At 61.0% G+C, this 57,671-nt stretch carries 51 protein-coding genes and 2 pseudogenes; 29 read left to right on the forward strand and 24 right to left on the reverse strand.

The genetic code is table 11. The features are described from left to right. Positions 1-202: 202 nt before the first annotated feature. Genes E3T38_RS06930 through hisD form a run of 3 tightly spaced genes read right to left on the reverse strand, consistent with a single transcriptional unit; the run spans position 203 to position 3,330 of the window. Positions 203-1,168 (reverse strand): 3-hydroxyacyl-CoA dehydrogenase family protein, encoded by a 966-nt coding sequence (locus tag E3T38_RS06930; RefSeq protein WP_134547395.1) that lies wholly within the window; start codon positions 1,166-1,168, stop codon positions 203-205. A gap of 58 nt (positions 1,169-1,226) precedes the next feature. After that, positions 1,227-1,973: an SDR family NAD(P)-dependent oxidoreductase gene (locus E3T38_RS06935; protein WP_134547397.1), complete on the reverse strand. Its 747-nt coding sequence runs from the start codon at positions 1,971-1,973 to the stop codon at positions 1,227-1,229. A 10-nt stretch (positions 1,974-1,983) separates the two neighbouring features. Continuing rightward, positions 1,984-3,330 carry a histidinol dehydrogenase gene (hisD, locus tag E3T38_RS06940; RefSeq protein ID WP_134547399.1) on the reverse strand — a complete coding sequence of 449 codons (1,347 nt, stop codon included), beginning with the start codon at positions 3,328-3,330 and terminating at the stop codon, positions 1,984-1,986. 212 nt (positions 3,331-3,542) lie between these two features. Here hisD and E3T38_RS06945 point away from each other — a divergent pair, with 212 nt between their 5' ends. The 4 genes and pseudogenes from E3T38_RS06945 (at position 3,543) to E3T38_RS06955 (ending at position 7,744) form a co-directional block, all read left to right on the forward strand. Then, the gene (locus E3T38_RS06945) at positions 3,543-4,907 is read left to right on the forward strand and encodes an MFS transporter (protein WP_134547401.1); all 1,365 of its coding nucleotides are present in this window, start codon (positions 3,543-3,545) and stop codon (positions 4,905-4,907) included. A gap of 27 nt (positions 4,908-4,934) precedes the next feature. Beyond that, positions 4,935-5,924 carry a LacI family DNA-binding transcriptional regulator gene (locus E3T38_RS06950; protein ID WP_134547403.1) on the forward strand — a complete coding sequence of 330 codons (990 nt, stop codon included), beginning with the start codon at positions 4,935-4,937 and terminating at the stop codon, positions 5,922-5,924. Positions 5,925-6,087: 163 nt separating this feature from the next. Next, positions 6,088-6,388: pseudogene (locus tag E3T38_RS17070) on the forward strand (IS982 family transposase); the annotation flags it as partial. A 327-nt stretch (positions 6,389-6,715) separates the two neighbouring features. Then, positions 6,716-7,744, forward strand: a complete 1,029-nt coding sequence (locus tag E3T38_RS06955; protein ID WP_241984346.1) for a glycerophosphodiester phosphodiesterase family protein — start codon at positions 6,716-6,718, stop codon at positions 7,742-7,744. A 160-nt stretch (positions 7,745-7,904) separates the two neighbouring features. Here the strand turns inward: E3T38_RS06955 and E3T38_RS16675 are convergent, their stop codons facing one another. Then, on the reverse strand, positions 7,905-8,042 hold the full coding sequence (locus E3T38_RS16675; protein WP_166805461.1) for a hypothetical protein: 138 nt from the start codon (positions 8,040-8,042) through the stop codon (positions 7,905-7,907). A 552-nt stretch (positions 8,043-8,594) separates the two neighbouring features. Between E3T38_RS16675 and E3T38_RS06960 the strand changes: the two genes are divergently transcribed. The 4 genes from E3T38_RS06960 to hxlA all read left to right on the forward strand — a co-directional run bounded on the left by E3T38_RS06960 (position 8,595) and on the right by hxlA (position 11,692). After that, positions 8,595-9,149, forward strand: coding sequence for a hypothetical protein (locus E3T38_RS06960; RefSeq protein WP_134547407.1), 555 nt, complete (start codon positions 8,595-8,597; stop codon positions 9,147-9,149). Between the two features lie 308 nt (positions 9,150-9,457). After that, positions 9,458-10,171 carry a hypothetical protein gene (locus tag E3T38_RS06965; RefSeq protein WP_134547409.1) on the forward strand — a complete coding sequence of 238 codons (714 nt, stop codon included), beginning with the start codon at positions 9,458-9,460 and terminating at the stop codon, positions 10,169-10,171. 545 nt (positions 10,172-10,716) lie between these two features. Continuing rightward, complete coding sequence (locus E3T38_RS06970) at positions 10,717-11,013, forward strand: hypothetical protein (protein ID WP_241984347.1); 297 nt, start codon at positions 10,717-10,719, stop codon at positions 11,011-11,013. Between the two features lie 55 nt (positions 11,014-11,068). Further along, on the forward strand, positions 11,069-11,692 hold the full coding sequence (hxlA, locus tag E3T38_RS06975; protein ID WP_104201513.1) for a 3-hexulose-6-phosphate synthase: 624 nt from the start codon (positions 11,069-11,071) through the stop codon (positions 11,690-11,692). 387 nt (positions 11,693-12,079) lie between these two features. Here the strand turns inward: hxlA and E3T38_RS06985 are convergent, their stop codons facing one another. Beyond that, positions 12,080-13,378: a LuxR C-terminal-related transcriptional regulator gene (locus E3T38_RS06985; RefSeq protein WP_134547411.1), complete on the reverse strand. Its 1,299-nt coding sequence runs from the start codon at positions 13,376-13,378 to the stop codon at positions 12,080-12,082. 166 nt (positions 13,379-13,544) lie between these two features. On the opposite strand from E3T38_RS06985, the gene tkt reads away from it, so the two are divergent. The 4 genes from tkt (at position 13,545) to E3T38_RS07005 (ending at position 18,139) form a co-directional block, all read left to right on the forward strand. After that, positions 13,545-15,692 (forward strand): transketolase, encoded by a 2,148-nt coding sequence (gene tkt, locus E3T38_RS06990; RefSeq protein WP_174775219.1) that lies wholly within the window; start codon positions 13,545-13,547, stop codon positions 15,690-15,692. A 30-nt stretch (positions 15,693-15,722) separates the two neighbouring features. Then, positions 15,723-16,853 (forward strand): transaldolase, encoded by a 1,131-nt coding sequence (tal, locus tag E3T38_RS06995; RefSeq protein WP_134547413.1) that lies wholly within the window; start codon positions 15,723-15,725, stop codon positions 16,851-16,853. A 76-nt stretch (positions 16,854-16,929) separates the two neighbouring features. Continuing rightward, positions 16,930-17,631, forward strand: a complete 702-nt coding sequence (gene rpe, locus E3T38_RS07000) for a ribulose-phosphate 3-epimerase (protein WP_134547415.1) — start codon at positions 16,930-16,932, stop codon at positions 17,629-17,631. A 25-nt stretch (positions 17,632-17,656) separates the two neighbouring features. After that, positions 17,657-18,139, forward strand: coding sequence for a ribose-5-phosphate isomerase (locus E3T38_RS07005; RefSeq protein WP_134547417.1), 483 nt, complete (start codon positions 17,657-17,659; stop codon positions 18,137-18,139). Here the strand turns inward: E3T38_RS07005 and E3T38_RS07010 are convergent. Then, complete coding sequence (locus E3T38_RS07010) at positions 18,093-18,434, reverse strand: 6-phosphofructokinase (RefSeq protein WP_370449003.1); 342 nt, start codon at positions 18,432-18,434, stop codon at positions 18,093-18,095. The two genes, E3T38_RS07005 and E3T38_RS07010, sit on opposite strands and share 47 nt — an antisense overlap. An 82-nt stretch (positions 18,435-18,516) precedes the next feature. Beyond that, positions 18,517-20,001, reverse strand: a complete 1,485-nt coding sequence (locus tag E3T38_RS07015) for a glyceraldehyde-3-phosphate dehydrogenase (RefSeq protein WP_134547419.1) — start codon at positions 19,999-20,001, stop codon at positions 18,517-18,519. 368 nt (positions 20,002-20,369) lie between these two features. On the opposite strand from E3T38_RS07015, the gene E3T38_RS07020 reads away from it, so the two are divergent. Further along, positions 20,370-21,737: a DNA-binding protein gene (locus E3T38_RS07020; protein WP_198417319.1), complete on the forward strand. Its 1,368-nt coding sequence runs from the start codon at positions 20,370-20,372 to the stop codon at positions 21,735-21,737. A 238-nt stretch (positions 21,738-21,975) separates the two neighbouring features. Here the strand turns inward: E3T38_RS07020 and E3T38_RS07030 are convergent, their stop codons facing one another. The 9 genes from E3T38_RS07030 to E3T38_RS07070 all read right to left on the reverse strand — a co-directional run bounded on the left by E3T38_RS07030 (position 21,976) and on the right by E3T38_RS07070 (position 29,334). Further along, entirely contained in the window at positions 21,976-22,521 is a 546-nt protein-coding gene (locus E3T38_RS07030) for a manganese efflux pump (protein ID WP_134547422.1), read from the reverse strand. After that, a complete protein-coding gene (pqqE, locus tag E3T38_RS07035; protein WP_134547424.1) occupies positions 22,518-23,702 on the reverse strand; it encodes a pyrroloquinoline quinone biosynthesis protein PqqE in 1,185 nt (394 codons plus the stop codon). The genes E3T38_RS07030 and pqqE overlap by 4 nt, the downstream gene beginning before the upstream one ends. Next, complete coding sequence (pqqD, locus tag E3T38_RS07040; protein ID WP_104196084.1) at positions 23,674-23,973, reverse strand: pyrroloquinoline quinone biosynthesis peptide chaperone PqqD; 300 nt, start codon at positions 23,971-23,973, stop codon at positions 23,674-23,676. Before pqqD ends, pqqE begins: the two co-directional genes overlap by 29 nt. After that, the gene (pqqC, locus tag E3T38_RS07045) at positions 23,960-24,676 is read right to left on the reverse strand and encodes a pyrroloquinoline-quinone synthase PqqC (RefSeq protein ID WP_104196085.1); all 717 of its coding nucleotides are present in this window, start codon (positions 24,674-24,676) and stop codon (positions 23,960-23,962) included. Before pqqC ends, pqqD begins: the two co-directional genes overlap by 14 nt. A 9-nt stretch (positions 24,677-24,685) precedes the next feature. Beyond that, positions 24,686-25,579 (reverse strand): pyrroloquinoline quinone biosynthesis protein PqqB, encoded by an 894-nt coding sequence (gene pqqB / locus E3T38_RS07050; protein WP_134547426.1) that lies wholly within the window; start codon positions 25,577-25,579, stop codon positions 24,686-24,688. A 72-nt stretch (positions 25,580-25,651) separates the two neighbouring features. Beyond that, entirely contained in the window at positions 25,652-25,753 is a 102-nt protein-coding gene (pqqA, locus tag E3T38_RS17445) for a pyrroloquinoline quinone precursor peptide PqqA (RefSeq protein ID WP_104134078.1), read from the reverse strand. Positions 25,754-25,798: 45 nt separating this feature from the next. Continuing rightward, positions 25,799-27,484: a PQQ-dependent dehydrogenase, methanol/ethanol family gene (locus E3T38_RS07060; protein ID WP_104196087.1), complete on the reverse strand. Its 1,686-nt coding sequence runs from the start codon at positions 27,482-27,484 to the stop codon at positions 25,799-25,801. Positions 27,485-27,500: 16 nt separating this feature from the next. Then, complete coding sequence (locus tag E3T38_RS07065; protein WP_104196088.1) at positions 27,501-27,977, reverse strand: MSMEG_3727 family PQQ-associated protein; 477 nt, start codon at positions 27,975-27,977, stop codon at positions 27,501-27,503. A gap of 952 nt (positions 27,978-28,929) precedes the next feature. Further along, complete coding sequence (locus E3T38_RS07070; RefSeq protein WP_104196090.1) at positions 28,930-29,334, reverse strand: heme-binding protein; 405 nt, start codon at positions 29,332-29,334, stop codon at positions 28,930-28,932. 299 nt (positions 29,335-29,633) lie between these two features. On the opposite strand from E3T38_RS07070, the pseudogene E3T38_RS17075 reads away from it, so the two are divergent. Beyond that, positions 29,634-29,812, forward strand: a pseudogene (locus E3T38_RS17075) (IS3 family transposase); the annotation flags it as partial. 58 nt (positions 29,813-29,870) lie between these two features. Here the strand turns inward: E3T38_RS17075 and E3T38_RS16680 are convergent. After that, positions 29,871-30,041, reverse strand: a complete 171-nt coding sequence (locus E3T38_RS16680; protein WP_166805462.1) for a hypothetical protein — start codon at positions 30,039-30,041, stop codon at positions 29,871-29,873. A 485-nt stretch (positions 30,042-30,526) separates the two neighbouring features. On the opposite strand from E3T38_RS16680, the gene katG reads away from it, so the two are divergent. The 5 genes from katG (at position 30,527) to chrA (ending at position 38,607) form a co-directional block, all read left to right on the forward strand. Further along, entirely contained in the window at positions 30,527-32,761 is a 2,235-nt protein-coding gene (gene katG / locus E3T38_RS07075) for a catalase/peroxidase HPI (RefSeq protein ID WP_134547428.1), read from the forward strand. 421 nt (positions 32,762-33,182) lie between these two features. Beyond that, complete coding sequence (locus tag E3T38_RS07080; RefSeq protein WP_134547430.1) at positions 33,183-33,746, forward strand: hypothetical protein; 564 nt, start codon at positions 33,183-33,185, stop codon at positions 33,744-33,746. Between the two features lie 650 nt (positions 33,747-34,396). Next, the gene (locus E3T38_RS07085; RefSeq protein ID WP_104198858.1) at positions 34,397-34,870 is read left to right on the forward strand and encodes a MarR family winged helix-turn-helix transcriptional regulator; all 474 of its coding nucleotides are present in this window, start codon (positions 34,397-34,399) and stop codon (positions 34,868-34,870) included. A 201-nt stretch (positions 34,871-35,071) separates the two neighbouring features. Beyond that, on the forward strand, positions 35,072-37,165 hold the full coding sequence (locus E3T38_RS07090; protein WP_134547432.1) for a transglycosylase domain-containing protein: 2,094 nt from the start codon (positions 35,072-35,074) through the stop codon (positions 37,163-37,165). Positions 37,166-37,374: 209 nt separating this feature from the next. Next, entirely contained in the window at positions 37,375-38,607 is a 1,233-nt protein-coding gene (gene chrA, locus E3T38_RS07095) for a chromate efflux transporter (protein ID WP_255452737.1), read from the forward strand. 203 nt (positions 38,608-38,810) lie between these two features. Here chrA and E3T38_RS07100 read toward each other — a convergent pair whose 3' ends face one another. Further along, complete coding sequence (locus tag E3T38_RS07100) at positions 38,811-39,452, reverse strand: TetR/AcrR family transcriptional regulator (protein ID WP_134547436.1); 642 nt, start codon at positions 39,450-39,452, stop codon at positions 38,811-38,813. Between the two features lie 274 nt (positions 39,453-39,726). Between E3T38_RS07100 and E3T38_RS07105 the strand changes: the two genes are divergently transcribed. From E3T38_RS07105 to E3T38_RS07135, 7 genes are all read left to right on the forward strand, one after another. After that, complete coding sequence (locus E3T38_RS07105) at positions 39,727-41,352, forward strand: class I adenylate-forming enzyme family protein (protein WP_134547438.1); 1,626 nt, start codon at positions 39,727-39,729, stop codon at positions 41,350-41,352. Then, the gene (locus tag E3T38_RS07110; protein ID WP_134547440.1) at positions 41,349-42,131 is read left to right on the forward strand and encodes an SDR family oxidoreductase; all 783 of its coding nucleotides are present in this window, start codon (positions 41,349-41,351) and stop codon (positions 42,129-42,131) included. Before E3T38_RS07105 ends, E3T38_RS07110 begins: the two co-directional genes overlap by 4 nt. Before the next feature lie 42 nt (positions 42,132-42,173). Beyond that, the gene (locus tag E3T38_RS07115; RefSeq protein WP_134547442.1) at positions 42,174-43,487 is read left to right on the forward strand and encodes an acyl-CoA dehydrogenase family protein; all 1,314 of its coding nucleotides are present in this window, start codon (positions 42,174-42,176) and stop codon (positions 43,485-43,487) included. Then, on the forward strand, positions 43,487-44,587 hold the full coding sequence (locus E3T38_RS07120) for a phosphotransferase family protein (protein ID WP_198417320.1): 1,101 nt from the start codon (positions 43,487-43,489) through the stop codon (positions 44,585-44,587). Before E3T38_RS07115 ends, E3T38_RS07120 begins: the two co-directional genes overlap by 1 nt. A gap of 45 nt (positions 44,588-44,632) precedes the next feature. After that, positions 44,633-45,817: a thiolase family protein gene (locus E3T38_RS07125; RefSeq protein WP_134547446.1), complete on the forward strand. Its 1,185-nt coding sequence runs from the start codon at positions 44,633-44,635 to the stop codon at positions 45,815-45,817. Beyond that, positions 45,814-45,978, forward strand: a complete 165-nt coding sequence (locus tag E3T38_RS17450) for a 3-hydroxyacyl-CoA dehydrogenase NAD-binding domain-containing protein (RefSeq protein ID WP_134547448.1) — start codon at positions 45,814-45,816, stop codon at positions 45,976-45,978. The genes E3T38_RS07125 and E3T38_RS17450 overlap by 4 nt, the downstream gene beginning before the upstream one ends. 76 nt (positions 45,979-46,054) lie before the next feature. Further along, positions 46,055-47,365, forward strand: a complete 1,311-nt coding sequence (locus E3T38_RS07135) for an MFS transporter (protein ID WP_134547450.1) — start codon at positions 46,055-46,057, stop codon at positions 47,363-47,365. A 33-nt stretch (positions 47,366-47,398) separates the two neighbouring features. On the opposite strand, the gene E3T38_RS07140 is transcribed toward E3T38_RS07135, so the two are convergent. The 5 genes from E3T38_RS07140 to E3T38_RS07160 all read right to left on the reverse strand — a co-directional run bounded on the left by E3T38_RS07140 (position 47,399) and on the right by E3T38_RS07160 (position 52,582). Further along, complete coding sequence (locus tag E3T38_RS07140) at positions 47,399-48,340, reverse strand: aldose 1-epimerase family protein (RefSeq protein WP_134547452.1); 942 nt, start codon at positions 48,338-48,340, stop codon at positions 47,399-47,401. A gap of 29 nt (positions 48,341-48,369) precedes the next feature. Next, complete coding sequence (locus E3T38_RS07145) at positions 48,370-49,356, reverse strand: glycoside hydrolase family 43 protein (RefSeq protein ID WP_134547454.1); 987 nt, start codon at positions 49,354-49,356, stop codon at positions 48,370-48,372. 5 nt (positions 49,357-49,361) lie between these two features. Further along, the gene (locus E3T38_RS07150) at positions 49,362-50,261 is read right to left on the reverse strand and encodes a carbohydrate ABC transporter permease (protein ID WP_241984349.1); all 900 of its coding nucleotides are present in this window, start codon (positions 50,259-50,261) and stop codon (positions 49,362-49,364) included. Further along, a complete protein-coding gene (locus E3T38_RS07155) occupies positions 50,258-51,181 on the reverse strand; it encodes a carbohydrate ABC transporter permease (RefSeq protein WP_134547456.1) in 924 nt (307 codons plus the stop codon). Before E3T38_RS07155 ends, E3T38_RS07150 begins: the two co-directional genes overlap by 4 nt. A 93-nt stretch (positions 51,182-51,274) precedes the next feature. Further along, entirely contained in the window at positions 51,275-52,582 is a 1,308-nt protein-coding gene (locus E3T38_RS07160; protein ID WP_134547458.1) for an ABC transporter substrate-binding protein, read from the reverse strand. A 219-nt stretch (positions 52,583-52,801) separates the two neighbouring features. Between E3T38_RS07160 and E3T38_RS07165 the strand changes: the two genes are divergently transcribed. From E3T38_RS07165 to E3T38_RS07175, 3 genes are all read left to right on the forward strand, one after another. After that, positions 52,802-53,815 carry a LacI family DNA-binding transcriptional regulator gene (locus E3T38_RS07165; RefSeq protein WP_134547460.1) on the forward strand — a complete coding sequence of 338 codons (1,014 nt, stop codon included), beginning with the start codon at positions 52,802-52,804 and terminating at the stop codon, positions 53,813-53,815. A gap of 55 nt (positions 53,816-53,870) precedes the next feature. Continuing rightward, a complete protein-coding gene (locus tag E3T38_RS07170; protein WP_134547462.1) occupies positions 53,871-55,706 on the forward strand; it encodes a glycoside hydrolase family 2 protein in 1,836 nt (611 codons plus the stop codon). Between the two features lie 95 nt (positions 55,707-55,801). Beyond that, the gene (locus tag E3T38_RS07175; protein WP_198417322.1) at positions 55,802-57,013 is read left to right on the forward strand and encodes an FAD-binding domain-containing protein; all 1,212 of its coding nucleotides are present in this window, start codon (positions 55,802-55,804) and stop codon (positions 57,011-57,013) included. 240 nt (positions 57,014-57,253) lie between these two features. Here the strand turns inward: E3T38_RS07175 and E3T38_RS07180 are convergent, their stop codons facing one another. Next, positions 57,254-57,469, reverse strand: coding sequence for a DUF2945 domain-containing protein (locus E3T38_RS07180; protein ID WP_134547464.1), 216 nt, complete (start codon positions 57,467-57,469; stop codon positions 57,254-57,256). Between the last annotated feature and the right edge of the window lie 202 nt (positions 57,470-57,671).

Consider the following 57,671-nt stretch of genomic DNA (forward strand, 5'->3'; position numbering starts at 1 on the left):
GCGAGGGCCAGTTTTGTCATGAGTCACGACCACGGTGGAGCGACCAACACCAACTCTGCCAGCCAGTCCCGGACCAGCCACCCCAAGACTCACAGTCTTGTCAGATCTCGAACTGGCCGAAAGGGCGTCGCTTCGGGGATCGAATGCTGAATCGTCTTGGGGTCATGGCTGCTAGCCATTACGACTCACCCATCAAGTAAATTTAGAGTCCGGGGGCCTTTCCAAGCTCGACGCGCAGCTGGGACAGGCGGGCGTAAGCATGGTCGCGATATGCCAGTAATGCCTCCGTTTCGGCGGCATCGATGTCCAGAATTCCGCGACCAGATTTGAGGCCGAGATCGCCATTCTTGATTATTCTGGTCAGTGATTCCGGAGGAGAAAAGCGATCTCCGTAGGCCGTCTCGAGGGTTCCATAAGCCGCTTCATACACGTCAAGGCCCGCCATGTCACCGATGGCGAACGGGCCGAAGAGCGCCAGCCTAAACCCGAAGGAGTTGCTGACGACAGCGTCAATCTGTGCGGGTGTCGCGGTGCCCTCTTCGACGATGCGCATCGCCTCCTTATAGAGCGCAAATTGAAGCCTGTTGGCGACGAATCCCGGCGTGTCTGCCACCCGCGCGGGTATCTTGCCCGACTTGACGATGAGCGCTTCGGCGACGTCAATGGCCTCCGGGGCAGTGTTAGGCCCGGGTATCAGCTCGACGCCAGGAATGAAGGGTGCCGGGTTCATCCAGTGCACGCCCAGGAATCGCTCCGGGTTAACGACGGCCGCGGCCAGTTCACCGATGGGAATCGCCGAGGTGTTGGTGCCGATGATGGCGTCTATTCTCGCACTCTGCGAGATCCGCTGCAGGATGTCCAGTTTGACTCTGAGAGTCTCGGGCGCTGCCTCGACGATGTAGTCCGCGCCGACCACGGCGTCTTCGATGGAGCCTGCCGCGGAGAGGTTCTTCCCGATGGTGTCTGCGGCTCCCACGGGCATCAGGCCACGGGCCTCAAAATCCTCGGCCTGCCTGATAAGACGGATCCGCGCCCGTTCTGCGGTCTCCCTATCAATGTCAGCCAGTCTGACCGGGTGCCCCCCGAGGGCCAGCACCTGAGCGATGCCGCCTCCCATATAGCCCGAGCCGACGACGGCCGTCGTTGAAATGCTAGCTGTGACAGTCATGTGTAACCCTTCCGAGGAAGCAGCCCCGGGCTGTGGACCGAGGCTGCCTGGATCGTGTCTAGCGGATGGTGTAGCCACCGTCGATCGCGATGGTGTGACCGGTGATAAGCGATGCGGCGTCGCTGAGCAAGAATGCGACGGCTCCAACGACGTCCTCGGGCTCTCCGAATCTGCCGATCGGGATCCGGCCGAGAAGCTCGGCCGCCCAGTCTGGCCGGCTCAGGGTGGATTCGGTCATTTCCGTGCGCACGAATGTGGGTGCAACTGCATTGACTCGAATCCCGTTTCCCGCCCATTCAAGAGCCAGAATTTTGGTCAGGTGAATGAGTCCGGCCTTGCTCGTTCCGTATGCAGCACGTTCTTCAATCGCAACGATGCCGGTTTGGGAAGCAATGTTGACGATGGATCCCGCCGTGCCGTTGCTCAGCCAGCTTCTGGCCAGCGCCGTCGACAGGAAGAAGCTGCCTTTGAGATTCGTATCGAAGACGGTATCCCAATCCTGATTTGTTACCTCGATGGCGGGTTTGGGGATATTTACGCCGGCGTTATTGACCAGCATGTCAATGCCACCGCTATGCAACTGCAATGCGGCGACAAACTCAGAAATCGAGTCAGGGTCGGTCATCTCGACGGACAGCGCCGGTGTGCCATACCGGTCCGCTATCTGCTGACTGGTCGCAGCGTCACGACTCGTTCCGTAGACGGTTGCACCTTGCTCGGCAAGGCCATCGGCGATGGCCTTGCCGAGCCCGCGCCCGGCGCCGGTCACGAGCACACGGTGCCCGTCCAGACGAAAGTCGACCATCGGGTGCGTGCTATTTCTCGAAGGTGTGGGTCGACCACGGGAGCGTCGTGCCGCGGTACTTCGCCGCACGAACATCTCCCGAGCGGGCGTGGCCTTCAAAGCGTTCCACGCGTGCTGCCCGTCCACACAGTTCACCGAAAAAAGCGCTGGATTCGGTGTTCGTGACTTCCTGGTACGTCACGGTACGCAAGAACTTTCCCACCCAGAGTCCGCCGGTGTAGCGGGCGGCCCCGCGGGTGGGCAGAACATGGTTGGTTCCGATCACCTTGTCACCGTAGGAGACACAGGTTCCCTCGCCTAGGAACAGTGCACCGTAGAAATTCATCTTCTCGAGAGCCTCTCGAGGATTCTCTGTGAGAATCTGCACGTGCTCGTACGCGTATTCGTCGGCGAGGGCGTAGGCATCATCAAGATTTTTGACGACATGAACGGCGCCCCAATCCTGCCACGCCGCAGCCGCGTAGTCCCGGGTAGGCATGTCGACCAGCAGGGTGTCGATGTGTTCGATGACGTCCCGGGCAAGTTTCTCGCTGGTCGTGATCAGTACGGCCGGAGAATCCGGACCGTGTTCTGCCTGGGAAAGGAGGTCCACGGCAACGATGAATGCATCGGCGTGCTCGTCAGCGACGATGAGCACCTCCGTGGGCCCGGCAAAAAGGTCGATGCCCACTTCGCCAAAGAGCTGGCGCTTGGCCTCGGCGACGAACGCATTGCCCGGGCCGGCGAGCATGTTGACCGGCTTGATGGTCTCCGTGCCCACGGCCATAGCCGCAATGGCCTGGATGCCGCCAAGGAGGTAGATTTCATCGGCGCCGGCGAGGTGCATGGCGACTACGGTCGCATCTGGAATCTCACCCTTTATCAGCGGTGTGCAGGCGGCCACGCGAGCGACTCCGGCGACCTTGGCGGTAATGATGGTCATATGAGCGCTGGCCAGCAGCGGATACTTACCACCGGGAATGTAGGCACCGACCGCCTGGATCGGCACGTTCTTCTGACCCAGGAGCACGCCGGGCATAGTCTCGATTTCAAAGTCCGTCAGCGACTCGAGTTGCTTCTGTGCCATGAAGCGCACCTGCTGCTGAACAAAGGTGATGTCATCAATGACCTGTTGGGGCACGCGGGCCATAATCTCGGACAGCTGCTCCGCCGTGAGAAGGAATGATTCCGGCGCGTAATTGTCGAATTTCTTCGAGTACTCCCGCACAGCCTCGTCACCCCGGGTACGAACATCGTTGATGACGTTCTCCACCGTGGCACGCACATCGGGAGTACTGCCGCGATTCGCGCTTGTCTCTGCCGGTGCCTTCAGCAGTTGTGAAGCGACGAATGACGTGGTTGCCGTTTCGACGGTCATGGGAAAACCTTCCATCTACGTTGATGGGCGACACTTGAGGCGCCCGGTCCAAGGCCCAATCGAGCCCGACTTGTTGACGAGTGTATACGTATACATCGCGTTGATCAAGACATTGCATCTATCGCGTGAATACGTATACACTCCTGTCTACGGATGCCGCCGATATGGTCGTACCCGGAGGCCGACACGGTCACAGACAAAGGAGTCTCGGTATGAGCGCCCCCGCCACAACAGCTGCACCCCCCACAACTCCACCCACGGTTGATCCGAAAATGCGTCGCAGGGCGCTGGTCTCCTCAACCCTTGGTACTTGCATTGAGTGGTACGACTTCTACGTATACGGCGTCGCTGCCGCCATCATCCTGAACGTGCAGTTCTTTCCCAACGCCAGCCCGTTTGTGGGCATCCTGTTGTCTTTCAGCACCTACGCCATCGGCTTCGCCGCACGCCCGATCGGCGGAATCATCTTCGCCCACTTTGGTGACCGGCTGGGCCGCAAAAAAATGCTCATGATCACTCTCGGCCTCATGGGCACCGGTACATTTCTCATCGGCATCCTTCCGACCTACAACACCATCGGCATTGCAGCGCCGATCCTGTTGGTGCTGCTGCGGATCGTCCAGGGCATCGGAGTTGGCGGCGAATGGGGCGGCGCCGCTCTCATGGCCACCGAATTCGCCCCCGCTAAGAAGCGTGGTTTCTTCGGCTCCTGGCCCCAGATTGGCGTTCCTGTCGGCACACTGCTGGCCAACGGTGCATTCTTCATCATGGGAGGCCTCATCACCCCCGAGGCCTTCATCGCCTGGGGCTGGAGAATACCCTTTCTAATCTCCATCGTGCTCGTGGCGATCTCGTTCTACATCCGCAGCAAGGTGGCCGAATCCCCTGTTTTCGAGGAGATCAAGCGCAAGGGCGAGATCGAGAAACTCCCGGTAGTGAAGGTCATCAAAACGCGACCACTCATTATTCTCAAGGTCGTTATGATGCGGTTCGCGGAGAACGCAAACTACTACATCTACACGACATTCCTGCTGGCCTATGGCCCCGCGATCTTGCTGGAGAAGAACAGCATTCTCCTCGCCACGATGATCATGGCCGGCCTCGGCGTCTTCTCCATTCCATTCTGGGGCTGGGTTTCCGACCGGTGGGGTCGCCGGTACACCGTCATGGCTGGCGCAGTCACCATGTTGGTAATGGCTTTCCCGTTCTTCTGGGCCGTCCAGACCGGCGATTTTTTCATGGTGCTGCTCGTGCTGATCCTCACCTGCAACATCGGTCGTGACCTGTGCTACTCCGTCGAACCCGCCTATTTCACAGAGCTTTTCGAACCGAAGCTGCGCTACTCTGGAGCCTCGGTTGGCCCGCAGGTTGCGGCGGTTTTCGCCGGCGGGTTCGCGCCGTTGGTCGCTACGCTGTTGATCGGGCCGGAGTTTGACCGGTACTGGCTCGTGGCGGTCTACATGGTGCTGACCTCGCTCATCACCCTGGCCGGCGCTTTTTGGTCCCCCGAGACGGCCCCACGGGTACGACTGCGCCGAGGCCTCTCCGCCGAATATGATCCAATCGCTAACAAGTAATTCTGTAATCTCCTCGAGGAGGACGACGTGATAACCAGCCGAGACGTCGCACAATTGGCCGGCGTGTCCCAAGCGACGGTCTCGCGTGCCATGTCGTCCTCCTCGAGAATCAGCGCTGCGACAAAGGCCCGGGTTCTGGCGGCGATGGAAACCCTGGAGTACGTGCCACACGCCGGGGCGCAGGCGATGAAAACCCAGCGTACGAACACAATCGGCGTCGTCGTTGCCGACATCACAAATCCCTTCTACCCAGAAGTGCTCGATGAGTTAACCCGTGAACTCGACGCTGCAGGCTACAGAGTCGTCATTTGGAATGCGGGCGGCGGCAGTCACCATGATGCCCTGCGTGCCATCCGAGAACGAGCCGTGGACGGCGTCATCTTCACGACAGCGACCGAGGACTCTGCGGAGCTGCAGGCCGCGTTGAAGAAGGGCAGCCCGATTGTCTTGATCAACCGCCGCATCGACGGTCTGCAATGTGATCAGGTGACGAGTGACAATCTCTCCGGCGGGGCCGTCGTCGCGGACTACCTTATCCAGAACGGAAAGACTCGGGTTGGCTTCATCGGAGGCAGCGAAAGCGCGAGCACCTCGCGCGACCGCGGCCGGGGATTCATGAACCGGATGACGGAGCACGGTTATCCGGTGCCGGACGACCTTCTTCGCCAGGGCGGCTTCTCGCACGAGCAAAGCTTTCGGGTTATGAATGAGTTCATCAATCAGGCCAATCCGCCGCAAGCCGTTTTCTGTGCCAACGACTTCATGGCCTTCGGAGCCCTCGATGCGGTGCGCAGTAATGGGCTGACCGCCCCTGACGACTTCTGGGTCATCGGGTATGACGACGTTGAAATCGCATCATGGCAATCTTTCGACCTCACCACCGTGCGTCAGCCAAGCCGAGAAATGGCTCGTGTCGGAGCACACATGCTGCTCGATCGCATCAACTCACCGCAGATGACAGCTCAACACGTTATCTTTCCTTGCGAACTCATCATTCGCGGCAGCGCTCGCGACTGAGGCATGGCTCAGATCAGTTGCGCTGCACACCCGCGGCAGCTGGTAGATCTCCGCGGCCGACTCCGCGAACACCGAGATGACAGGATCCTAATCGATTGGAAGCACGCCAACTGCTCAGTCCGATCGGGCTTTCTCCACGTGGGCGCTCCACCAAACAATCGGGCTGCTCTCCGCGGTGATCATTGAACTCGCCCCGGATACACCGTCCTGGGACGAGATCACCCGACTGATCGATTCGCCCCCGGAACCCCGCGGTAAATCCCGGAAGACCGTACAGCGCTCCGACCTGGCCGGGGCACGCCAGCCACGGCTACTGCGCGCGCCTCTCCCGCTACTGCTGGGGATTCCGCCTCTACCTGATTGGGACACCAGACGGACTGCCCGTCGTCTGCGGTCTCGCCAACCCCAAGGTCGTGGAACGCGAAGCCGCCGAGATCATGCTCCGCCAGCAACATCTGATCAACCGGAGCAGGTCATTATCTGAGACAAGGCTTCGCCGACGTGAACGTGTCCACTGAGCAACCAATTCCACAACAAAATTGTCTCGAATGCTGGGTGGTTCGCCGCCTCGGGCTGTACTCGTGGTGCGGGGGTGGCTATTTAGTGAAGGTAGGCCCGGTGTCGACGTCGGGTATTCGTTTCTTGAGTGTTCACCGCACGGGCACTCTTCGGCCACCAGATGACTCTGTCGCAAACCTATGGTTTGTGACGGTACGGCCTATTCCAATTGAGCGGAGCATCCAATGTCCTTACATCATGTCCTGGCTACGCTGGCCCTTGTGCCTGCCTTAATGGCACCTTTCGCGCTGCCGGCAGCAGCCGCAGCCGACGATTCCGGCGTGCTGCCCCAGAAGACCCACTTCGATCTGCAGGCCCACCGGGGTGGAATAGGTATGACTACCGAAGAATCGCTAGAGGGGTTCGGCAAGGCCATGCGCCTTGGTGTCTCCACGTTGGAGCTGGACACTCAGATCACCCGGGATGAGAAGGTAGTCGTCAATCACGACCGGCAGATCAGCCCGTCAAAGTGTCGTGACACAGAACCGGTCACGCAGGGCGACCCGATGTACCCGTACGCGGGTAAATACATCAAAGACCTGACCCTGGCTCAGATCAAAACGATGGATTGCGGCTTCCAGCAGCTACCCGGCTTCCCTGAGCAGGAGCAAATCACAGGCTTCCGGATGGTCGAGTTGAAAGACGTCTTGAACCTGGTCAAGAGCTACCACGCCCAGCAGATCACCTTGAACATCGAGACCAAGGTTGAGGCCGGAGCCCCGGAGCAGACTGCGCCAGTAGGCCTCTTTGTGCGTCGGGTCTTTGAGGAGATTCGCGCCTCGGGTATCGAGGACCAGGTCACCATCCAGTCCTTCGCCTGGGGTGCACTCAACGAGATGCACAGCCTCGCGCCGGAGTGGCCTCTGGTGGCGCTGACTAACCGAGACTTCCTGCAGGTGGGTGAGCCCGGTGCCTCACCGTGGCTCGGCGGAGTCGACGCCGACACCTACGGCGGCGATCTCGTCACGACGGCTGCCGCAGCAATTCCCGGTGGCCTCACTGCGGTGTCACCCAACTACGGGTTCCCCCAGAATGGCACGGTCGCCGACCCCGGCTTCCAGTTCTACCCGGATCAGCAGATGGTGTCTAAGGCACACGCCCGCGGTCTCAAGATCATTCCCTGGACCAGCGATGATCCGGCCACGGTGAAGGAGCTCCTGGATCTGGGTGTCGACGGCATCATCACGGACTACCCGAATCGGGTTCGGCAGATCATGGCCGACCGTGGGATGAGACTACCGAAGGCGTACGAGCCGCGCTAACAACTGATCGCGAGAACCGGAGAAAAATCCGTCTTGCGTCGAAGGAAATTGGCTTCGGGTTGCGGCAAAGTTCGCGCCCCGCGGCGTTTCGCGAAACGGTCTGGTCGGAACAAAAAACCATCCATCTGAGGCTCCCAAGGAGCGATTTCTAACTACCTCATCAAGTGACCTCCGCATCGGGATCGAAACTGACATCGAACGCGGTGTCGTAGTCGGCGAGGATCCGCTTCCGCACGAGGGCGACGGAAGCAGCTGCCCACGCGTCACTGAAAGTGTCATCGTCTTGCTGTGCTTGCACGCGGATGCCCATCTCTCACCCACCTGAATCAACCATGGACCACCAAGAATGTCCGCGTAGAGTGAGATGTTGTGAACCGCCCGATTCACTGCAAAACCAAGGGAATCCACGAGTTCCCGGGACATTCAGCAAGGGGCAGAATCGCCCCGATTCTGCAAGGGGCGGGTTCGAATCCTGTCAGCCTGACAGATGAAATATGCCAGGGGCCAGTTCCGCACTTCGCGGAGCTGGCCTCTTGTGCGTGATTCGGACGAATACGCCAACGGTTCGGCCAATTGAGAGTTTCGGACCGCTATGAACGAAGCGTACTAACGGCGAGAGACAGACAACCGCGGGCGAGTGACCGCCTCATAATGGCGTGTCGGGCTACGTCGGTGCCCAGGCCGTGCGAATGTCGGCGAGGAGCTCCGGGAGGTAGAGGTCCTGGGGGTGGTGCCGCATACGTTGGTCAGTGCCTCGGTCCAGACCTCGCTAACTGGAGTCCGGCGGCCTGCAATCGCGCCGGCCTTGGAAAACAACATGTGATGCCTTTTGTACAGGAGCACTTTATAATTGAGGGGTCTGCAGAGACGCGACTTTGTGGTTCTCTGCGCCAGGTCGGCTCACAGCATCCACGATGATGGTCTTGTGAGCAATGGTGGAGAGACAGCCTTCGAGTTCGTGATGATCCCGGATCCCCCCGACGCGCGGTTGTTCGTGGAACTTTCCAGCTTTGGGGTCGACCTCAGTGAGGCCCGTCATGCCCTCGAGCTTGCGAGCGAGCGCGGCGAGGACGCGCCACTTCAGGATGCGGCCGCATACCTGATCGGGTTCGCGGCTCTTGCCTACTGTCGGACCTTCTTCGACTCGAAGGTCCGAAAGCCTCTGACAAAGCACATCGTGATCCCTTCCGAATTCCAGGACTTCCATTGGCTCGTTGGCGCGTTCAGGAACACCACAATTGCGCATTCCCAGTCTGAGCTCTCGACGACCTTCCCAATTGGAATCCTTGATGCGGACACCCTGCGGGTGAGAGATGTGACGGCAGCGACCTATTCCCAGACGCTCCCGCCACCAATGGTGAGCCGCTTCCTTGAACTCTTGGAGGCTGTGGATGAATCGCGGTGAAACTATCGGCGGGGCGTGCCCGGTAACCACCCAGAGAGATCCCGCAACCCGGCGGGCTTCTTGCTGGCGGCATGGGTGACTGTAAAGTAGCGGTCGGGTGGCCGGGGTACAACGGCCTAGTTCCATCATCACCGTCCAGGTGAATGAGGCCAGTGGGAGTTTAGGCGGCTAGTTCGAGCCGTCCATTCTCGCCGTGTTATTTATTCCGTTTCGTGAGCGGTCCCCCTGTACAGTGTGGGCATAATCCTCACAGCTGTGACGCACTCCCGCGCTCATGGTTCCCCGTGGTGGAAGAACGGAATCCCCGCATGAGAAAAATCTCGCTTGGCCTGGTCGGCATCGTCGCCGCAGCCGTCAGTCTCGCCATTGCAGTACCCGCGAATGCCGCCAGCAGCGTCCTCTACGTACCGGACAGCTTCAACTCCGCACTTTCTGACACGAGGGCGACAGGGCACTACGAAGTGGTCGCTACCGGTCTCCGCATTTATACCGACTCGACCACCAGCGCAGATAAGGTCGCTGAGTACGTCGACACGAACACCCTGCTCGCCGCAGCCGGCGAACCAAACCTTGAGTACACGAACACAGCCGGGGGTATCCCCGGCGCCCAGCTCATCGTCGACTTCGACGCTGACGGCACTGCCGATGGGATCCTCATCGGAGAGCCTGCCACCTATGGCGACGACTGGTGGTTGAGTAACTCCGCAGACCAGTTCGTCAAGGACGGAGCACCGTCCCACATGGGCGGATTCGGCAGCGACAACCACGGCACCCTCGCCCAGTGGCGGACCGCCTTCCCAAACGCTGTCGTCATCGCGTTCGGTTTCGCCCTCGGTTCAGGAGTCAAAGGCGATGGCGTCCTCAACGCGATCAACTTCGCTGGCACTGAATATACGTTCGGAACTCAGACTGTGCTCTCGGGCAAGGACGACTGCAAAAACGGCGGGTGGGAAACTAGCACGAGTCCCCTCTTCAAGAATCAGGGTGACTGCGTCAACTTTTTCGCCTCTTCGAAGGGGTAGTTGTACTCGGCAAGGATATTGGTGACAGTTCGGGCCCATAAAAGGTGAGGGCCTCCGGGCTTCGGGACTGCGGATGATTAACACGCTGGTTTGATTTCTGATCCGGTTCCGGGGCGTGAGCAACAACGGAACGGTCAGTGGCCTCAAGCGGATGGGTTGAGCTACTCCGACGCTCGTCAGGGAGCCACTCCGCCAACTCGGAGTGGCTGACCGCGACCGCCGAGGTAAGACCCGGATGCTGGACTTTCTGCCGCGCCCGAGCGACGTCGCGCTGCGAGCACCCAGCGATCTCGAAAACCGACGGCTAGCTGCTGGGCGCAGAATCCACAACCCGCTTGAGCCGGTTTCACACGCCTTGCCACAATCCGAAACTGCCTTCATCCGGAGAGTCCACCGAGGAGAACGGGCGTCCTATCCGAAAGTGTAGTGAGAACCGTCAGAAAACAGTGTTACCCCTGCCCGTTTGCTTCGCGAAGATGATCATCAAGCGGAAAGCATCCGTTCGTCCACTGCAACCCGATGACTGAATCGAAGGGGTACAAATCGTGAATCCGACAGCACCTGCGATTCGTACCGTGCGCAGTACCGCAAGTGACATTGCTCGTAATCTGTCCCGCGTCAGGGACGAGATCGCGGACACTGCGGCCAAAATTGACGAACAGGAGGTCGCCGCCCTGGCGGCCCACCTTGGCCAGACAGGCCGGGTGTTCATCGCCGGAGCGGGGCGGAGCGACCTTGTCTTGCGCATTGCCGCCATGAGGCTGATGCACCTGGGCCTGACCGGCCACAGAACCGATGAACCGGCCGAACAACTCTGGCTCAGGCACGCCAACCTCGAGTAACCGAGGCCTCCAGTTTCCACAATCACCGTGTTCCCCTACAGAAAGAAGCAACATCATGAAACTCCAAGTAGCTATGGACCTCCTCACGGTCGAAGATGCCCTCGAACTCGCCGGCAAGGTCGCCGAATACGTCGACATCATTGAGCTGGGCACCCCCCTGATCAAGGCCGCTGGTCTCTCCGCTGTTACTGCCGTCAAGGCGGCGCACCCGGACAAGATCGTCTTCGCTGACATGAAGACCATGGACGCCGGAGAACTTGAGGCCGATATCGCCTTCAAGGCCGGCGCTGACCTGGTCACCATCCTCGGAGCCGCCGACGACTCGACCATTGCCGGCGCCGTCAAGGCAGCTAAGGCCCACAACAAGGGCATCGTCGTCGACCTCATCGGCGTGGCAGACAAGGTCACCCGCGCCAGGGAAGTCCGCGCGCTGGGTGCGAAGTTCGTCGAAATGCACGCAGGCCTGGACGAGCAGGCCAAGCCCGGTTATGACCTGAGTGGGCTGCTTCGCTCCGGAGAAGAAGCCCGCGTTCCATTCTCCGTGGCGGGCGGCGTGAACCTCTCCACGATCGAGGCGGTCCAGCGCGCCGGCGCCGATGTCGCCGTCGCCGGTGGTGCCATCTACGGCGCAGCCGACCCCGCCTTGGCAGCGAAGAATCTCCGCGACGCCATCCGCTAGCCCGTCCATTAATGGAGGCGTCTCACAAAGCTGCGGGACGCCACCCCCGGGGTGCGGTACCAGTATTTCCTGGCCCGCATTCCCGGGATTTTTTACCTCTGGCGCCATAGGCCATCCCATATGGATTTCCTGGAAAGTAGCTCCTATTATGCGCAGCCACGCCACCGAGCGTTTGGAAGTCCTCGTCACCGAGCCTGGTCGACTTCACGAAATTCTCAACGATGCAGAGGCCGAGCTTCGGCAAACAGCGATGGCCCAACGGTGCGCCGGCATCCTGGCGACCCGCCACAATGCAGGCCGTTACACTCTTGAACTCAGCAACACGGTTCCTTTTGGGGAGACTTGGGAGCAGACACTCTCCTGATTTCGGCAGGCTGCCGTGCATCCTCAGCGGAGTCCGGTGCTGTGCGCCAGGGCGATGGCCTCGGTGCGGGAGGCAACGTCGAGCTTCCTGAAGAGGTTCCGCACATGGAATTTAACTGTATTCTCACTGATGGCCAATGTCGAAGCGATGGTGCGGTTGCGTTCTCCGGCAACGAGGTGCTGGAGAACTTCAAGCTCCCGGGGCGCGAGGTTCCAGGCAGTGATATCCCTGGCCGGGCGGGCGGGCGGGTCCAGAGGGAGCGTCACGAAGATATCTGCACCCCAGCCCGACATGACGTCGATCTGCAAATTTCCGTTGAGTGCCTGCACCCGACGGTCCAGGCGAATGATGCTTGGCGCATCCGCGGCGAGCGCACCGCGGCCGTTGTCTCTTACGTTGATGAGCAAGTTCTCCCCATCGCAGTCCCACTGCGTCCGGACCCTGCTGACGTCGGGTTGTTCCATCATGACCAGAAGGAGTCCGCGAACGATGGCCCGCGCCGCGTGCGCGACTTCACCGGGCAAGTCCCTTCCATTGAGCGGTGGCTCGATGAACTCGACCTCAAGGCCGCCGAAGCGTGTGAGCGGTCGCAGGTCCTGCCGAAGGCGCTCGAAGGCTGTGGCGACGGGTTCTTTGACCAGGTCATTCGTGCGGTCGCTGAGGGTGCGGAGCTCCACCAGAGCTTTGGCGGTGAGGTCAATGACGGCCGAGTGGGCTGACGTATCGTCCGAGCGCAGCGCTGCCAGGAGGATCTCCAGGGTTGTGGAGTGCAGATCCGTGAGTTCCGCCGTCACGCGAATACGTTCAGCCGAGGCCGCCCGGGATTCCAGCAGGTACGACGGCGGCGCATCGGTCACTTTCTCACGAATCCGCCGGGCAGCAATGCGCCACAGATACATCACCAAATCGACCTCGTCGGCGTGCTGCGGATCGTTCGACTGAGGGTCCGTCAGGACGAGGAGCGCATTGCTGGAGGCGTGTTTCAGGGCGAGTACGGGGCGGTGTCGCCCGGCGAGCTCAGCTTCTCCGAACCAGGGAGCCTCATCGGGAAGGGCAGCGCGAAGCGCGCCAAGTTCGACGATAGAGACCTTTGAGATGATGTCTTCATCGCCCGCCTTCTTCTGCGGCCGCCCCGTGCAGTCTTCGGTAAAAATGATCAGCGCACTGCTTCCCAGGTAGGGAAGTATGGCGTCACGCAGTCCTTTTGCTATCTGGGTCAAGGGGGCGTCGGCCAGTTCCGCCACAGCTTGCAAAAGTGGCCACGGCAGTTCCGAAAGAGGCACGGGGACTACCTTGCGGCGCTGATCGGCGGAGGCTTTCATGTGCATACACTACCGGGTTGAAAAGACTCCTAACCTATCCCAAAGTGTAGTTAGAACCGTCAGAAAACAGTATTACCCCTACGCGTTTGTTTAGAGATCGTGGATATCAAGCAGAAGCATCCGTTCGACCGCTACAGGCCGATGATCGAATCAAAGGGGATTAATCGTGAATCCGAGAGCTACCTATTCCAGCACAACAGATTCAGAGATACTGACCTGGACGTCCGAGGACCGGCGCGCCGTGGACACAATCCGGGTTTTGGCCGCGGACGCCGTTGAGAAGGTCGGCAACGGCCACCCCGGCACCGCCATGAGTCTTGCCCCGGCCGCCTACCTTCTTTTCCAGAAGCTGATGCGACACGATCCGAAGGACCTCGACTGGATAGGTCGCGACCGTTTCATCCTGTCCCCTGGGCATAGCTCACTAACCCTGTACATCCAGTTGTTCCTGTCGGGCTGCGGGCTGGAGCTCGGCGACCTGGAAGCCTTGCGCACCTGGGGCTCACTGACGCCCGGACACCCGGAATATAAGCACACCAAGGGTGTGGAAATCACCACCGGCCCACTCGGCCAGGGCCTGGCCTCGTCAGTGGGTTTCGCCTACTCGCAGCGCCGGATGCGCGGGCTCATGGATCCCGACGCTGCCCCCGGCACCAGCCCGTTCGACCACACCATCTGGGTTATTGCTTCCGACGGCGACATGCAGGAAGGCGTCACGGCCGAGGCGTCCTCCCTGGCCGGGCACCAGGAACTGGGCAACCTCGTCGTCGTCTATGACGAGAACCATATCTCCATCGAGGACGATACCGACATCGCCTTCAGTGAAGACGTTCTCAAACGCTACGAGTCCTATGGCTGGCACACCCAGCGCGTGGACTGGACCGAGACGGGCGAGTACGTTGAAGACGTAGAAAGCCTGCACTCAGCCTTGCTGGCTGCGAAGGCCGAGACCTCCAAGCCGTCCATCATCTCACTGCGCACTATCATCGGCTACCCCTCGCCCAAGAAGCAGAACACGGGAGCCATCCACGGATCCGCTCTGGGGGCCGCCGAAGTGGCAGCGTTGAAGGCTGAGCTCGGATTCGACGTGGACAAAAACTTCGACGTCGACCCGGCAATCCTGGCTCACACCCGCAGAGTCATCGACCGCGGAGCGGAAGCCCATGCCAAATGGACCACCGATTTCAACGCCTGGAAGTCCGTCAACCCGAAAAACGCTGCCCTGCTCGAGCGCATCGAAAAGAAAGAGCTTCCGGCCGGCTGGGAAGCCAACCTTCCTATCTTTGAACCCGGCAAGGACATCTCCACCCGCGCAGCGTCCGGTAAGGTCCTCAACAGCATCGGCGATGTGCTTCCCGAACTCTGGGGCGGCTCTTGCGACCTTGCCGGCTCCAACAACACGACCATCGAAGGATATGGGTCTTTCGTGCCGGCAGCCAAGCAGACCGACACGTGGTCCGGCAACCCCTACGGCCGCGTACTGCACTATGGGATTCGCGAACACGCAGCCGCCTCCATCGTCAACGGCATTCACCTGGGCGGTCCCACCCGGGCCTTCTCGGGTACCTTCTTGATTTTCAGCGACTACCAGCGCCCTGCCATACGCCTGAGCGCGTTGATGGGGGTCCCCTCTATATACGTGTGGTCGCACGACTCGATCGGCCTCGGCGAGGACGGCCCCACCCACCAGCCGGTGGAGCAGCTCGCTACCCTGCGCGCCATCCCGGGACTGGACGTGGTTCGCCCCGGCGATGCGAACGAGGTTTCCGCGTCCTGGAAGAAGATCCTGGAAACCACGGAGAACCCCGCCGGTATTGTGCTCACCCGTCAGAACATCCCCACCTACGCCCGGGGCACGGGCGTAGCCACCTCCACTGAATTCGGCTCAGCCGACGGAGTGGCCAAGGGCGGGTACGTGCTGGCTGAAGCCGTCGCTGTCGGCTCCGTCACCACCGCTCAGGTCATCTTGATCGCGACCGGTTCGGAAGTCCAACTCGCCGTTGAAGCCCGCGAAGCACTGGCCACCGAGGGCATCGCCGCCCGCGTGGTCTCCATGCCGTGCGTCGAGTGGTTCAACAAACAGGATGCCGCCTACCGCGAGTCCGTCCTGCCAGCCGCCGTCACGGCCCGCGTATCCGTTGAGGCGGGTCTTGCTTTGGGCTGGAAGGAATTCGTCGGCGACGCCGGCCGTTCTGTCAGCCTTGAGCACTTCGGAGCCTCGGCCGACTATCAACGCCTATTCCAGGAGTTCGGCATCACGGTGCCGGCAGTCGTCGCCGCCGCCAAAGCCTCCCGCGCCGCGGCACGCAACTAACCACTGTTTTCGAAGAAAGAAGCTCAAGTCATGACACAGTCAACTCCCACCGCACAGCTTTCCGACGCCGGCGTGTCCATCTGGTTGGACGATCTCTCCCGCGAGCGGCTCTCCAGCGGTAGCCTGCAGAAACTCATCGACGAAAAAAACGTCGTGGGCGTCACCACCAACCCGTCCATTTTCCAGGCAGCGATAACGTCCGGCACGGACTATGACGCCAAGATCGCCGAACTTGCGGCCAGGGGCAGCAGCCTCGATGAGACGATCTTCGAGATCACCACCACCGACGTCGCCGACGCATGCGATCTCTTCGCCCCGGTTGCCGCCGCTACCAAGGGAGTCGACGGCCGTGTCTCGATCGAGGTCGATCCCCGCCTCGCCTGGGATACCGACGGCACGATCGCCGAGGCCAAGCAGCTCTATAAAAAGGTCGGTAAGGACAACGTCCTCATCAAGATTCCGGCAACACTCGAAGGCCTCCCGGCCATCACGGCGACCCTGGCCGAAGGCATCAGCGTCAACGTCACTCTGATCTTTTCGCTGGAGCGCTACCGCGCAGTTATCGAGGCCTTCCAATCCGGTCTGAAACTGGCCATGGAAAACGGCCATGACCTCTCCAAGGTCCACTCGGTGGCATCGTTCTTCGTCTCCCGAGTGGACACCGAGATTGACAAGCGCCTCGATGCCATCGGCACCGACGAGGCCAAGGCACTCAAGGGCAAGGCAGGTGTGGCCAATGCCCGTCTTGCCTATCAAGTCTACGAAGAGCTGTTCTCCACTAAGCGATGGGCAGTCTTGGCCGAAACCGGCGCACTGCCTCAGCGTCCCCTGTGGGCCTCCACCGGCGTCAAAGACCCCGCCTACCCCGACACCCTGTATGTCACCGGCCTGGCTGCTGCCGGCGTCGTGAACACAATGCCGGAAAAGACACTCGACGCGACCTTCGATCACGGCGTTGTCACCGGTGACACCATCACCGGCACCTACGACGAAGCAGACGGCGTGCTCACGGCCCTCGAAGCCCTCGGCATCTCCTACACCGAGGTCGTCGCCCTCCTGGAATCCGAAGGACTGGACAAGTTCGTAGGCAGTTGGAAGGAACTTCTGGCCGACGTGGAGGGCGCCCTCGTCAAAGCCCGGGAAAGCGCCCCCATCCGCTGATCTCTCAGCTACGACGCTGCCGGCCTAATCCGGGCCCGATCCGCACGCTCTAACCCGCTACCGAAAGGCAGACACCATGTCCATTTCACCCTTGCAGTGCTGCATCAACCCCAGCATCCTTTCGGCCGACTTCGTCAATCTCGAAGCCGAATTGGCCCGCATCGGCAACGCCGACGCCGTTCACGTCGACGTCATGGATAACCACTTCGTGCCGAACCTCACCATTGGATTGCCGGTGGTGGAACGGCTGCAGAAGGTCAGCCCAGTGCCGTTGGACGTGCACCTGATGATTTCCGATGTCGACCGCTGGGCGCCGTCCTACGCCGAAGCCGGGGTGGCCTCGGTGACCTTCCATGTGGAGGCGTCGGACGCACCCATCAAACTGGCCCGCGAGCTGCGGGCCAGGGGAGCCAAGGCAGGCATGGCGCTTCGCCCGGCCACGAGCGTTGAACCGTATCTGCACATGCTCTCGGAGCTGGACATGTTGCTGATCATGACGGTGGAGCCCGGTTTTGGCGGGCAGTCGTTCCTGGATGTTGTGCTACCCAAGATCCGCCGTGCCCGGGAAGCTATCGAGGGTTCAGGGGTTGACGTGGCCATTCAGGTCGACGGCGGCATCACCGAAGAAACCATCACGCGGGCCGCGGAAGCGGGAGCCAACGTCTTCGTCGCCGGATCGGCCGTCTACGGCAAGTCCTCGCCTGCGGATGCCATTGCGTCACTGCGCGACGCAGGCCAGCGTGCCTTCACAGCAGCACTCCACTCCAGCCACACGTAACCCCGACAAGTCTGAAGGACCACTCATGCGCGTTCACATCGCAACCGACCATGCCGGCATGGAGCTCAGTTCCCACCTAATCACGGCACTGGCAGCCAAAGGCTACGAGATGGTGGACCACGGCCCCACGGCTTATGACGCCGAAGACGACTATCCGGCATTCTGCATCACTGCCGCGTCCGCCGTCGTGGCCGACCAAGCCGCGGGCGTGGACGCCCTCGGGATAGTGTTGGGCGGCTCGGGCAACGGTGAGCAGATCTCTGCGAATAAGGTCATCGGCGTGCGCGCGGCCCTGGCCTGGAACCTCGAGACGGCAAAATTGGCTCGCGAACACAACGATGCGAACGTGGTGGCCTTAGGGGGTCGCCAGCACACCGTTGAGGAGGCCACCGAACTGATCGAGGCATTCTTGGCCGAGCCCTTCCGCAATGCCGAGCGCCACGTGCGACGCATCGGCCAGATCACCGCGTACGAGGCTCAGCCAAACAAGACCGCGGCCTCGTCGTAGCGCTCCTGCGGAACGACTTGCGATCATGCACCGGCGATGGGATTCTGCGGTAGTCCCCCCGCCTGTCGATGGCTTCCGTCGCGATGTGCACGGCGGTACCGAAACCGAAGCTGTAGTCGGTCGCATTGAGGTCGTTGTCCACAGCCCGGGGAACATCCACGACTTTTAGCCCTGCGTTCGTAAGTCGCTCGGCCGCAGCACGGGTTCCTTCCCCGCCAATCGCAATGATGGCGCCAATGGCCAGTCGGCGCGTGTAGCCTTCGATAACATCGGGGCCGCCGCCGTTTTCAAACATCGGTGCGCGAGGTGCCAAGCGTGCTGCCACCCTGATAGGCGATCGCCGCCGCTGGTGAGAATTCCAATGTTCGTGTCACGGCTCACACTGCGGACAGCACGGACAACGCCTCCCGAACGACATCAGTCGCGGGGAAGAACGGGCGGTGCACACCGGCCATCTCGTCCATGACGCGGATCACCTGGCAGCTGTAACCGAACTCGTTGTCGTACCAGACATAGAGAATTAGGGTCTTGTCCGTTGAAACGGTGGCGAATCCGTCCACAATGCCGGTACGACGGGAACCGACGAAGTCGGTGGAGACTACCTCGGGTGAGTCAATGTAGTCGATCTGCTCGCGCAGGTCAGAATGTAGCGACATTTCACGAAGGTAATCATTCACCTCGTCCCTGGTCGTTGTGGTCTCGAGGCTGAGGTTCAAGATGGCGAGGGAGACGTTCGGCGTGGGGACCCGGATGGCGCTGCCTGTGAGCTTGCCCAGCAGTTCGGGCAGCGCCTTGGCCACTGCCTTGGCGGCACCGGTCTCGGTGATCACCATGTTCAGTGCGGCGGAACGGCCGCGCCGGGCACCTTCGTGAAAGTTGTCGACCAAGTTCTGGTCATTGGTAAATGAGTGGACGGTTTCCACGTGGCCGTGGATTACCCCGAACCTGTCATTTATGGCCTTGAGCACCGGAGTGATGGCGTTCGTGGTGCAGGACGCCGCCGACACGATCCGGTCAGCATCAGTGATGGTGTCGTGGTTGATGCCGTGGACGATGTCCTTCAGCGAACCGTCCCCCGGAGCGGTTAGCAGTACCCGTGCAACACCCGTGCTCTGCAGGTGCTGGGACAGCCCTGTGGCGTCACGCCAACGGCCGGTGTTGTCCACCACCAGGGCGTTCGTGATGCCGTAGGCTGCGTAGTCAACGGTGGCAGGGTTGTCCGAGTAGATGACCTGCACCTGCACCCCATTGGCCGTGATGGTGTTGGCGTCCTCGTCGATCCGAATGGTGCCGTCAAAGGGACCGTGAACCGAGTCACGGCGCAGCAGGCTGGCACGCTTGGAAAGGTCGTTGTCAGACCCGCGGCGCACCACAATGGCACGCAGGCGAAGGCCATGACCGCCACCGACCTTTTCAATCAGCAAGCGGGCCAAGAGTCGGCCGATCCGGCCGAAGCCGTAGAGCACGACGTCGGTGCTGGTTCCGTACTCGTCACCGTGCTTGCCCACGATCCCGGCGAGCTCGGCACGAAGGAACTCCTCCAAGGTGGCACCGTCGTCATCTTCTGTGAACTTCTGGTTCAGGCTGGCAATGTCGATCACGGCCGAACCGAGCTGCAATTTCGCCAAAGTGTTCAGTAACGGAAAAGTCTCCTCCGGGAGCAATTCGTCTTTGCCGATCCGGCGCGCGAAGCGGTGCGCCTTGAGGATGTCCATCGTGGAGTTGTTGATCAAACTCCGGCCATGAATACTAATCAGCACGTTATTTTCGCGGTACAGGCGGCCTATCACCGGAATCATGGCCTCGGCGAAGGCCTCCCGGCCCATCCATGCATCGAGACAAGAAGCTGAAGTTTGTCGCATCGAACTGCCTTTCCGGAAAAGAAGCGGTCATCCCATCCTTCTATCAATTGCGGGTAGGGGAAACGCTAATTCAGACGGTTCGAACCACCTGTTTAGGTAGGTAAATCTGGGATTTGCGAATAGGGCTGCCGCGCCATATGGTTTTCTATTACACCAGCGAATGTAATAGTGGAGCGAATCGCGTTCGGTGGATGCACCGCGGGAGCACTCACTGCACCGGCCGGCTCATACATCGGGCCAGCTGCAGTCCGTACCAGCGATGCCCGTCCGAGGTTGGCATTTTGGATCTCGTGGTAGACCGTGCAATTTGATGAGTAGCCCTAAGGCAGTGCACTATTTCAAATGACCAGCGACCCCAGCCGACATCCGTGGACTCGACCGCGACCGACATTCGTGGCGCGTGGGAACGATTCGTTCATGGAGAGGACGATGTCTACGGCGTAAGGCCAGAAGTGGCGATCTCGTGGCAGCGATCCAGAGATCAGTACCACATCGACCCGTTTCTGTCCGAGGCCCCTAGCGCGGTCTCACAGGTCACGCACTCCCTCGATCAAGATGTCGTCTTCGCAGAGCTGGGTTTTCGCGCCGCTGCCATTGCAAACGAGCTAGCCGACACCGGAGGCGTTATCACCGTTGCCGACGCCAGCGGCAGAATTCTGGCCGCCTGGGGCGACAAGAACACCCGCTCAATCGCCACTGAGGGCGGCCTCGCGCCATGGTTTTGCTGGTCAGAGGGCGCGGTGGGCACGAATAGCATGGGCACCGCACTCGAAACCAAGCACGCGGTTCTGATCAGGCAATCGGAGCATTGGGCCCAGGCCTTCCACGAATGGTCCTGCGGAGGTATCGCGGTGCGGGACGTGGTGGGCGGGGAGCCACTCGCCGTCCTGAACATCTCGTGTTGGCGCACTGAACTGCCACCATCCTCGCGCAGATGGCTGGAGACCGCTGCCACCCATGCCCAGAACAGTTTGCGCAAGCGCGCCCAGGATAGCGGCAGTGAGATGCTCGCCGCCTTCTCCCATGCCGGGGGACGGCCGAACGAGTCACTCGTCGCCGTCGACACGGCAGGTGGGGTGGTGATCGCCGACGATACGGCGAGCATCATTCTCGGCGTCCCCGGCAACACCCCCGCGGTCAACCCCGCCGTGCGCTGGACTCCGCAGCTCCCGTCATTCATCCACGCTGCCCGCTATGCCACTAAGCGGGCGAGCGCAGACCCGGGATGGACCGGCTCGACGCAGATCCTCACCGCTCGGGCAGACGAATTGTTATCGATCGGAATTCGCCCCGTCTTCCTGCACCGCACTGTGATCGGACACCTGATCTCGTTCGGTGGCTTCGCTGGCGAGCAGTTCCGACAGGCACAAACAGGCGGGGTCTTGCTGGGACAGTCCCGTCGAATAGTGGCCCTTCGCGAGGAAAATCGCATGGTGCTGCTCGGGACGTCAGAGGTTGCCGTGGCCGAATCAGACGGCAGCGACGTGTGGCTTCTCACGAATGCAGGCAAGCTGCGCGCTGCTCTGTCCGGCTTGGACAAACTCGACAACGATCTGGCCGATACTGGCGTTTTCTTGCGAGTGCACCGTCAGTACCTTGTCAATCTCAGTCGAATTCGGGAGGTGGAACGCCGAGACAAGGGCGAACTGGTCCTGGTCATGGACAATCGCGAGAACACCAGGGTGCCGGTGTCCCGGCGAAACGTGAGCGCGGTACGTCGTGCGCTCAACATTTAGGGACGCACACCAGTTCAATCGTCACGCCGAGCCCCTCAGTGTTGGTGCACTTCGCAGGCGCAATACATGTTTCGACACGTGTAGCACGCGGGCATCATCTTGCAGCGCGGACAGACGGCCTCGCAGCTGACTGGCACCGTGTGCCGGTCAGCATCCGCCGACGCATAGGACTCCAGGCAGTGATAGCACAGCGGCCGCGCACTGGCTTCTCCCCTGTTACGCACGTCGATGTTCGACATCAGAAGTCGCCTACACCCGTGAACATCAGGCCCGACATCAGCAGAACGCCGATTCCGGTCAGCAGGTCTGGACGAACGCTGAAGGGAACGAGGTTGACGGCCGTTTTACCGATCGCGTGTCCGGCGAACGACAGGATCGCGGTGGTGACTCCGAACAGCAAAGGCGCGATCCATACCGTTCCGCCTACGAGGCCGAGGGCCGCGCCCCCGGCCACATTGTCGAGGCTCAACGGCACGGGCAGCCAGCGTCGAGCGACCTTCATGTCCGGGTCCACACGCTCGGGTGACCGGATCGATTTGATAACGAGATAAAGGCCGTATCCGGCCAGGACGGCCGCACCGATCATCTCGGCCGTGTCAGAGATCTTGGTGCTCATGAACACGCCGACAAGCATCCCGACGAGCGGTGCCACGCCATCCCAGACGCCGAAGTACAAGGACGTTTTCAGTGACTCGCGCCAGGTTGGTTTGAGCAGTCCGAGCACGATCGATGTGCGAAAGTTGTCCATACCGAGGACGAATCCGAGCGCTATTACGCCTATCATTGCCTGCCTTTCAATATGGTTTCGGAGAACTGGACGAGCGTTGTCGCGGACATCGCCCGCGTACTGGCGGTCGTCCGTTTCTTGGTGCGGATCAGTTTCGAGCGGGGAGTCAGCGAGCTCTCCTGCGGACGCAGCGGGTCGTTAGCTGCCGCCACCGCATCCTCAACGATCCCGTGGTCGGGCGAGAGATGACAGACCGGGTCAGTTCGGGCAGCGTCGCCGGTGAGTGCAAAGGCCTGACAACGACAGCCGCCGAAGTCTATTTCCTTGCGGTCACAGCTGCGGCAGGGGTCTGGCATCCACGCGTCGCCACGATACTGCTGGAACAGTGGCGCCGACTCCCAGATCCACTCCAGGGAATGCTCGCGCACGTTGGCCGGGGGCAGGTCAAGGGCGCGGCCCAACTCATGGGCCGCCGGACACGGCAGCGCCTCGCCGTTGGGTACAACCGTGAACTGGCGACTGGCCCAACCGTCCATGCAGGGCTTGGGGTACTTGCTGTAGTAGTCCGGGATGACGTAGATGATCTCCATTGTGTCGCCGAGCCGCTCTCGTGCCGCCCGCACCACCGCCTCAGCGCGCTCCAGCTGGTCCCGGGTCGGCAGCAACTCATCGCGGTTATGCCCCGCCCAGCCGGCGTACTGCGTGTTTGCCAGCTCTACACGGTCTGCGTTCATCGCCACCGCCATATCGAGAATGCCGCCGATCCGGTCGATGTTCTGCCGGTGCAGCACAACGTTGAGGGTAAGTGGCCAGCCCAGCTGCTTGACGAGCTGTGCGGCCACTTGCTTACGCTCGAACGAAGTAGTCCCCGCGATCTGGTCGTTCAGGGCCGCCTCATCGGCCTGGATACTGAGCTGTATATGGTCGAGGCCAGCGGCGAGAAGTTGCTCGGCGCGACGAGTGGACAGACCGAGCCCGCTGGTGATCAGGTTGGTGTACAAGCCCAGGTCGGTAGCGCACTGCACCAATTCGACGATGTCGTGGCGCTGCAACGGCTCGCCGCCCGAGAGGTGCAGCTGAAGGACACCCAGTTCCGCAGCCTCGGCAAATACTCGTTGCCAGTCCTCGGTACTCAGCTCATCGCGATAGGCGTCGAGCTCGAGCGGATTAGAGCAGTAGGCGCATTGCAGCGGACAGGCGTATGTAAGCTCAGCGAGCAGTCCGTAGGGCTTTTCCATGATTTACCTCCATGCCATGCTTGGTGACGAGATTAGCCACGAAGCTTCGGACGTCGCTTTCTGCGACCTGGTCGTATCGGTCGCGCAGTTCGGCACTGATCTCCGCGATAGTTCGCTGGGCGTCACACAGCTCCACGATCGCGGCTCCGGTGGCGTTGATGACCCAAATCGTCTCCGGTGAGAGCAGCGCATATTCCTTGCGCGCGGCGCTGTAGGTCAGCCGCACGTGCGGCGCCAACCGCGGCCGGGCGTCCTCGTCAGTGAGTTCCATAGCCTTGGTCAATCGCATCGAGCATGCTCCACAGCACATCGCACTTGAACGACAGTGCCGCCACAGCGGCTGCCTGCGTCTCTGGAGTGACGCAGTGCTCCCTCACGATCGCGAGACCGTGCTCTGAGTCGAGGGGTGCCTGGGTAATCCGAGTCCTGAAGTAGGCGAGACCCTCTGGGTCGATCCAGGTGTAGTGGCGTTCGAATGCCGCGAGCCGCTTTGCCATCAGGTCGGGTGCGAACAGCTCGGTGAGCGACGATGCCACCGCCTCCACCCATGGACGGGTTCGCGTGAAGGTGACATAGGCGTCGACGGCGAATCGCACACTGGGTAGCAGGTGCTGTGAGTTCTCTACCTCTTCACGAGTCAGGCCAACGGCCTCGCTGAGACGCAGCCACGACTCGATTCCGCCGGTTCCCTCCGTGGTGCCGTCGTGGTCAGTGATCCGATGGACCCAGCGGCGTCGTACCTCACGGTCTGGGCAGTTGCTGAGGATCGCCCCATCCTTCCGGGGAATGTTCAACTGGTAGTAGAAGCGATTGGCCACCCACCCGCGGATTTCCTCGGGGCTGGACTGTCCCTCGTTCATACGGCGATGGAAGGGATGCTCGCTGTGGTACTGCTTCGCGTGCGCGCGGAGCGTCGCTTCTAGTTCGTCGGGTGTGAGTAGTACCGTTTCTTCGGATGTGAGTAGTAGCGTCATCGTTGCTCCTTAGATCTCAAGTTCAAGCCCGTCCACGGCGACTTCCATGCCATGCCGGGCAAGAAGCAGCCGTTCTGGCGAATCGTCGAGCAATATCGGATTGGTGTTGTTGATATGGATGTAGATCTTGCGATCGATGAGCAGCGGTGACAGCAGCTCAAGGCTGCCGCTCGGCCCATCAATTGGAACATGTCCCATGTCACGCGAGGTCTTGCTAGCTAGGCCGAGGCTGGGCATCTCGTCATCACTCCAGCAGGTGCCATCGATCAGCAAGGTGGAGCAGTCCGTCAACTCCTCCAGAATGTCGGGCGTGAGCTGCTGCACGCACGGGAGGTAGACCAAGCTCTGACGGCTGGTGGTGTCAGTGACGCGGTAACCCACGACCCTGCCTTTCTCCGCGGCCCCGGCGAAGCGCATCCGCTTCGTGGTGGGGACGTCGAAAGCGCGGTACGACAGCCCTCCGCCTAGCTGCACCTCGGTGCCGGGGACCACCGGTCGCCATGTCACCGGACAATACTCTTTGAGTGTTCGCAGTATCCCGGTTCCGGTACTGAGGGTCTCGTACACCGACTCCGTCGCGTGCACCTCGAGTCCGCGGCCCTCCCGTATCAGAAGCAGGCCGAGCGTGTGGTCGAGTTCAGCGTCGGTGAGCAGAACAGCTTGTAGCCGCGTCACTCTACCGTCGTCGGTGTGCAGGGCGGGAAAGGATTCTATGTGTGACTGGATGTCCGGTGAGGCGTTGAACAGAAACCATTGCTGCCGGTCAGCGCTGACCGCAATGGACGACTGGGAGCGTGGAACGCAGGGTCGCGAGCCGCTTCGTACCGCGCGGCACTGAGGGCATGCACAGTTCCACTGCGGGAACCCTCCCCCGGCTGCCGATCCCAGCACGCGTGCCCACATCCCCGCCGCATCCTTTCATTGTGAATCCGGTGGGGTGCCGGGCCAACTCGGCCCGGCACCACACCGGATCGCTTACATATCTAGGGTGCCCGCGTAAGCGGTAACCTCAGCTGACACGCGGATTTCTGCGAGCGTGGGCGATTCCCACTTCGGCAGATTGTTGTCTACGATCATGTTCGTTTTCTCCTTTCAGTCTCCGGATGGGTATTGGGATGGCCATCACCCGGGCAGGGCGAAGGCGATCAGCGCGCTGCCGTGGCCCGCGCCGAGCATTCCGGGAATGATGCCTTCAAGCCATCCACCCCAACCCACTGGAACGACGACGTACTGCTTGCCGTCGACGCTATAGGTCGAGGAGCTGCCGTGATGGCCGCTGCCACACTGGAACTCCCACAACTTCTCACCGGTTCGGGCGTCCAGTGCGACGAACTCACCGGTCGGGGTGCCAGCGAACACCAGATCGCCGGCCGTGGCAAGCACGGATGCGGCCATGGGGTAATCGAGACGCCACCGCCACTTCTCTTCACCATGAGTGTCGAACGCACTGACCGACCCGGCCATGTCGTCGATGTCCACCGCGACACCAGCGCCCCAGTAGGGCATGCTCTCCTTGAACTCGCGCCGCCGGCGGGTGGCGGTCGCACCAACGTCGGCCACAGGCACGTAGAACATCTCGGTCTTCGGGCTGTACGCCGCGTGCGTCCACTCTTTCGCACCAGCCGGGCCGGGGTAGAAGTGCACCGGTTCGCCCTCTTTCTCCGGGTACTTCCGGGGAGTGACCTTACCGTCTCGGGTAATGACACCCCAGTCGATCCGGTCCACAAAGGGAGTCACGTGTTGCAACTCACCGTTGGTGCGGTCCAGCACGAAGAAGTAGCCGTTCTTATCAAAGTGGCCCAGCAACTTCTTGCCGTCCCGCTCGAACAGCGTCATCTCCATTGTGGAGTCGTAGTCCCACAGGTCGTGCGGAGTGAACTGGTAGTGCCACTTGATCTCACCTGTGTCGACGTCCAGCGCGACAAGGCTGTCGGTGTAGAGATTGTCGCCCTCGCGAACCTCGCCGTCGAAGTCGGGTGCCGGGTTACCGGTGCCCGCGTAGTACAGGTTTGTCTCCGGGTCATACGAACCAGTGACCCAGTGGTTTCCGCCACCGCGCTGCCAAGCCTCACCGTCAGCGGGCCAGGTCTCGGAGCCCGGTTCGCCCGGCTTCGGCACGGTGTACGTGCGCCAGCGCTGCTCGCCGGTCTCCAGGTCCCAGGCGTCGATGTGACCACGTACCCCGAACTCGCCGCCAGCACTGCCCGTGATGAGCAGGTCCTTGATGACCGTCGGGGCGATCGAGGCGCTCTCACCAGCGCGCACGTCGCCGATGGTCTTCTGCCACACCACGTCACCGTTGGTTGCATCCAGTGCAACCAGCTGGGCGTTAGGAGTCACGAAGTAGACCTTGCCGTTGGCCACCGCGCAACCTCGGTTGACGTTGCCGCAACAGAGCGAAACATCGAAGGGCACGGCATGCTTGTAGCGCCAGAGTTCCCGGCCCGACGCCGCGTCGAGGGCCCAGAACCAGCCGTCCCAGCCAGTCACGAACATGACGCCGTCCACGATCAAGGGGCAGGTCTCGAATGCGTAGGTCGACGCACCCGCGATCTGACCGGCTTGGCCTGCCTGGAAGATCCAGGCGGGAGCGATCTTGCTCACGTTCTCGGAGTTGATCTGGTCCAGCAGGCTGTACCGCTGTCCGTCATAGGCACCGTAGTAGGTGAGCCAGTTCTGCGATTCCGAACGCGCTTTCAAGAGCCGCTCATAATCGATGTTGTCGGTCACCGCAGGGGCGATTCCCGGCATTGCGCTCAGCGCAGAGTGGTTGATGGCCTCGCCAGCGTCCACATATTCTATTGTCATCAGTTCAATCCCTTATCTATGGTCGGGGTTGTTCGGGTCGATCAAGTCGGGCTTCTGGGGGCACTTCACCTTGGACAACGATTGCGGCGGTCAAACCGCGTCCCTCGTCATTACCTCCGGGCGAGCTGTACCAGTAGTAACCCGGGCCATCCAAATTGATCGTCGCCCGTCCTCTCGAGTGATTGACCAACCAGAGAAATTTCTGGTCGCCATTGCTCGGCAGGAGGCAGGCGTGTGTGTTCTTGTCGTCGTTAATGACGGTCAATTCAAGAACACCACCGTGAGGCAGAACCAGGATGGCTGGTTCCCAGCAAATCTCGTCCTCTAAAATGCGGATAGTAGCTTCCATTGTGCCGTCAGCACGCTCGGTCGCCTCAGCGATGGAGCCGGTCGCCAACACTCGGCCCATGGACGCCTTATTCTGACCGTCCAGGCCAAGCCTGGCCAGTAGAGCAGAGCGTTCTTCAGTTACGGGTTCTTCAACAATCGTCACGGGACATCACCTCTTCATTGAAATCACATTCGCGTTTACCGGACTCCTTGCCCAGCAGGCAGATTCAGAGTCCGCTCGCTCGTCCGAGCCAGTTGACAGGTAACCGTATGCCCACCCGAACCGCGACTAACAGAGACCACCGCCGGACCGACACACCATGCCGCTCAGCCGCCTCAATGTGCCGCTCGTCAAAAACCGTCGCAGTTTGCATGCCGCCGTTTTCTCAACGGCTTCGTCTCTAAGCGGGTAGTTCAATCTCGTATCCCTCGGGCGGGACGTGCCCACAGGCGCCGTGACGTGTCTTGTGGCGCCAATCGGCCCCGGCCAAGGCGACAGCATCGACGTCAGCCAGGGTCCTCAGCGGGCCGTCGCGCAGGGTGCGTTCTTCGCGATCGACTCGTCTGTGTAGGTGCCCATCACGGTCTCCACGCCGGCATTGTCATAAGCATCACTGATGCCCCCGATCAAGGCCACGGGTCTTTCCAGGGCCACCGTCTCGGTGAACCGGTTCGACGTGTTCTAGATCGAGGTGTAGTGAGTCGACGCGTACTGGGTCGACGTATTGGAATGAGGGAACGTCCCGGGAGGCACACCACACGTCGTTTCAAATGAGCGCGCCGCCACGAGACGATCTTGAGCTTCTGCGGATTCTTAATCAGGCAGTCGAGCGCCTCCTGCTCGCCGCTCCAATGCGCGAACTTATCAAACAGCGAAGGACGATCCTTCCACGCATCGTCCGCTCAACGTCGCGAGATCCAAATACATGAAAACTTCTGGGAGATAAGAAGCGGAGACTCGCTCGGGAGCGACGAAAACGCTCAGCGAACGCTGCAGCGAGCGATCGAGAAAGGTGGATAGCGCCAAACGCTGCACGGCAACTTCCACCGGCCCAGATCGGGGTATCGACCGTGCTGCCCCGTCCCGGTGGTATGAGCGGGGCACAAAGAGTGGATTATGTCAGAGAGGCCTTGGCGCCTGCTTGAGCGACGGCCTGGTCCTGTTCGCCTGAGCCACCGCTAACGCCGATGGCGCCGATCACTTCGCCGTTGCGGGTGAGTGGGATTCCACCGGCAAAGATCACGATCCGGCCGTTGTTGCTGGCTTGAATGCCGTAGTACTGCTGGTTGGGCTGGGAGTTATCCCCCAGGTCCTTGGTCTGGATATTGAAGGCCCGGGCAGTGAAGGCTTTGTTGATGGAGATGTCGATTCCGCCAAGCCAGGCGCCATCCATCCGTACGTGAGAGATGAGATTGCCGCCGGCGTCAACGACGGCGATGTTCATAGGCTGTCCGACCTCCGAGACCTTGGCCTCGGCTGCGCTGATGATGATGCGGGCGTCCGCAAGGGTCAGTGTCATGCTGGTTCTCCTCGATCGGGTGGGGCCGCGGATGTCGTCCACGGCCGGTGGTTGGACGGTAGAGCAGACGGGCTCCTGCGAGCTCGCGGCATTCGACAGTGCAGTCATTCGCGTTTCGTGGTGAATACCAGCCCGCTGAAATAAATTCATTCCCCTATCCGGGCGGCACTTCCTAGGATGATAGTTGATTTGCAGGGTGAGCTGCAGAACCCGCGAACATTTTTCATATTTTTTTCTCACGGTAGCGGCTGCCTCGATTTCTGCCCTTGTGAACCCGATAGATGGTGGAAAGTTTTTAATCGACGGTCAACAATGAACGTTTTAATCGCACTGCCTACGCCACGAAATCACAAGCTCGGAGCTACGCCATCCGGCATATCGAAGGATATACATCAGTCGACGCAGGCATTCCGAACTCGGTTATCGCCGGCCTAATGACGTCCACCACGGTTGTTTACAGTCAACATTGGCAGCGTAGAAAAACCCGTTCATTCCGTTATCCGAAGTATCCGAAGCAGGTCCAGGCAGGGACACCGCTACGGGGTGGTCAATGGCGAGCTCATCGACGCTGAAACCCTCCGACGCATCACATCTATCAAAACCGGCACCGCGACCGCATCCTTGATGATGAACAGCGCAGCCCGACGGAGGCAGGATAACGCGGGACGGCTCGTATCGAGCGGCACGTTGATGCGGGTGAGCGGCATGGTGTGGGAGTCTTGCGGTCGTGTCTGGTCGTCGAGGTTTGAGTGGCATACGGTTGCTTCTCAGCTGGAGAGCGGACTCTAAGTGTGCCTGTTGCGCAAGGACCTCGGTAAACGCGTACGTGATTTCAATGAAGAAATGAGGAGGTGATGTCCAGTGACGACTAGTGAAGAACGGTCCGATCTTCTCCGCGGCACTCGTCGTTGCCTGTCTCGTGCCGTCAGCGCGCTCAGTCGGCTCAGCGATGGAGCGGGTCGTCAACATTCGTCCCATGGATGAATTGACTTGCCTGTCCAAGCCGAGCCTGACCGGGGCGAGGAACCCCCAGAACTTCGACCAGATCGTCCCGATCCGCTTCCAGTCGTTCATCGCGGTGAGCGCTGACCACGCACCGCGACCACCGCCAATCGGCTGCGGTATAGAAGAAAAACACATCAGATTGTCTCAAAGACTTGACGGGCACAGAGGCTCGCCTGAAGGAGTGGCCATGTCTGGAAGCCCTGACGCCTACGTCGACCGTACGTATAACCAGACCGTGAATGCACGTCAGTCGCCCAAGCTGCGAAATCATCCCGCAGAAGTCAGGAACCCACATGACTGGTGGCCCCAGAGGCTCGACCTGAGGTGCTTAGCTCGACCGAGCCGCACCGCCAATCCGCTGGGCGAAGACTTTGATTACGCCAAAGAGTTCCTCTCCCTGAACCTGGAGGATCTGGCACGCGATGTGGACGAGGTACTCACGACTTCGCAGGGCTGGTGGCCCGCCGACTTCGGACATTACGGACCGCTTGTGCTGCGGATGGCGTGGCACAGTGCTGGCACCTACCGCGTCGGTGACGGTCGGGGAGGTGGCGGCGCGGGTATGCAACGCTTCTCCCCGTTGAACGGTTGGCCTGATAACCGCAATCTGGACAAGGCGCGCCGACTCCTGTGGCCGGTGAAGCAGAAGTACGGCTGCAAAATCTCCTGGGCCGATCTGATGATCTTCGCGGGTAACCGTGCGCTGGAATCGATGGGCTTCACGACGTTCGGGTTCGGCGGTGGCCGGGAGGATGTCTGGGAGGCCGACGAGACCTACTGGGGGCCAGAAGATAAGTGGTTCGCCGACGAGCGACACAGCGGGATCCGGGATCTCGACCAGCCCCTGGCGGCCAGCGATATGGGACTGATCTACGTCGATCCGCAGGGTCCAAACACGGTGCCCAATCCGGTAGCCGCCGCACGCGACATTCGTCAGACGTTCCGTCGCATGGGGTTAGACGATCAGGAGACCGTCGCGCTGATTGCGGGAGGGCATACGTTCGGCAAGACCCACGGAGCGGCCGACCCCGGCACCTGCCTCGGGCCCGAACCTGAAGCCGCACCGCTCGAGCAACAAGGTCTGGGTTGGGCCTGCCACTTCGGAACGGGCAACGGTGCCGACACCGTCAGCAGTGGGCTCGAAGGGATCTGGACACCCACCCCGACCACATGGGACAACAGTTTCCTAGAGACACTGTTCGCCTACGAGTGGGAGGTGACGCTCAGCCCTGCCGGACTATGGCAATGGATCCCGAGCGACGGTGCCGGTGCCGGCACAGTCCCGGACGCCCACGACCCGTCCAAGACCCATGTCCCGACGGTACTCACCACGGACCTCGCATTCCGGGAGGACGCAGAATACGAGGCGATCGCGCGGCGATTCCTCGAGAATCCAGACCAGATGGCGGATGCGTTCGCACGGGCCTGGTTCAAACTCACGCACATCGACATGGGCCCAACCCAGCGCTACCTGGGGCCGCTCGTCCCGTCCGAACGACTGATTTGGCAGGACCCACTGCCCGACGTCGACCACGAACTCGTCGATGCCGATGACATCACTGCGTTCAAGCGCCAGGTGCTCGAGTCGGGCCTGGCGGTAGGGCAACTAGTCTCCACCGCGTGGGCATCCGCTTCCACGTTCCGAAACAGCGACAAGCGCGGTGGCGCGAATGGTGCCCGCCTCCGTCTCGAACCGCAGCGCCGCTGGGATGTCAACGAGCCTGAAGTGCTGGCTACGGTGCTCGGCACACTCGAGCAGATCCGCAAGCAGTTCAACGATTCCCAGCATGGAGGCAAGAAGATCTCACTTGCCGACCTGATCGTGCTTGGCGGATGCGCCGCGGTCGAACATGCTGCTGCCAAGGCCGGTCACGACATCGAGATACCTTTTCGGCCGGGTCGTACGGATGCGACGCAGGAGTGGACCGACCCTGAACGGTTCGCCGCGCTCGAACCGACAGCTGACGCATTTCGCAGCTACCTCGAAAAGGGCAACCGGCTGCCGTCGGAAGTTCTGCTCATCGAGCGCGCGGCCCAACTGACCCTGAGTGCCCCCGAGATGACAGTGTTGCTCGGCGGCTTGCGCGTGATCGGCGCAAACCACGGCCGATCCCCCCTGGGCGTGCTGACCTCGACACCAGGCTCGCTGACCAACGACTTCTTCGTCAACCTGCTCGACATGGACACAGTGTGGGCGCCGAAGCCAGGCGACCCCGCGACGGAGACGACCTACGAAGGCCGCGACCGGCAGACCGGCGACATCAAGTGGGTCGCGAGTCGCACTGATCTCATTTTTTCGACCAACTCTGAGCTGCGTGCGCTGTCGGAGGTCTACGCGAGCCAGCACACTGAAAAGAAGTTCGTACGCGACTTCGCATCCGCGTGGCACAAGGTCATGAATCTTGACCGCTTCGGTCGGTGATAATCACATCTTCCGGATGATGCCGGTCAGTTGCCTACTATGCCAACCAGCCCCAACAGGGGCATCTGACTGGGCATCTAGATGAGAAAGTCCGCGTCGGCTCTGGGAAGTCTTACCTAGGCTGCGCGATCGCCAAACGCGCCCGCGGGCACCGCATCCGCGCCCTCTATGTCCGCACGCCCGACCTCGACGAAGCCTGGGTCGCCGCTTACGACAGCCCTGGCGGGTTCCCAAAAATTCCTTGCGCAAGTACGCAAACGCGCCCCGCCATCTTCCCCAAACACCCCTTTTCGCGCGGTATCGGTCAGGGATTGAGCCGCGCGCGGCACATAAGCTGATGGCCGGAACTGTAAATCACCGGGCAATGGCCTGAGCAGAAAGATCTCAAGCAGCCGCAATACATCGAGCAGGAGGACCCACAATGACCAGAATGTTCGCACTGATCTCCGCACGACTGTCGGACTGCAGCATCGTGCGCTCCCCCAGCCAGACCAACGATTCTTCCACGTCCAGGCGGCGTGTCGTGCGTAATCGAGTCAGTGCTGCGGCACTGGGGCTTGTGGTCGCGGGGCTGTCAGGCTGCTCCGGCGTCGGTGCTCCGCGCATACCCCCGACGGAGCTGGGATCGAAAAACCTCGGCATGAACGCGGAGGTGGGTCCTATCGAAGTCAGGAACCTGCTCCTGGTCACACACGGCGAAGCCGAGCCCGCACGCCTCATCGGGGTCCTCCTGAATGGATCAGAGAAAGAAATCCAGGTAACGCTGTCAGACCAAGACGACGAGATCTCCGTCACCCTCGATCCGGGCGAGCAATATGCCTTCCAGGAACACCCGACCCTCTTCGAGACCGCTGACGAGATACCAGGTGCGGTAGCAGATGTCATCGTCACGGTCGGAACGGATACCGAATCAGTGCAGATCCCGATACGAAACGGCGGCCTGAAATGGCTTGAGCCGTACCTGCCCAACAGCACGAGCAACTGAGAAATAGGGATCAGCGGCGACATTCGCGGGATCACTGTTTCTTCTCCGACTACAACTCCTGCCTCCGTGCCGCGGCGATAGGCAACGCGACGAAACGGTGATAACACCAGCGATCTACGAACGGGCACCGAGGCGCTCGAATCATCCCGCGCCACGTCGCGGGCGTCACTCGGTTGCGCGGTCCATGGTCAGCGCCGTTCACGACGTACCAATCCACCGTCCCAGATTCTGGTCGTCCTCGCCAGCCATGGGCTCTCAAGCCAGAATTCACTTGGAATGACGGGTTTTGTCCGAGAACGAGTTGAACAATTCTGCAAGGACGCCACAGGGTAGCCGAAAGTGCCGTCCCGCACAGGACCGCCATTACGAACGCTCTTGTGACTGCCGTCGTCGGCGGTATTCATCGGCTCGTTGGCGGGCCCGTGGACCTGTCGGCACGGGAGTTTGCTCTGGCCCGCTGCATGACTTCACTTTTCTTCAAGTGGCGCTTCGGAATCTAGATTATTTCCTGAGATTCAGATTTGGCGAAGCCAGTCTCCGTTCGGGTGATTGCCCCGTGGCGTCGAAATTCATATTGGGTGCCAACCCGCCATAAATGTATGCTTGCAATTGTTGTGCGTTTGCAACTATTGCAAGAGACGAGGGTGTAAGTGATTCCTGACGAAGATTTCGACGCTCGCGCGGCGGACGCCGCGTTGACAGCTTCTCGTGCGCTGATGGGTGTGGTGGCTCGATCTGTCGCAGGTGTCCTGGAGATCGTGACGTTGCCCCAGTTTCGTGTTCTCGTGCTGTTGGACACCTCGGGGCCCCTGCGGATGGGCGTTCTGGGCGAAGCCATCGGCGTCCTCCCCTCCACGTTGAGCCGGGCAATCGACCGCATTGTCGAAGCTGGTTGGGTGAGGCGCACGACCAGGCCAGCTAGTCGACGTGAGGTACTCATTGAACTCACGCCAGCAGGACAAAACCTTGTCACTCATGCCCTGGAGCAGCGCCGCGACAACATTGCCGAAATCCTGTCCGTCTTGTCGCCCGACCAAAAGTCCGCAATTGTTTCTGCATTTGAACTCTTTGCCGGGGCCGCCGGGGAAACCTCGTCGAAAGAGTTGTTGATCCTTGGCATCTAGCGCGATAGAGGCTCTCCCAAGACTCCAACCCTCACAGGTTGGACCGTGACCCCCGCGTTGCGCGTGCGAGCGATTGAGGCGCACTCATCCCGTTTTGTCTACTAGTGGATCCATGAGGTAGCGATAATTTTAGACATCAATGTCACTGTCCCCACGAAAACAAGAGGCACGTTCCTCGGCGCATTCATAAGGTTTGTCGGGATGAGTGTCGTCGCCGGCGTCCTCGTGACGGCGGGTATGGCGCCGGTGGTCACGTTGGCCGGCCTGAGCGCGACGCACACCATCACGCTCCTTGACAGTCTGCCGGGCTATCTGGGAATCGAGCAGCTCTCGCAAAAGAGCAACATTTATGCCACCCAGGACGATGGCACCCCCGTACTGCTTGCGTCGTTCTACGACCAGAATCGGGTCGAGGTTGAATCGGATGCCATCAGTCAATTTGTGAAGGACGCCGCGGTATCGGGTGAGGATCCTCGTTTCTTTGAGCACAACGGTATTGATATTCAGGGCACGCTGCGCGCGGTTGTGAGCAACACATTTAGCGATTCGCTGCGGGGAGGATCATCGATCACTCAGCAGTATGTGAAGAACGTTCTCGTGCAGAAATGCGAAGTCATCGCCGAGCAGGAGCAGAGCGACCTGTGCTACACGGCGGCCACGGAGATCACCGCAGAGCGCAAACTTCGCGAAATGCGCTTCGCGATCGCCGTGGAGAAGAAGTACGACAAGGCGGACATTCTTCGCCAGTACCTCAACATCACCGGCTTCGGTGGCACGGTCTACGGTATTGAGGCAGCGGCCAATCATTATTTCAACACGACAGCGGCGGCAGTGACTCTGCCGCAGGCCGCAAGCCTCGTGGCGATCGTGAACAACCCACGAAAGTTCCAGCTCGATATACCGGACAGTGTCACCAATGGCGCCGCTAACGACTATGCCGCCAATAAGATGCGCCGCGATTATATTCTCGGGGAAATGCTTGCCGAGGAGAAGATCTCTGCCGCCCAGTACGAGGCAGCGGTCGCGACGGTGATCGCCCCGGTCATCACGGCGCACAGTACCGGCTGCGCTACGGCCGGCGCCAACGCCTACTTCTGCGACTATGTCGTGCACGCACTCCAGACCGACCCCACTTTTGGTGAAGACGAAGAAACGCGGCTGATTAATTTTCGCCGTGGTGGGTACGACGTGTACACCACGCTGGACCTGGATCTGCAGGGTGCGGCCGTGACAACCATGAACGAAAACGTTCCCAAGATCTCCAACGCGGGAGACGTGGGCGCTGTCATTTCCAGTGTTCAAGTCGGCACCGGCAGGGTGCTCGCCATGACCCAGAACAAGGACTACAGCCAGGATCCGGCCATGCTGAATTCCGGGACCAACTACACTGCCATCAACTACAACACCGACCGTGCCGCCGGGGGCTCGAGCGGTTTTCGGCCCGGTTCCACCTACAAAGTATTCACGCTGGCCGAATGGCTAAGCGAGGGGCACTCCCTCAACGAGCGCGTTGATTCTGGGCGCACATCGCACTGGGGCGCTTTCCAAGACAGTTGCCGGGGTACGCAGCGTTACCCCGGGTGGAACCCCCGCAACGACTCATTGAATCAAAATAGATCCAATTACAGCGCGCTCGAATCGACCATCAATTCCTACAACACCGGGTACCTGGGCATGGCGAAAGAGCTGGATCTGTGCGGTATCCGCAAGACCGCAGAGGCCTTCGACGTGCACCGCGCCGACGGCGACCCGCTTCGCCAGGGAGCCAGTTCCGTGCTCGGCACCAACGAAATCGCGCCCCTGACCATGGCTGTCGCCTTCGCCGGTATCGCCAACGACGGGGTGACCTGCACACCCGTCGTCATCGATCGAATCGTGGCCGCCGATGGCACCGAACTGCCCGTTCCGGAATCCGAGTGCAGCGCATCGGTTGAGCCCGCCGTCGCGGGTGCCATGGCCTACGCCATGCAGCGCGTGATGAGCGAGGGCACCGCCCGCTCGTCGTATTACCGGACCAGTCCCCGCGTTCCGATGATCGGCAAAACCGGAACCACGGGTGGCGCAGCGGATACCTGGATGAGTGGCGCGAGCACCGAGGTGGCAACAGTGGCCGGTGTCGTGAGCGTCACGGGCTCCCTCGACCAACGCTCCATGTACTTCGACAGCGGATACACCGCTACGGCCCGCCATCGGATGTGGCCTGACGTCATGTCCGTCGCCAATGCGAAGTATGGCGGAGACGACTTCGCTGACGGATCCCCCAGGGCTCTCCGCACGCGTCGCACCTCGAACTGAGTCCGCGAGGCTCGGCAGCAGCCATCTTGTGTCCCCTGGGAGATGAGACACTTGGGTTTCGAGACACTACATTTCGCTTTTATCGAGTCGTCGCTTCAGCGCAGAGGGTGATCGGCTCGTTAACCTCAACGTGCGACACTCTGCCCGTGGCCAGAAAAGTAACTGACGAACAAACTACTAGCCAGACTGAGCGGGAAGTGGTCAACGCAATACCCTTCGAGGGCGGCACGGCTGACCATCGCTTGCGCGGGAGCGTCTGGGAGGTCTTTTGGGTATTTCTGAGAATGGGACTGACATCCTTCGGCGGCCCAGCGGCTCATCTCGGATATTTTCGTGGGGAATTAGTCCAACGCCGCAGATGGCTGAGCGACAGCGATTACGCAGACCTGGTCGCGCTCGGCCAATTCCTCCCCGGCCCCGCGTCGAGCCAGGTCGGATTCGGCTTGGGACTCTTCCGAGCAGGTCCGTTTGGCGCTATCGCCGCATTCCTCGCTTTCACTCTGCCCTCCGCCGTCTTGATGATCGCTTTCGCGTACGGCGCGAGCGCATTCCAAGGCGTAGTCGGTTCCGGAATTATCCGTGGGCTCACGATCGTCGCTGTTGCGATAGTCGCTCAGGCTGTCTGGGGAATGGCACGAACTCTCGCACCCGATCCCGCCCGCGCATCCATCGCAGTGATTGCCGCTCTGGGCGTACTTCTGCTTGCGGGCTCGATGGGGCAGATCATCGCTCTGATGGTGGGCGCGTGTGCTGGCCTGATTTTTTGCCGTGCCGGCGCCGGCGCCGTGACAGAAATGATCCGATTCCCGGTCTCCCGCGTCGCCGGATGGATCTGCCTCTCACTCTTCGTGATCCTGCTCGTCGTATTGCCACCCTTGGCTGCCGCGACGGAATGGGGGGCTATCGATATGTTTGACGCGTTCTACCGGGCCGGAGCGTTGGTGTTTGGCGGTGGTCATGTCGTGCTGCCGCTGTTGCAAGCCGGGGTCATGGATACCGGTTGGGTTTCGCCGGATCAATTCCTCACTGGATACAGTGCGGCGCAGGCATTGCCCGGCCCTTTGTTCACATTCGCGGCGTATCTCGGAACCCTCTCAACCGTGGGTCCTGGCGGTATCGCAGGCGCTACTCTCGCTCTTACCGGTGTGTTCCTCCCCGGACTGCTTCTCCTGATCGGGGTAATCCCGTTCTGGAATGCGTTCCGATTGCGAGCGTGGGCCCAAGCGCTCATGCGCGGCGCGAACGCTGCTGTTGTCGGCGTCCTCGCCGCGGCGCTGTACGACCCCGTCTTCACCACCGCGATTACTGGTCCTGCCCCGTTCGTCCTGGCTCTTATATGTTTCGTGCTTCTCATCGCCTGGCGCACGCCGGCCTGGGCTGTCGTAGCCGTCGGCGCTGCCGGTGGGATAGCGCTTACTTTCTTGCCCGGAGGCATACTCTAAGGCGGCGACGATCCCTGCTGCAATAGGGTCGCTTTGCCCGGTGCCGATATCAGGACTGCCGTCGCCTCGGACACCCCGCCGAACGCTTCAATGAGCTGCCGATCACTGAATAGATCACTAAGCGTTGCAACGACCCCTAGAAACCATCGCGGTCTGGCCTGCCTCGTGCATCTGTTCGCACGGGTATGGGCGCCGTGGGGGCTCTATCTTTGAGAACCTGAGCCAACCCCTAACGTCATCCGAGCGATGTTGGCGTATCGAACGGCCAGCTCTTCGGGCGAAAGCTCACCGTCACGGCGGTACCACTGCGCAATACCAGTACACATAGTCACGATGGCTCGACTGGTGTCTTTGGGGTGCTCAGCGTCAAAGATCCCCTCGCGCATACCCTGATTGATAACGTCGTCCACCATCTGCTGCTGCTTATCGCGGGATGCGATGTGCGCCGTTCGCGACTCGCCTTCCAGACTTCGGATCTCACTAGCAGCAATGAAGGCGAGCTCACTGCGATGAGCGTGAAAGAGCGCCAGACATTCGATCAGAAGTCGAAACTGTTCCTCCACTGAGGAACCTGCCTCCGCTACGGCGTCTTCGCTCCTGACCAGTAAGTCCTGCATCGCGAACTGCACGATCGCCACCAGCAGCGCCTGCTTGGAGGCGTAGTGGTGATAGAGGCCCGGTACGGAGAGCTTGGCCCGAGCGGCCACAGTGCGAATCGTCGTGCCGTGATAGCCGTGCTCCACAAAGCTATCCAAAGCCGCTTGTAGCAGGGGTGGCAGAGTATTGTCGGAGTATTTGCGCCATACGGCTTCATCCCCGACTCTCTTCGCAGTCTCAACTTTCACGAATACTCCTTCACCTGTTGACGCCTGATTGCCATTGTCTGTCTTGACAGATGATGACGTCTACTCCAGACTAACTCCTACCGAGCGATCGCTCGGTAGGAGTTAGTAAAGTCAATTCCGGCGACGATGCCGGAGAAGGGCGGCTGTCGTGACTCGTTCATCTGTGACCAATCGTTGTGAAATCGGCTCTTTCGTCCAGGGTCGTCCTGGGATCAACGCCGTAGAAGATTCTCAGACCGCACGAGACGTCCTCAGCCGGGAAGTACGTGCAGGGATGCGGTACGAGTCCACCGTAGAGGCGTGGAAGGCCCGGGTCGCCGGCAACCCTGAGCGCGTCGCCCTTCGCTACTTCGATGGCTGGATGACGGCCGCCCAGGTCGACCGCGCCTCCGACGCTCTCGCCGTAGCGCTCGTGGCCCGCGGCACAATTCGCGGTGCCCGGGTCGGCATCTACCTCCAGAACACCCCGCACTACGCGCTCGCCCTGCTGGCCCTCTGGAAATTGGGAGCGACAGCACTGTTGCTGAACCCCATGTACAAACGTCGCGAGCTGCGTCGCCTCGTTGACGACTCGGGTGCCATCGGTGTTATTTGTGCCGATACGGCTGAGTTGGAAACTCGTCAAACGCTGGCCGGAAGCACGGTTTGCTGGCTCATCACTACCTCTGCACGTGACTTCCAGACGCGAAACGATCCGCGCAGTTGTGACATGACAGCACGCCCGGCGGCTTCAACCGACGGCGATGTCGCCGCTCTGATTCGCGAATTCGACGGCTTGCGACCCGCTGACATTGCGCTGACCCGCGACGACGTAGCGCTCTTGACCTATACCTCGGGCACGACCGGCCCGCCAAAGGGCGCCATGAACACCCACGAAAACGTCCTGGCCGTCGCCACGACGTTTGGCCGCTTTGCACGGCTGGCCCCCGGTGACATCGTCATGGCCGTGGCCCCACTATTTCATATCACTGGCGCCGTGATTAACGCTGCGATCTCGCTGTTCACCGACACAACCCTGGTTTTCACGGGCCGCTTCGACCCCGATATCGTATTGGAGGCCTTTGCCGAGCATCGGGTCAGCTTTACCATCGGCTCGATTACCGTGTTCAACGCGATTTTGGCGCTTCCGCATGCCAGTGCCAGCCATTTTGCCGCCGTCAAGACTCTGTACTCCGGTGGGGCCCCAATCCCGCCGGCTACCGTGGAGCGCTTCCAAAAGCGCTTCGGCGTCTACATCCACAATGCCTATGGATTAACCGAAAGCACGTCCGGTGTGATTGCCGTTCCGCCCTATGCCACAGCGCCCGTCGACGCCTCCAGCGGCACCCTGTCCATCGGCATTCCGTTACCGCACGTTGTAGCCAGAGTCATCGATCCGAACGGTCGTCCCGTTCCACCGGGTACTCAGGGCGAGCTGGAATTATCTGGCCCCCAGATTATCCCGGGTTACTGGAATAATCCGGATGCCACCGCCCACGCAATGCCCGAAGGCAGGTTCCGCACCGGCGACGTGGCCATCATCGACGCACAAGGCTGGATTTATCTGGTGGACCGGCTGAAAGACCAGATCAACGTCTCCGGGTACAAGGTCTGGCCGCGCGAAGTCGAGGACACGCTGTATGAACATGCCGCAGTCCATGAGGCCGCCGTGATCGGCCAGTCGGATGAGTACCGCGGCGAAACAGTCGTCGCTTTCGTCTCCCTGAAATCAGGTGTATCGGTCACTCCAGCCGAACTCATCGCATTCACCAAAGAGCGCCTCGCAGCTTACAAATACCCCCGCATCGTGCACATCGTCGACGACCTACCTAAGACACAGACCGGAAAAATTCGCCGCCAGGAGCTCCGTGATGCAAACACGGCAGCCCAGGGCGTACTGCACCCGAAAGAGAAATTATGAGCGAGCAATCCGTGCAAGCGCACCGCCTTGAGGGCAAGACGGCCATCGTCACGGGTGCCAGTCGCGGGATCGGGCTGGCCATCGCCTTGCGGCTGGTGGCCGAGGGCGCCCAGGTCTGTATCACCGCCCGTAACGCCGAGGCGTTACACGATGCGGCCGCCCAGTTTCCGAAAGGATCCGTAATCCCGCTCGCCGGCAAAGCCCACGATCCGGACCACCGCCTCGAAGTTCTCAATGCTGTCGCCGAAGCATTCGGCCAGCTGGACGTCCTGGTCAACAATGCGGGCATCAACCCCGTCTACGGTTCGGTGATGGATCTCGACCTTGCCGCCGCGCGCAAGATCACCGAGGTGAACGTCTTCGGTACCCTGGCCTGGATTCAGGATGCGTACCGCCACGTTGCCTTGGATTTCGCCGGCCGCGGCGGCACCGTGATCAATGTGTCTTCGGTCACCGGGCAGACACCGGCACCCGGCATCGGTTTCTATGGCGTGACCAAGGCCGCCATTGCACATCTGACCCGCACCCTCGCCGTTGAAATGGGACCGAAGATACGGGTGAACGCGGTTGCACCGGCGGTTGTCAAGACGCAATTCGCCCAAGCCCTCTACGAAGGCAAGGAGGCGGAAGTCGCCGCGAGATATCCCCTGGGCCGCCTCGGCAATCCAGAGGATATCGCCGCCACCGTTGCCTTTCTCGCGTCCTCAGATTCGGCTTGGATCACCGGCCAGGTCATCAACCTCGACGGCGGCCTGCTTGCAGCCGGCGGCACCGCTTAACACGCCACTCATCGGCCCCCGGCCGCGGAAGGAAATAGAACAATGAGCACCGAGTCACTGCCCGCCGACATCGAAGATTTGCGCATCCGCACCCGCGAATTCATCCGCAGCACGGTTATTCCCGCCGAGCCACGGCCGGGCGAGCGCCTGGCCCAGTCCACCCGCGACCGACTACAGGCGGCAGCGAAGGCCGCCAATGTCTTCGCCCCGCACGTACCTAAGGAATTCGGCGGCCAGGGCGTCCCCATCCAGTACTGGTCCGCGATCTTTCAAGAGGCCGGATATTCCCCGATCGGCGCGTCCGCGCTCAACTGCATGGCGCCGGACGAGGGCAATATGCACATGCTGAACCTGATCGCCACGGAGGCGCAGAAACAGCGCTACCTTGTGCCCCTGGCCGCTGGCACGTCGCGGTCCTGCTTCGGAATGACCGAACCACACCCTGGCGCCGGTTCAGATCCGGCCGCCCTGCTCACCGAGGCCACAAAGGTCGACGGCGGATGGTCCATCAATGGTCACAAACGATTCACCAGCGGCGCCGACGGCGCAGCCTTCTGCATCGTGATGGCCCACACCGAAGCCGTCAAAGACGCCCCGACCGGTGCCACCATGTTCCTGGTCGATTTCGACAACCCAGGCATCCGGCTCGGTGACAACATCCACACCATGGACCGTGCCATAGCTGGCGGCCATCCCCATATTTATCTCGAAGACTGCTTTGTAGCGGATGACGCGGTACTGGGGGCCGTCGGGCTCGGCTTCACATATGCCCAAGTGCGCCTCGGCCCAGCCCGTCTCACCCACTGCATGCGCTGGCTCGGACTGGCCCGGCGCTCGCTGGACATTGCCCTGGACCGAATCGAGCGCCGCGAAATGTTCGGCTCCCCGATGAAGAACCTGGGCCTTGCCCAGGAACTGATCGCCCAGTCCGTGATCGACATCGAAACCTCCGACGCCATCATCGATAAGACCGCCGCGCTGCTCGAAACGAATCCACGGGCCGGATCCGCGATGTCCTCCATCGCAAAGGTGCACTGCTCGGAGGCGATCTTCCGGGTGGTCGACCGCGCCATCCAGCTCTGCGGTGGCGACGGGGTTTCGGACGGCCTTCCCCTGGCTGCCTACCTGAACGAGGTGCGACCGTTTCGGATTTACGACGGCGCCAACGAGACCCACAAATGGGCCATTTCCCGGCGCGCATCGGCGGCGCGAAAGCGAGCCGTCGACGAGGGAGAGCCGTACCTGGCCGACGTGCACGGCTCCGATCAGCACGGCTCCGATCAGCACGGCGCTGCCGCGGGTAGTACCGACCTGCACGCCGCTGATCTCGACACCGAGCTGGCAGGAATCCGTTGATGCGCACCATTCCCGACGGCGTCGAAGTCGTCGCCAACTACGCCGACGCCGTGCGGCTGGGCTTGCCGCCGCTTCTCATTCTCGACGCGGTCGAAGAGTTCATGGATGCCAAAGGGCTCGGTATCGGGCCGCTGTCCTGGTGTCGGATCGGTGACGGGCAGTCCAATGTCACCTACCGTCTCCAGCGCGGCACCGAGGTGTTTGTGTTGCGCCGCGGCCCCCGTCCACCCCTGCCGCGATCCACCCACGACATGGTTCGTGAGGCTCGGATCCAACAGCTGGTCAGAAAACAGGGGGTCCCGGTTCCCGAAATTCTCGCAATTTGTGACGACGAGTCGCTTCTCGGCGTTCCCTTCTACATCATGTCTTTCCTCGGCGGCACCGTTATCACCGATCGAATCCCCGGCTACCTCAGCACCATGGCGCAGCGCGAGGCGACCAGCGCCGCCGTTGTCGACACCCTGGTTCAGCTACATCAGGTGGATGTTTCCGCTGGAGAACTGGCCGCGTTCGGACGCCCGGAAGGCTACCTGAAGCGACAGGTCCAGCGTTTCTCCGCCCTGTGGGAGGTGAACACCACCCGGAATCTGCCCGAGGTCGCCAGCATCGGCGGCTGGCTGGAACGCAATATTCCCACCAGCCAGGCCGCCACGGTGATCCACGGTGACTTCCGGGCCGGCAACCTGATGTTCGAACCGTCGTCCCCGGCACGCGTGATGGCCGTCCTGGACTGGGAAATGGCCACGGTGGGTGACCCGTTGGCGGATCTTGGTTATCTCACGGCAACCTATTCGGAACCTGGAAGTTTTTCTACGCCGCTCGAATTGACCACGGTGACCCGCGAACCCGGATACCTCACCCGCGAACAGCTCATTTCGCGGTACCGCGAGCGGATGCAGGTGGACTTGGACGCGCTGCCCTGGTACCAGACGCTGGCGCTGTGGAAGGCATCCATCTTCTGCGAGGCCATTTACACCCGCTGGCTCAAGGGTGAACGACCGGGCGACACCGGCTTCAGCCCCTCGCTGGAAGAAGGCATCCCGAGGCTACTGGACGGTGCCCGGCAATTTGCCGGCGTCGGGTCGACCGTCGCATCCTGAACCCTTTCACGCCATTGCCCGGCACGTCAGAGAAACGAGATTGCAGTGTCACAGCAGAAGATAGTCATCGTTGACGGAGCCAGAACGCCCGTCGGGAAATACAACGGGGCCCTGGCGGCCGTGCCAGCACACCAGCTGGGCGCCATTGCTGCAGCCGCGGCAATGGCACGCAGCGACATTGCCGCGGACGACATCGACGAGGTCATCATGGGCTGCGTCGGCCAAGCCGGTGCGGATGCCTACAACGCCCGCCGCGTCGCTCTGGCAGCCGGCGTGCCCGAGCGCACCCCCGCCTTCACCGTGAACAGGCTCTGCGGTAGCGGACTGCAGGCCATCTGGTCGGCTGCGCAGCAGCTGCGCTGGGGTGGAGCCGACGTCATCCTGGCCGGTGGCGATGAATCGATGTCCCGGATGCCCTTCCTGGATTACAACGCCCGCGGCAATGCCCGGCTGGGCGACCGCACCCAGGTGGACGGCACACTGGCCATGCTCATCGACCCGTTCAGCGAAAAACATATGGGTGTCACGGCCGAAAATGTGGCCAAAAAATACGGGGTGTCTCGGCGGGAGCAGGATGAGTTTGCCTGCGAAAGCCAACGCCGAGCGGGCACCGCGGAAGCGCAGGCGGTATTTCTTGCGGAAATCACACCGGTTCTGGTTCCCGGGAAGAAGCCGGTGACGGTGACCGTCGATGAGGCGCCGCGCCCGGACACTACCCTCGAGACGCTGCAGGGGCTCCGCCCGGCGTTTCAGACGGGGGGAAGCGTAACCGCCGGCAACTCATCGGGAATCAACGATGGCGCAGCGGCCGTTATTTTGATGAAGGACGGCACCGCCCGCGACCGAGGACTCGGTGGCCTGGCCACTCTCGAATATGTCGCGACAGCCGGGATCGATCCGGCGCTGATGGGTTATGCCCCGGCCCTAGCGCTGCGAAAACTCTTTGACGAGACCGGACTCAGTCCGGCAGACATTGAGATCGTCGAGCTGAACGAAGCCTTCGCGGCCCAGTCCGTCGCCGTCATCCGCGACCTGAAACTTGATCCAGAAAAGACGAACCCCTACGGCGGGGCCATCGCTATGGGTCACCCGATCGGAGCGACCGGCGCCATTTTGACCCTTCGCGCCGCCCGGCATTTGCAGCGCACTGGCACGGAATATGGCATCGTCACGCTCTGCATCGGCGGCGGCCAGGCACTCGCCGCTCTGATCAGGAGGTACGAGGTATGACGCCCCGAACCGGAATATCAAGAATCAAAACGGTGGGTGTTGTCGGCTCGGGCGCAATGGGCCGCGGAATCGCCGAAAGCTGCCTCCGTACGCGCCGGACGGTGCCTCTTCATGACACTTCAGCCGAAAGACCGGAGCCAGGTTCTACCCGCACGACATAATTTCCGACTTGCGACTCATCGACATCCCGCTTGGGTGCGATGACGTGAATATCTAGAGGCAAAGGAGCCTTTTCTGATGACCCAGATCGACGAGACCGACAACGACACAGCCCGAGAAGCCAGCGGCGTCACCGAGCGGTCGAAACGGCGGGACCTGATCGCCAGCACTCTCGGCAACGTTCTCGAATGGTATGAGTGGAGCGCCTACGCGGTCTTTGCGCCGTTCATCGCCGCTGCTATGTTCAACCCCGAAGATCCCATCTCCGGACTCCTCTCCACCCTGGGAGTATTCGCCGTCGGCTTCCTGATGCGACCGCTTGGCGGTATCGTCTTCGGCCTGGTCGCCGACCGGCGCGGGCGCAAATTCGTCCTGGTCACGACAATGCTCATGATGGCGGGCGGAAGCCTGGCCATGGCTGTGATGCCGACATATCAGAATGCCGGCGCCTGGGCGTCACTCCTGCTGCTCATGGTCAGGGTCATCCAAGGGTTTGCGCACGGCGGAGAAACCGCGACCGCTTATACCTACGTGGCTGAGATTGCGCCGCGACGCCATCGCGGGCTCTGGGGCAGCGCCGTCTTCATCGCTATCTTCGGCGGGTCGGTATTGGCCTACGGTGTCGCCGGCGGGGTGACCAGCATCATGCCCGACGCCAGTGTCGCGGCTTGGGGATGGCGTATCCCGTTCATCCTCGGCGCTTTCCTGGCCCTTGCGGCTCTTTATATGCGACGCAACATGGGTGAGAGCGAGGTCTTCGATGAACACACGACCGGCGCCGAAAAGCCGGCCCCGCTGCCGAAAGCTCAGGTTGCCCGAACAATCCTGCTGATGATCGCCATGACTTCCGGGGTGACAGCGGCCCATTACACCTGGACCTCGTACGCCTCCACCTACGCAATCACCCAGAAAGGCATGGACTCGGGTACCGCCTTCTGGATGACCCTGACGGCCCAGTTGATCGCCCTGGCAACCCTGCCGCTCTGGGGGTGGATTTCCGACCGAGTCGGTCGGCGCCCGATGATGCTGATCTTCGCCGTACTCATGATCGCGCTTTCCCTCCCCCTGACTGCCATGATCACTTCGGCGGGATGGACGCTCCTGCTCGCCTCGGCGATCGCTTTAGTGATCGTCGCCATCCCCGGAGCTTTGCTCTCGGCCATTCTCTCCGAGAATTTTCCGACCAGAATTCGTACCCGGGCCATCGGTTTCGCCTATTCCATTTCAGTGGCCGTGTTCGGCGGCACCGCTCCCTACTTAAACGCCCTCCTCAACTCGCTGGATGTTGGCTGGCTCTCCAGCGTGTACATCATTGTTCTCTGCGCGTGCACAGGGATCGCCTGTTTCATCATGAAGGAAACGAAGGGCATCGACTTGAAAGACGCCTGATTCTGTGGTCGGCGGTGGTGCGGCGTTACCTAACTAGTCGATGGCTTGAATCGTCCACGAAGCGCCTGCCGAGTCTCCTGGCTGTAGGACGTTCAGGTTCACCCCGGAGTTGAAAGCATCCGGGGGGCAGGTCATTGGTTCGACGGCGAGTCCGATTCTGTCAATCGAGGGTTCGGGTTGGTCAGCCGTGTGCACTTGCACCCAGGGGCATTCGCCAGCCCACGCCAGTGCCACTCCACTACCCGCGCTTGTCGTCACTCGAACTGTCGCGTTACCTTCGTCGTCCCGGTCCAGACTCGTGAAGGCATGGTCGATGAAGGTGTCATTGATCGTCCGTGGCGCGCGAAAATCAAATTCGGCGACATCACTTTCGTTGACGTCGCGAAGGCGAAGGGGAATGAGACGTTCAGGAGTCACGGTCAGTATTCTCCTGGCTGGGAGTTCGAGCGTCCAGTCGTTGACACGGCCGTCGCCGGCGACAAGGTAGGGGTGCGGAGCAATACCAAACGGGGCAGCAATTGAGCCGGCATTCATTGCCGTCACAGTCGTTCGAAGGCCCCCAGCGTCAAGGGCAAAAGCCACCTCCAGTGTCACCCGGTGCGGGTATCCAGGTTGCGCCTCGATAGTTGCTTCGACAACCAGCCGACGGGTCGTCTGCCTCACCACAGCAAAGTCCAGCCAGGACGCGAGTCCGTGGAGTGCGTGTCCCCTTGACGGCTCGGTAATACTCAGCTGTTGCTCGATGCCACCGAATGTGTACCTTCCATCAACGACTCGGTTCGGCCACGGTGCCAGGATGGCGCCGCGAAAGAACGGTCGCACCTGGTCGGCGTCGAACGGCACGATGAGGTTTCGCCCGTGATACTGGAGCGATCGAATGCTCGCGCCGATGCTCGCGATCGAGGCGGTGTAGCCGTTAGCCTCGAGAACGAATTGTGTTCCCGACAGCGGCCTGCGCGAGACAGAATTTCCCATGGGGCACCATTCAGTTGGGGTCGGATTGCTTAGTCGGGGATCACGACCCGAGGAATGTCGGCGTCCCAATCAGCCTCAGCAACGTGCAATGCGCGGTATGTGTAGTCCTTGTCCCACGCATGGAAAACGATGTAGTCCTTACCACCCACGTCCATGACCAGGTCTTGGCCACCAGGCCCGCGGTAGAGACCCCCCGAGGTGTCGGTCGAGAGAATGGGGCCAATCTCCTTGGTCCACGGGCCGTCGATTGAGGCAGCCGTTGCCGCACCGACGGCGTACTGATCATCGCCATAGGAGTTCGCGGAGTAGAGCATCACAAGTCCTGAACCTCGAGCCACAATGGTCGGAGCCTCGATAAGGTTGCCTTCCCAGTCTTCGGTTTGCTTCAGGATCCTGATGGGATCGCTCGTGAGGCTGCGTCCATTCGGAGAGAGCGTAGCCGCTTGAATCCACGTGTCGAGTTCGCAACAGTTCCCGTCATTTTTCCAGACGAGATACAGGACGTCGTCGATGACGACGGTGCTTGCATCGATTGCACCGCCCTGGTCTTCTGGACACACGATCATGGCGTCGCCCTGAACGGTGAACGGTCCGGCTGGATCGGTGGCTGTGGCAACACCGATGCACTGCAGGGTTGGCGCAAAATTCGTCGCCGTGAAGTACATTACGAAGGAGTCATCGGTGAGTCGTGTTACTTCGGGTGCCCAGGTCTTCCCCGGAATGATCCAGCTCGGGAGCTCCGGCAACGCGTCGGGAAGGACCTCCCAATCGAGAAGATCGGTGGACGAGGCCACCTGCACGTTGCGGTTGTTGTCGTTGGTGGCATACGCGAAGTACGTGCCGTCCACCTCCACCACATCGGGGTCAGCAAAATTCACATTGAGTACTGGGGTGCCTGCTGTGACGAGCGCCGGGGGCGCCGATTGCTCTGCAGCCGCCGTGCAGCCGGTCACCGCGAAGGCGGTCAAAGTGGCTGCAGACACCCAGGCCAACGATGCGCGGCGAGCCGACTTCATCGGTGCTATCCCTTTACGCCGGAGCGAGAAACGCCCTCAATGATGAAGCGCTGGAGAAAGATGAACAGCGCGAGCACCGGCACGCTCGCGACGACCGCGCCGGCCATGAGTAGGTCATAGCGCACAGCATTTGCGGATTGAAGCGTGGACAGGCCAGCGGGCAGGGTTTGTACCTCCGGGCTGAACAAGACGTAAACGGGCCAGAGGAAGTCATTCCAGTTGCCGAGGAAGGCGAGCAGCGCGAGTGTTGCAAGAGCTGGTTTGGCGAGCGGTAGAACCACTTGCATGAAGATCACAAATCGGTTCGCGCCATCGAGCCGGGCGGCCTCCTCCAACTCGATCGGTAGGCCCACGAAGAACTGTCGCATGAAGAACACTCCAAAAGCGGATGCCGCCGTTGGAATGATGATCGCGACAAGGGAGTTGAGCCACCCCAGTTCACTCACGATGAGGTAATTGGGAATCACCAGAATTACCGGCGGCACCAGAAGAGTCGCGACGATGATAACGAAAACGAAATTCTTGCCGCGAAACTGCATTCGTGCCAGCGGATACGCCGCGAGTGACGCCGTGATGACGACCAGCGTGGCGTTGAGGGCGGCTGCGACCATGCTGTTTGCGAACCATTGCAGCACCGGTGTCGCGGTGCCGGGAGCGAGGATAGACGCAAAAGCCTGCAGAGAAATCGGATTGGGAATCCACGACGGTGGAATAGCAGTCGCGTCGGCCCGGGTCTTGAGGCTGGTCACGATCATGAAGATGATCGGGCTGATGAACGCGATCGCGATCGCGCCGAGAACGACGACTCGAGTGATGCTGCCACTCCCCCGGCGTGCTCGGGCTCCCGCACGCACCGTCGTCGTCGTTGTCGTCGTCGTCGTCTTCGTCTTCGTGAAATTACTCACGAGCGCACCTCCCTCTCGAGCTTCTTGGGCTGTTTCTCGCGAAAGATATAGAAGACAAAGGCGCTGATGGCCATGAGGAAGATGGTTAGTACGTAACTCATCGCTGCTGCGCTGCCCATCTGAAAGTTGCGTAGACCTGTGTCGGCGATCTGATAAATAGCCGTGCGCGTTTCCCGTCCGGGGCCACCCTGGGTCATGAGATATGACTGACCGAACATATTGGCGGATGCGAGGAGGGTGATGATCGTGATGAACGACAGGATGGGCCGGAGCCCGGGGATCGTCACGTGCAGAAACTGCAACCACGGTCCGGCCCCATCAACACGTGCGGCTTCATAGAGCTCGATCGGGATGTCCTGAAGGCCGGCAAGGTAGATGACGGCGTTGAATCCGAGCGTCCACCAAACAGTCACTCCCACGAGCGCGACCCAGGCCGCGGGCGTCGTAGTTGTCCACGCGGTGTCGTCCGGGAGTCCGAGGAGTCCCAGATAGTGGTTCACAAGCCCGATGTTGTTGTCGAGCAGGTATCGCCAGAGCACCGAGATGACGGCGACGCCGAGTACGTAGGGGGCAAAGTAGATGGCTCGGAGGAAGTCCCGTCCGGGAAACTTCTTGCTCATGAGTAGGGCAACGGCGAGTGGGACGATCAGGAGCAGCGGCACGCTGAGTACCGTGAAGATTCCGGTGGCCCGCATAGATCCCCAGAACGGGCCAGAAACCGTCGATCCGGGCGAGAACAAGGCAACGTAGTTGTCGAGGCCGACAAAGGGTTTGTTCGGCAGCGTGTAGTCCCAGGAATGAAGACTGATCCACACCCCTAGAACTGCCGGGAGGATGACGAAGCTGCCGAACAGCAGCAGGTAGGGGGCGAGAAAGAGCCAGGGTGTTGCAATCCCCTGTTGCCGAGTGCCCGCTCGCATTCCACGTTTGTTCTGCGACTCCGGTTCGGAAGCCGAGGGGCGGCGCGCCCTCCCCGTAGGAAGTGCGCGCTCACCTACCTTGGTCGACATGGGTCAGCCCCCGAACGAGGCTTTGTTGTCGTCCATGAGTTGCGTCGCCGAGTCGGCGGCTTTTTTGAGCGCCTCGCTCGGTGTCGTCGTTCCCTGAACCCCGTCGGCGACGGCGATTTCGAGGGTCTCGGCCTGCACTCCACCGATCCCGGGAATGGGCGGCAGGAAACGCATCGAATCGATCGTCCCCGCGATTGCTTCCTGCGGGAGCCCCTTGAGGGCACCTGCATCTCGCACTGACTGACGAGCGGGGATCATGCCCGAGCCTGCCCACTCGGCCGATTGCTCGCTCATCCAAGCGATGAATACCTTCGACGCGTCGACCTTGTTCTGGTCGGCGTTGCTCTGGCGCGGAAGGAAGAAGTTATGGGAGTTGGCCCATACAGCGTCTGTTTCGCCGATTGTGGGAATCGGGGCGACCGCGTACGGAAGGCCGGACTCGGCTAGATCGTTGATCTGCCAGATGCCGTCCCAAGTAATCGAGGTCTCACCGTTCTTGAAAGCGACGTATTGAGAGTCGATGGCGACGTCACTCGGGCTATAACCGTCGTCCACGATAGAGCGCTGCCATTCAAGTGCCTCTACCCCGGCCGCTGAATCAAACGCTGCTCCGTCGTCGCCGTACGGTTCACCGCCGTTCTGCCAAAGCAAGGAGAGATTCATGAGGTGGCTTGGCCACCTCGTCGGCATCCAGAAGGGAGTTTCATAGCCAGCTGCCTGAAGCTTGTCGAGCGCATCTTGGAAGGAAGCCGCGTCGGTCGGGGCCTCCGTGATCCCCGCGGCGGCGAAATGTTCGGTGTTGTAGTACATGGCTAGGGAGTGCACGTCGAGCGGGATACCGTATCGGGCGTCTTTATAGACGCCGGCATCCCAGACTTCCTCGGTGAAGTCATCCGACGTCAGACCCAATTCCTCGGCGAGATCGTCGATCGGTACTATGACGCTTCGCGCGGCATTGGTCGCGAGCTGGTCCAGGTGCATCACGCCGACGTCCGGGCCCTCTCCAGCAGTCACCGCAGCGGGAAGACGCTGGTAGAAGTCAGTCCATTGCATCGTGTTTGAGACAACCTTGATGTTGTCGTGCTCCGCGTTGAAGTCGGAGACCATCGTCTCCATGAACGGGCCATCACCGCCGGTGAATCCGTTCCAGTAAGACAGCTCGACTTCAGGTCCGGCGTATTCACCGGTGAAGGGCTCACTTGCCGCCTGGTCGGTTCCGCCCGTGGAGCATCCGGCGAGAACCAGCACAAGTGCGGCACCGAGAGCGGTGACCCCCAGTACTCGCCGCCCGGAGAAGTCTTTCTGCTTCATGATCGTTCGTCCTCCTCATTGAAAACATCGCTCCGCGACCCATGCGCAGAGCCGGCCTCATTCTCCCCGCACGTAACGGTGCGTCAAACAAGTGCCTACAGCTAATGTACAGCGCTAGAAAGATATTTGTTTACATATAGCAAATCCGACCCACGTGCCGTTTCCAGCGCCAGCTGCAGTCGCCCTAGGATGGTCCGGACCGAACTGGACGGGACAAACATGGCAAGAATTCGACTCATCGACGTTGCGGAACTTGCAGGCGTGTCCATGAAGACCGTCTCGAACGTCGTTCACAGCTATCCCCACGTGGCTCCAGCCCTTCGCGAGAAGGTGCAAGCCGCCATCGACCAGCTCGGGTATCGCCCCAACCTGACGGCACGGCGCTTGGCTACCGGGAAAACCGGAATGATCGCCCTGGCCATCCCGGAAATCGACCACCCGTACTTTTCGGAGCTATCACGCCACATGGCAGAGGAAGCAACCCGGCGGGGATACCGCGTCATCATCGAGCAGACGTTGAGCGATCCTGATTTAGAGCGAGCGGTACTCATCGATCGCGAAGCGGGACTGGTCGACGGCGTGATCTTTCACCCCGTCCGCATGGAAACGCTTGACATTGCCAAGCTCGATGCTGGCACTTCCCTGGTTTTACTCGGCGAGGCCGCCAGACCCGTTATGACCGACCACGTGATGATCGACAACGTCTCGGCCGCCCTCGATGCTACGCGGCATCTTTTGGCGAGCGGATGCCGTCGCATTGCCTTCCTCGGAGTCATCGCGGCCGACATCACTGGTTCGACAAATCAGCGTCTTCTTGGCTACCAACAGGGCCTGCTGGAGGCAGGGGTTCGATTGGATCCCGAGCTCGTCTTCACTGCGCTGGAATTCACTGCGGAGGCCGGCCTTCGTTCAGTCACTGAGGCGATCGACCGCGGGGTGCGTTTCGACGGCGTGGTCTGTCGCGACGACCGGTTCGCGATCGGCGCGCTGAAGGCCCTCCATGACACCGGGCGCTCGGTACCCGGTGACGTAGCCGTGGTCGGCTGGGACAACACCTTCCTGGGTGCATACACCTCCCCGACGCTCACCTCGGTGGCGCCAAAGAAGACCGAACTTGTCGCGGCTGCCTTCGATCTCCTCGAGGAACGAATTGCTGGATACCGGGGCGTTGGCCGGCACGTGATCGTGGGGCATTCGCTCGCAGTGCGCGAGAGCGCTCCACACACTCCCTAGCGTCTTCAATCTCGCAAAACTTTACAGCGCTGTAATTTGACGGCATGATTGCGGTATGTCGCGTTCTCTCCTGTTTTCTGCCAGTGCCCAGGGTGGCGTGTACCCCCGCCCCCAACTTGTTCGCCAGACTTGGCACGACCTGGCCGGCGAGTGGGCATTCGAACACGACGACCGGGACATTGGCAGGAACGAACGCTGGTTCGCAAATGCTTCGCACCTGAGCCAGGTCATCACCGTTCCGTTCCCCCCCGAGTCAGAGTTGTCCGGAATCAGCGACCCTGGCTTCCACCCCGTGGTCTGGTACTCGCGCGTCATCAGCGCAGAAGACGTGGCCGCGAGCGGTCGTTCTTTAGAGCGTGACCGGGTGATACTGCATTTTGGGGCTGTTGACTACCGCGCATCTGTATGGATCGACGGCCAGTTTCTTGGGTCACACGAGGGCGGCCAGACGCCGTTCTCCTTTGACGTCACCGAAGCGCTGACGCTTCAAAAGGACTGCGTGCTCGTGGTTCGTGCTGAGGATGACCCTCACGACGTCGCTCAGCCGCGGGGCAAACAGGATTGGCTTGAAGAGCCGCACGTGATTTGGTACCACCGTACGACGGGCATTTGGCAACCGGTCTGGCTCGAGTCTGTGCCAGTCCAGCGCATCGAAGCACTGAATTGGACCCCGAATGCGCAGGCTGGGAACGTTGAGATCGAGGTGGGTCTGAGTCGACGACCGGCGAGCGGTGTAAGCGTGCAGGTGGAACTGTCCATCGAGGGTGAAATTCTTGCGAGGCAGTCCTTCTTGACTCTGGAGCCGCGCTCTCTGGCAACCATTCAGATTGCGCGACAGTCAAACGGTCAGGCCTTCGAGACTCTGTTGTGGTCGCCGGAAAACCCGCGACTTATTGACGCGCATGTGTCAATCATTGCTGACGACGGGAGCATTCTCGACGATTGTTACTCGTATTTTGGGTTACGCAGCGCCAGCGTCGCGGGCGGTAGGTTCCTGCTCAATGACCGACCCTATTTCGTACGATCGGTGCTCGAGCAGGGATACTGGCCACAGTCCCACCTCGCTGCCCCTTCAGCCGAAGCCCTGCGCGCCGAGGTGGAGCTCATCAAGGCCCTCGGGTTCAACGCCGCAAGAATTCACGAAAAGGTCGAGGACCCCCGATTTCTTTATTGGGCGGATCGGCTCGGACTTCTCATTTGGGGTGAAATGGGGAGCACATACGAGTTCTCTTCGGAGGCAGTGTCGCGAGTCACCCGCGAATGGACCGACGTGGTGCGCCGTGACCGATCACATCCGTCGATAGTCACTTGGGTTCCCCTCAATGAGAGTTGGGGCGTTCAACAGATCGCACATGACGACGCCCAGATGAGCTTCGCCCAGTCGCTCTACCATCTGACCCGATCGCTCGATCCGAGCCGCCCCGTCATTTCCAACGACGGCTGGGAGCACGCGATTTCTGACATCCTTACGATCCATGACTACGCCGGTACGGCCGAACAGCTCGATACCAACTACCGCGACATCGACGCCATCCGTGCCCTCGTTGCGGGTATGGGCCCGGCCGGCCGCCGCCTCCAGCTCATCCCCCGGGAGATCGAGGGTCAGTCGATTATGGTCACGGAATTCGGCGGGGTGAGCTTCGCGCCGGACGCTGCCGCTGATTCCTGGGGCTACACGACAGCAACGAGCTATGAGGACTTCGAAAGTCGAGTCTCAGGTCTCGTCGGCAGTCTTCGGGACAACCCAATACTCTCCGGCTTCTGTTACACCCAGCTAACGGACACCATGCAGGAGACGAACGGGCTGACCGACGCGAACCGGAAGCCCAAACTGCCGATCGCCGTCATCCGCAGTATCGTGTCCGGGGAAGGCGCGCCCCCCCTCGAGTGACGGCTGTCGCTGCGTCAAATCTGCACCCAGGCACCGGGTACGGATGATTACGACCGTATCTACAGCTTTGTATCGGCCGGCGTTATGATGACCCGGTGATCATTGACCTTGCTGGTATCTCCGCCGAAGCCGTTGTCGATCGACACCTGTCGCACCTCGTGAGTGATCGAATCAGGGCAAGTCCCGAGATCCGCGGCGGCCAAACGGCGGCGGATGCTGCGCTCGCCGCGTTTGACGTGACAGGGTATGCCGCGACACGCAACCGGGTACTTCCGGAAACGGGTCGCGGCGCCTCCCGGTTGTCGCCCTACATTCGCCACGGGTTGCTTCCTTTGCGGGAAGTCTGGAATGCAGCCGCTGCAGGTCCGGCACCGGATGTCTCCAAATTCCGTGACGAATTGTTCTGGCAGGAGTATGCCCGACATTTATATGCTCGTGTTGGCATGCACCTGCATCGCAATTTGCGGTTTGACGTTGCATGGTCGGGGGAATTTGCGCCAGCGGCCTGGCCGCGCGAAATGGCCTGCGTCGACTGGGCGCTCTCGAGTTTGGAGACAGACGGCTGGCTGGTGAACCAGTCCCGTATGTGGCTCGCCTCGCAGTACACGGTGCGATCCGGGGCAGGCTGGGTGGCCGGTCAGGAGTATTTTCATCGCCATCTGTTAGACGGTTCTCGCGCGGCCAACCTGCTCGGGTGGCAATGGACGGTTGGCGCAGGCTCCAGCAAACCCTATGGATTCGCGCGTTGGCAGGTCGAGAAACGCGCGCCTCAATTGTGTGCGGCGTGCCCCCTCAACCGCAACTGCCCGATCCAAAATTTTCCTCCAGACCGAGATCTGCACCCGGTTTTGAATCCGACTCCGCTGCTCGTGCGGGACGACGATCTTGCAACCACGCAAGGTCCCACCACGGTCGTCGAGCGCTCCACGCCGAAATCGGTCTTGCTCACGGTCGAATCGCTGGGCGATGCGGATCCCGCTCTTCTTGCGCATCCCCAGCTGCCGGCCGTCTTTATCTTTGACGAACCAGCCCTTGAAAAACTTCAGCTTTCGAGCAAAAGGTTGGTATTTTTCGTCGAGACGCTGCAGGACCTGGCTGCGCGGCGCGAGGTAATCGTACATCTTGGAGACCCGAGACGAATCGCTCCAGAACTCAGCGCCGCGATCACCTGGGCTCCGGTTCCGAGCTTCGAGAAATACGCCGGGACCGCGGTGGAGCTTCATCCATGGCCCTGGCTTGCCCAACCTCACGCCGGCTCTGTCCAGAGTTTTTCGGCGTGGCGCAAGAACCTGGCGCGGCCAAAATAGCCTGAAAGTGCGTCACTGACCGGGTTGCGCAGTAACTTTCCGCGCAGAAATCGACCATGCGCGCCAACCGATGCGCCGACGCCCGAAACGCCAGGGCTGGTTCCTGGCACACCGGCCCAGCGGCAGGTCTAGATTTGCCGCTGGGCAACACTGAGTTTTGAATGGTTGAGGTTGTGCTGCTGTATACCCATCGCAGTCCGGCCGGGTATGACGGGGCAGCGGCCGCACACTCCATCGGTTCTAACGTGGCGACAGCTTGCGAAGGGCGCTGGCCTTGTGCGCGGCTTCGGCATCCGTCTTTTCAGATTTCACGATAAAGGCCGGCTCATCTTTCGAGGCGTGAAACCTTTGGCCCGCAAAGTCGAAATCACTCGTCTTCTTCTCGACTATCTCCCCCTGAGTTCGTCCCTGAGATGTCGCCCAACTCACTCGGTCGCCTGTGCTGAAGTCTGTCATCCTCGAAGCATACGGACGGAGACGGATCTGGGCTAGCACGGCGGGGTTGATCTTGTTTGCAATCGGCCTCATGAGGCCGAAACGTCGGCGCTCTGCTGACAGACCGAGCGCGGTTTCAACACACAGAACAGGTTGCTCGCCGGACCGTCTCGAACCGTCCACGGCACGTCAACCTGACCCAGGTCAGCGGATGTTGCGCTGG

The organism is Cryobacterium sp. Hb1 (genome assembly GCF_004403585.1).
Classification (GTDB): Bacteria; Actinomycetota; Actinomycetes; order Actinomycetales; family Microbacteriaceae; genus Cryobacterium; species Cryobacterium lyxosi.

Coding starts and splice junctions, on each gene's coding strand:
- pqqB (WP_134547426.1), bottom strand. CDS start 25,579: ATGTGGGCACGCGTGCTGGGATCGGCAGCCGGGGGAGGGTTCCCGCAG.
- E3T38_RS16680 (WP_166805462.1), bottom strand. CDS start 30,041: ATGCCGCTCACCCGCATCAACGTGCCGCTCGATACGAGCCGTCCCGCG.
- E3T38_RS07135 (WP_134547450.1), top strand. CDS start 46,055: ATGACCCAGATCGACGAGACCGACAACGACACAGCCCGAGAAGCCAGC.
- E3T38_RS06965 (WP_134547409.1), top strand. CDS start 9,458: ATGAGAAAAATCTCGCTTGGCCTGGTCGGCATCGTCGCCGCAGCCGTC.
- E3T38_RS07015 (WP_134547419.1), bottom strand. CDS start 20,001: ATGCGACAAACTTCAGCTTCTTGTCTCGATGCATGGATGGGCCGGGAG.
- pqqD (WP_104196084.1), bottom strand. CDS start 23,973: ATGGAACTCACTGACGAGGACGCCCGGCCGCGGTTGGCGCCGCACGTG.
- E3T38_RS07080 (WP_134547430.1), top strand. CDS start 33,183: ATGACCAGAATGTTCGCACTGATCTCCGCACGACTGTCGGACTGCAGC.
- rpe (WP_134547415.1), top strand. CDS start 16,930: ATGTCCATTTCACCCTTGCAGTGCTGCATCAACCCCAGCATCCTTTCG.
- katG (WP_134547428.1), top strand. CDS start 30,527: ATGTCTGGAAGCCCTGACGCCTACGTCGACCGTACGTATAACCAGACC.
- E3T38_RS07110 (WP_134547440.1), top strand. CDS start 41,349: ATGAGCGAGCAATCCGTGCAAGCGCACCGCCTTGAGGGCAAGACGGCC.
- E3T38_RS07105 (WP_134547438.1), top strand. CDS start 39,727: ATGCGGTACGAGTCCACCGTAGAGGCGTGGAAGGCCCGGGTCGCCGGC.
- E3T38_RS07005 (WP_134547417.1), top strand. CDS start 17,657: ATGCGCGTTCACATCGCAACCGACCATGCCGGCATGGAGCTCAGTTCC.
- E3T38_RS07140 (WP_134547452.1), bottom strand. CDS start 48,340: ATGGGAAATTCTGTCTCGCGCAGGCCGCTGTCGGGAACACAATTCGTT.
- E3T38_RS07170 (WP_134547462.1), top strand. CDS start 53,871: ATGTCGCGTTCTCTCCTGTTTTCTGCCAGTGCCCAGGGTGGCGTGTAC.
- hxlA (WP_104201513.1), top strand. CDS start 11,069: ATGAAACTCCAAGTAGCTATGGACCTCCTCACGGTCGAAGATGCCCTC.
- E3T38_RS17450 (WP_134547448.1), top strand. CDS start 45,814: ATGACGCCCCGAACCGGAATATCAAGAATCAAAACGGTGGGTGTTGTC.
- E3T38_RS07180 (WP_134547464.1), bottom strand. CDS start 57,469: ATGACAGACTTCAGCACAGGCGACCGAGTGAGTTGGGCGACATCTCAG.
- E3T38_RS07155 (WP_134547456.1), bottom strand. CDS start 51,181: ATGCGAGCGGGCACTCGGCAACAGGGGATTGCAACACCCTGGCTCTTT.
- pqqE (WP_134547424.1), bottom strand. CDS start 23,702: ATGGAAAAGCCCTACGGACTGCTCGCTGAGCTTACATACGCCTGTCCG.
- E3T38_RS07115 (WP_134547442.1), top strand. CDS start 42,174: ATGAGCACCGAGTCACTGCCCGCCGACATCGAAGATTTGCGCATCCGC.
- pqqC (WP_104196085.1), bottom strand. CDS start 24,676: ATGACGCTACTACTCACATCCGAAGAAACGGTACTACTCACACCCGAC.
- E3T38_RS07090 (WP_134547432.1), top strand. CDS start 35,072: ATGAGTGTCGTCGCCGGCGTCCTCGTGACGGCGGGTATGGCGCCGGTG.
- E3T38_RS07010 (WP_370449003.1), bottom strand. CDS start 18,434: ATGTTTGAAAACGGCGGCGGCCCCGATGTTATCGAAGGCTACACGCGC.
- E3T38_RS07060 (WP_104196087.1), bottom strand. CDS start 27,484: ATGACAATAGAATATGTGGACGCTGGCGAGGCCATCAACCACTCTGCG.
- E3T38_RS07165 (WP_134547460.1), top strand. CDS start 52,802: ATGGCAAGAATTCGACTCATCGACGTTGCGGAACTTGCAGGCGTGTCC.
- tal (WP_134547413.1), top strand. CDS start 15,723: ATGACACAGTCAACTCCCACCGCACAGCTTTCCGACGCCGGCGTGTCC.
- E3T38_RS07030 (WP_134547422.1), bottom strand. CDS start 22,521: ATGATAGGCGTAATAGCGCTCGGATTCGTCCTCGGTATGGACAACTTT.
- E3T38_RS07160 (WP_134547458.1), bottom strand. CDS start 52,582: ATGAAGCAGAAAGACTTCTCCGGGCGGCGAGTACTGGGGGTCACCGCT.
- E3T38_RS06945 (WP_134547401.1), top strand. CDS start 3,543: ATGAGCGCCCCCGCCACAACAGCTGCACCCCCCACAACTCCACCCACG.
- pqqA (WP_104134078.1), bottom strand. CDS start 25,753: ATGATCGTAGACAACAATCTGCCGAAGTGGGAATCGCCCACGCTCGCA.
- E3T38_RS06985 (WP_134547411.1), bottom strand. CDS start 13,378: ATGAAAGCCTCCGCCGATCAGCGCCGCAAGGTAGTCCCCGTGCCTCTT.
- E3T38_RS07120 (WP_198417320.1), top strand. CDS start 43,487: ATGCGCACCATTCCCGACGGCGTCGAAGTCGTCGCCAACTACGCCGAC.
- E3T38_RS06955 (WP_241984346.1), top strand. CDS start 6,716: ATGGCACCTTTCGCGCTGCCGGCAGCAGCCGCAGCCGACGATTCCGGC.
- hisD (WP_134547399.1), bottom strand. CDS start 3,330: ATGACCGTCGAAACGGCAACCACGTCATTCGTCGCTTCACAACTGCTG.
- E3T38_RS06935 (WP_134547397.1), bottom strand. CDS start 1,973: ATGGTCGACTTTCGTCTGGACGGGCACCGTGTGCTCGTGACCGGCGCC.
- E3T38_RS07145 (WP_134547454.1), bottom strand. CDS start 49,356: ATGAAGTCGGCTCGCCGCGCATCGTTGGCCTGGGTGTCTGCAGCCACT.
- E3T38_RS07070 (WP_104196090.1), bottom strand. CDS start 29,334: ATGACACTGACCCTTGCGGACGCCCGCATCATCATCAGCGCAGCCGAG.
- E3T38_RS06930 (WP_134547395.1), bottom strand. CDS start 1,168: ATGACTGTCACAGCTAGCATTTCAACGACGGCCGTCGTCGGCTCGGGC.